The sequence below is a fragment of the Cupriavidus sp. WGlv3 genome, assembly GCF_023952475.1.
GTDB classification, from domain to species: Bacteria; Pseudomonadota; Gammaproteobacteria; order Burkholderiales; family Burkholderiaceae; genus Cupriavidus; species Cupriavidus phytorum.
The window spans coordinates 57,095-112,060 of the sequence record NZ_JALHRX010000015.1 but is presented as its reverse complement, the minus strand read 5'-3'; the positions used below and the strand labels follow the sequence as shown (position 1 = coordinate 112,060).

Here is a 54,966-nt window from a genome sequence, read left to right as displayed (position 1 = left end):
GCGGCACTGGCGCGCGGCGATGGCCGGCCGCTGCGCATTGCCGCCACCCCGGCGCTGGCCGCGGGCCTGTTGCCGCCAGCGCTGGCGCTGGCGTTCGCGCGCGGGCTGTGCGCGCCGGAGCGCGTGGCGGTGCAGAGCCAGTCGCCGGAGCAGGTAGTGCACGCGGTGCTGACCGGCGCCGCCGACATCGGCCTGAACAGCCTGCCGCTGGAACACCGCGGCGTGACCGTGCACTGGATCGGCCAGTCCGCCTGCGTGGCGGCGCTGCGCGCCGACGATGCGCTCGCGGCGCAGCCCGCCCTCACCTTGCAGGACTGCCGCGGCCGCCGCCTGATCACCATGCACAATCCCTACCGGCTGCGCCGCCGCGTCGACCGCGCGCTGGCCGCAGCCGGCGTGCCGGCGGCCGGCGTGATCGACACCAACACCTCGATCAGCGCCCTGACCCTGGTGCGCGCGGGGCTGGGCATCGCGCTGCTGGAACCGGTGACCGCGCGCGGGCTGCCGCTGGCCGATATCGCGGTGCGGCCCATCGATGCCGATATTCCTTTCTTCTTCGGGGTGATCACGCCGCAGGCACGCCCGGCCAGCACCGCCGTGCAGGGGCTGGTGCAGGCGGTGGCCGACGCCGCTGCCGCGTTGCTGCCCGACCTGCTACGGCGCGAGCCGGCGGAGCACGGCGCGCTGCTGCAATCGCTCTATGGTGATGCCGGCAACGCTGAAGATGCCGTCGCCCTCCCCACCCAAGATTCCGGACTGACAAGCCATGACTGACCCAACCGTTGCGACCGTTCCCCCGCCCCAGGGCCTGGCCGCCCTCGAAGCCCGGCTGCGCCAGGACCTGTCCTGGCTGGAGTTGCCCGCCAAGGCCTGGACCATGCCGCGCAGCGTCGACGGGCAGGAGGTGCTCGACGTCGCCGTGATCGGCGGCGGCATGGCCGGCCTCGCGGCGAGCGCCACGCTGACCCACCTCGGTGTGCGCGTGCGCGCCTTCGACCGCGCCCCGGCGGGCTATGAGGGCCCGTGGGCCACCACCGCGCGCATGGAGACGCTGCGCTCGCCCAAGCAGCTGACCGGCCCCGCGCTGGGCCTGCCGGCACTGACCTTCCGCGCCTGGTTCGAGGCGCAGTTCGGCGAGCCCGCTTGGCAGGCGCTGGACAAGATCCCGCGCCTGCAATGGATGGATTACCTGCGCTGGTACCGCCAGGTGCTGGCGCTGGATATCCGCAACGAACACCAGGTCGAGCGGATCGTGCCGCGCCCCGACGGGCTGGTGGCGCTGTCGATGCAGGCCCCCGCCGGCCCGCGCACGGTGCTGGCGCGCCGCGTGGTGCTGGCCACCGGCCGCGACGGCCTCGGCGGCGCCTACGTGCCGCCGGTGGCCGCCGCGCTGCCGCGCCACCTGTGGGCGCATTCGTCGGATGAGATGGATTACGCTGCGCTGCGCGGCAAGCGCGTGGGCGTGGTCGGGGCCGGCGCCTCGGCCATGGACAGCGCAGCGACCGCGCTGGAGGCCGGTGCCGCCAGTGTCGAGATGCTGATCCGCCGCGCCGACATTCCGCGCATCAACAAGAGCAAGGGCGCCGGCAACCCGGGCCTGACCTTTGGCCACTATGGCCTGCCCGACGCCTGGAAATGGCGCCTGCGCCATTACATCAACAGCCAGCAAGTGCCGCCGCCGCGCGGCAGCACGCTGCGGGTGTCGCGCCATGCCAATGCGTACTTCAACCTGGGCGCCGCGCTGGAAGCGATCGAGGCGCGCGGCGACGTGCTGCAGGTGCGCACCCCGCAAGGCGAGTTCGAACTGGACTTCCTGATCTTCTCCACGGGCTTCCGCATCGCGCTGGAAACGCGCCCGGAGTTCGCCGCCTTCGCCCCGCATATCCGCTACTGGCGCGACCGCCATGCGCCGCCCGCGGGGCAGGAAGACCGTGAACTGTCCGATTCGCCCGACCTCGGCGAAGCCTTCGAATTCCAGGAGAAGACGCCCGGCGCCTGCCCGGGCCTGACCCGCATCCACTGCTTCTGCTATCCGGCGGCGCTGTCGCACGGCACCGTCTCCGGCGACATCCCGGCGATCAGCGACGGTGCGCGCCGGCTTGGGCAGGGCATCGCCGCGCGGCTGTACCAGGAAGATGTCGAGCTGCACTACGCCGCGCTGCAGGCCTATACCGAGCCCGAGGTCTTCGGCGACGAATGGGTGCCGGCGCCGCCGCCGGCGCTGCGCACCGCCAAGGCCTGAAATCCACCCCGACCCAACCGACACAAGAGCGTCCGATGACCCAGCCCCCGACTTCCCCGGTCGACCTGATCGACCAGCTCACCGGCCTTGCGCCGGGCAGCGCCACCCATGCCCTGCGGCACCAGCGCGACAAGGTCGTCGCTGCCACCCAGGGCAGCTACGACGCCCTGTTCGATCCCGGCCTGCCCGGCCTGTCGCTGGCGGAACGGCTGCTGGTGGCGCTGTACGCCGCCCGGCTGACGCCATCGCCGGCACTGGCCGAGCACTACCGCGACCGGCTCGAACAGCTCGGCACCGATGCCAGCCAGGTCCGTGCCGCAGCCGACGGCAGGCCCGCGGACATCGCCGAGCCGCGCCTGCGCGCCATGCTGGAATTCACCCGCAAGCTGATCGAGAAACCGGTCGAGGGCGACCAGGCCGCGCTGCTGGCGCTGCCCGCCGCCGGCCTGAGCACCCCGGCGGTGGTCACGCTGGCACAGCTGGTCGCGTTCCTGTCCTACCAGGTGCGGCTGGTGGCCGGACTGGACGCACTGAAAGCCTTGAATGCCTTGAACGAAAACGGAGCCCCGGCATGAGCGAAATCATCAAATCCCACGGCTTCACCAACGAGGTGCTCGACTGGAAGGCATGGCTGGACGTGGTCGATCTCGACCAGGCCACGCCCGAGCAGATCGCCGTGCTCGAAGAGAGCCACCCCAAGGCCAAGGTGCAGGACTACTACCGCTTCCTGGTCCACCAGCCCGAGATCCTGCGCCAGCGCTCGACCGCCTTCAACGCCATCATGTACGCGCCCGGCGGCATGCCGCGCGCCGAACGCGAGCTGTCGACCACGGTGGTGTCGCGCATCAACGGCTGCGTCTACTGCGCCTCGGTCCACGCCCAGCGCTTCGAACAGCTGGCCAAGCGCAACGACGTGATCCGCCAGGTCTTCGACGACCCCCACAGCGCCGGCACCACCGCGCGCGAACGCGCCATCGCTAAGTTCTCGGCGGAGCTGACCGAGCGGCCGGCCGAAGTCACCGCCGCACAGCTCAAGCCGCTGCGCGAGGCCGGCGTGACCGATGCGGAGATGCTGGACCTGATCCACTCGATCGCGATTTTCGCGTGGGCGAACCGGTTGATGCTGAATCTTGGGGAGCCGGTGTTTCCCGAGCAGACCGGCGCATAACTTCAGGCGGCGTGATGCACGGCCAGCCAGACGGTAGGCTGGCCAGCATCGGTCCACGCGACGCGGTGCCGGCAGCGGGCCGGCAGGTGCAGCCAGTCACCCGGCGCCATGCGATGCTCGCCGGGCTGCCCCTCGATCTCGAGCGCGGCACTGCCACTCAGCAGCAGCACCCACTCCGCCTCCGCGCTGTCGTACCAGAAGCCATCCGGGCTGGCCTGGCCGTTGGAGACGATGCGCTCGATGCGCAGGCCCGGGCGCTGCAGCAGCGGCTCGAAGATTTCCTGCGCGGCGCCGGCCGGGACGCCGGCGAGCAGGTTTCCGTGTTCAGGCTGCATGCTGCCTCCTTCGGGCCGTGGTGGCGGCACGCTCAGTCGGCCGGCCCGGGCGCCAGCACGTCGCGCGCGCCGTTGCGGCCCATCGGCGAGACCAGCCCGGCCGCTTCCATCTGCTCGATCAGCCGCGCCGCGCGGTTGTAGCCGATGCGCAACTGCCGCTGCACCGCCGAGATCGAGGCGCGACGGCTGGTCAGCACGAAGCTGGCGGCCTCGTCATAGAGCGGGTCGGCCTCGCCGTCGCCGCCGCCATCGCCGAACAGGTCCGCGCCGCCGGCCTCGGCCGGGTCGCCGGCGAGAATGGCCTCATCGTAGTCGGGCTCGCCGAACTGCTTCCAGTGCTCGACCACGCGATGCACTTCGTCGTCGGCGACAAAGGCGCCATGCACGCGCTGCGGATAGCCGGTGCCCGGCGGCAGGAACAGCATGTCGCCCTGGCCCAGCAGGCTCTCGGCCCCCATCTGGTCGAGGATGGTGCGCGAATCGATCTTGGACGAGACCTGGAATGCCACGCGCGTGGGGATATTGGCCTTGATCAGGCCCGTGATCACATCGACCGAGGGGCGCTGCGTGGCCAGGATCAGGTGGATGCCGGCGGCGCGCGCCTTCTGCGCCAGGCGCGCGATCAGTTCCTCGATTTTCTTGCCGGCGACCATCATCAGGTCGGCCAGCTCGTCGATCACCACCACGATCATGGGCAGGCGCGACAGCGGCTCGGGCGCATCCGGCGTCAGCGAGAACGGGTTGGGCACCTTCTGCCCGGCGGCCTCGGCGGCGCGGATCTTCTGGTTGTAGCCGGCCAGGTTGCGCACGCCCAGCGCCGACATCAGCTTGTAGCGCTTTTCCATTTCGCCGACGCACCAGTTGAGCGCGTGCGCGGCCTGCTTCATGTCGGTGACCACCGGCGCCAGCAGGTGCGGAATGCCCTCGTAGACCGACAGCTCCAGCATCTTGGGGTCGATCATGATCAGGCGCACGTCTTCCGGCGTGGCCTTGTACAGCATCGACAGGATCATGGCGTTGACCGCCACCGACTTGCCGGAGCCGGTGGTACCGGCCACCAGCAGGTGCGGCGCGCGCGCCAGGTCGGTCACCACCGGATTGCCGGTGATGTCCTTGCCCATCGCCAGCACCAGCCGCGAATGATGCGCCTGGAACGAGGCCGCGTTGACGATCTCGGACAGCCGGATCATCTGCCGGCGCGCATTGGGCAGCTCCAGCCCCATGCAGGTCTTGCCCGGAATGGTCTCGACCACGCGGATCGAGGTTACGCCCAGCGCGCGCGCCAGGTCCTTCATCAGCCCCACCACCTGCGCGCCGCGCACGCCCATGGCGGGCTCGACCTCGAAGCGGGTGATCACCGGCCCAGCGCCGGCGCCGACCACGGCGACCGGCACCTTGAACTCGGCCAGCCGCTGTTCGATCAGTTCGCCGGTTTCGCGCAGGCGTTCTTCCGATACCTGCTCGGCGCTGTCGACTTCGCTCTCCAGCAAGTCCGACGGCGGCAGGCGGTAGTCGACCACGGGACGCGGCTGCGGTGGCGCCACCGGTGCGGGCGCGGGGGCGTGCGCAGGCGGCGTCGCGGCTGCCAGCGGCACGGTGCGCCCGACCACGGCGGGCAGCACGATGCGAGGCTTGGCGGGGGGCGGGCTGTCTGGCGTGACTTCGACGGCTGCCTGGACTTCGGTGGATGCGGCAGGCTCGACCGCCTCGGCAGCTGCCACGGCATCGGCTGCATCCGCCAAGTCGACGGTCGGCAAGTCCTCCGGCTCGACGGCTTCGCCGACCAGATCGTTGCCATCCATCAGGGCGCTTTCCGTGCCGGCGTCTTCCGCCGCGACCAGCGCCACGGCCTCAGACTCGGGCTCGCTGCCCTCCTCCATCGCGGAGCTTGCCACGGCGTGGGCCACGGCGTCGGCGTCGTGATCAGGCACGCTTGCTTCGCGTTCCTGAGCGGTCTCGCTCGTGCTTTCCGGCACGTCGGCCAAAAGAGTTTCGGCTTCGGCTTCGGCTTCGATGGGCGCTTCCGCCGCAACGTCAGCCGGCGGTTGTGTCGCAACCAGGCCGGGCCCCGATGCGTTCGCGTCGATGGCCAGATCCGCGGCAGCTTCGGGCATGGCCGCGGGCAACTGGGCCGGTGCCGGATCTGCAGACGGCGCTACCACGGACTTGCCCGCCAGCGCCTGCAACTCGGCCAGCAGGTCGAGCGCTTCCTGCCGGATCGCGGCCAGCGATGGGGCCTCGCCATCCAGCGCAAGAGGTTCGGCCGGGACGGCGGTAACAGCGTCGTCGACCGGAACGGAAGGAGTGGCCGGCGCCGCCATCACGATTTCCGGCGCTGGCGTCGGCGCTGTCTTGGATGCGGCGATTACCTGCGCTGGTGCGATGGCATCCGGTTCGACACTGGCGGCCGCCTGCGTGGCGACAGCGAGCTCGGCCGCGGCGGCGGGCTTGGCGGACGCTTCCGGCAGCGTCGTGATCGCCGAACGGACCAGCGGCTGCGGCTGGCGGAACGGGCTGCTGACTACGGTGCCGCGCAACGGCTGTGCCGGCCGCGGCGCGGGGGCCGGTGCGGGCGCGGCAGCGGCGGACGGCTGGCGTGCCGCCGGCTGGGCGGGCCGCGTTGCCGGCGCGGCGGCAGCCGGCGCTGGCTGCGGAGCGCGCACCGGCTTGGGCGCACCCGGCGCGTCGGCATGATGCAGCCATAGCTCGCCAGGCTGCGGCGGCGACTCACGGGTGCGGCGCGGCGGCTGCCAGGCCGGCTGGCGGCGCGCGGACACGGCTTCAAAACTGCGATGGCGCGGCGCGGGCGCGGTCCAGCCGGCGTTGCCTGCCGCCGGAGCGTCGCGGCGCTCTGCCTCGCGCAGCGGCTGGGTCGCGGCGAAGGTCACCGGCGCCTCTTCCGGCGCCGCGGCGGGCGCGGCGGCACCGCGCGGCTTGCGCGCGAACAGGCCGCGCCAGGTTTCGCCGAACACCATCGGCGCGGCCAGTGCCAGCACGCCCAGCATCAGCAGCAAGGCACCGGTCCAGCCGAACAGGTTGCCGAAGCCGCCGGCCAGCGCGCGTCCGACGCCGCCGCCGGCGGTCGATTCGGGATCCGCGCCGCTGGTCAGTGCCTCCAGGCTGGCGCTCGCGCACAGCACCGCCAGCGTGCCCAGCCACACGCGCAGCGAGCCCGGCCCGGCCAGGCGCCGCTCGCCGGCCAGCCAGCGCGTCACCAGCCGCCACAGCAGCGGTACTATCCAGAAAGTCGAAAACCCGAACCAGCCCAAACCCATTATCGACATGCCATCTTCAAAACACCGGGCAGCGATTGTAGCGGTTATGACAGTCGGCGATTGAATCGGAAAGCGCAAATATTCGTAACGCGGCGCTTTTTCAACGCCATTGCGCAACAATGCCAGGGCGATCGCGGGCACATTCACCACCACGCCATCACCCCGCCGGCGCTTGGCGCAGGCGCGCCGCGCTACCATTCGGCAAACCCGATCGCATCGCATGCCGGCGGCCCGCCGCCCTTTCCTTCTCCTCACGCTCCATGCCAATCCGTTACGCCAGGCTGCGCATCCTCGTCGTCGAAGACCATCCGTTCCAGCGCGCCGCCGCCGAGGGCCTGCTGCGCCATGTCGGCGTGCAGACTCTCACCAGCGCGCACAACGGCACGCAGGCGGCCGAGCTGCTGGCGCGCGAGCCCTTCGACGTAGTGCTGTGCGATATCGAAATGCCCGGCTGCAATGGCCCCGAGCTGATCGCCGAGCTGCACCGGCGCGGCCCGCGCGCCTTCGCCGGCGCGCCGCCGGTGTGGGTCTGGGTCACGGCGCTGGCCGAAGACATCCTCGATTCCAACCGCGGCCTGGCGCATGCCGCCGGCATCCCGCGCGTGCACGCGCTGCGCAAGCCGCTGTCGCGCGATGCGCTCGAAGTGATCCTGGCCGATGCCCTGGTGCGCCAGGATGCCGCGGCCGGCGTGCCTGCCTGGACGCCCGACGCCGAGGAACTGCTCGCCGCGACCCGCGCCGGCTCGGACCTGCTGGTCATGCTGCAGCCCCAGCACGATATCGCCAGCGGCCGCCTGGCCGGAGCCGAAGCGCTGGTGCGCTGGCGCCATCCCGTGCATGGCCTGGTACCGCCCGACCAGTTCATCCCGCAGCTCGAGGCGCGGGACGCGGCCGACCCGGTGTTCTTCCTGGTCGCGCGCCAGTGCCTGGCGGCGCAGCAGCGCCTGCGCGCCGCCGGGGTCGGGATTGCGATGGGCCTGAACGCGTCGGCGCAGACCCTGTGCCGGCCCGGCGTGCTGGAATCGTTCGAGGCGCTGGTGGCCGCCAGCGGCGTGCCGCGGCAGGCGCTGACGGTGGAGCTGACCGAGGGCTACCCGGTGCCGGACACGCTGGCGCTGTCGGTGGCGCTGAACCGGCTGCGGCTGCTCGGCTATGGCGTGGCGATCGACGATTTCGGCGTGGGCATCGCCACGCTCAAGCTGCTGGCAGACCTGCCGTTCACGCAACTGAAAGTGGACCGGTCGTTCGTCGCCGCAGTCGACGGGCACGGCCAGCGCGCCACGATCTGCCGCAGCATGATCGGCCTGGCCCGGGAACTGGGGCTGGAGTGCGTGGCCGAGGGCATCGAGACCGACGCCCAGCGCGCCGCGCTGCGGGCCCTGGGCTGTCCGCTCGGCCAGGGCTACCTGTGGTCGGCGCCCAGGGCGGCGGAGGCCTTCGTCGCCGACGCCATCGAGCGGGCGGCGGCAACGCCGCCGGCCTGAGCGGCGGCGGCGCCGGCCTTACTGCCCGACCCGGAACGGGTACTTGGCGAAGATCTGCGCCACGGTCCTGTCGATGCGCTGCTGGGCGCTGGCCTTGTCGCTGGTGTCGACGCTGCCGACCGCCACGCCTTCCCACACCAGCTTCATCTGGCGCCGGTCGACCAGGTCGATGTTCACGGTGCCCTCGGTGTAGCGGTAGACGTCGTTATAGAAGCCGTAGCCCGGCCACGGCGCATACAGCCCGCCGCGATAGCCGTAGTAGCCCATCATCGGCGCGGGTGCCGGGCTGACCTCCACCTTTTCCTGCAGCCTGGCATTGAAGTTGACCAGCAGGTCCGGCGACTGCGCCACGTAGCGGTAGCCGCGCGCGCCCAGTTCGCGCTGGACCGCGGTCTTGAAGTACTGGGTGGTCAGGCTTTCATAGCCGGCGCGGTCGGTGCCGGGACGCTCGACAAAGCCGAAGGTGCGGTAGGCGCTGAAGTCGGTGGCGCGGTTGTAGTCGGTCTTGATGTCGGGCACGCTGGCGCAGCCCGACAGCAGCAGCGCCGCGACCGCCGCGGGGATCGTTCCCCGGATCGCAACCGGGAAGAGTTGCCGGAACGCATTCACGATACATCTCCAGGAATTGACGGCGGCGCAGGCGTTGCGAATTGCGTTTTGCGGGTCGCGCTAGTTGAGCTTGCCGTTGATGCCGCCCACGCTGAGCCGGCCCGCCCCCAGCAGCACCACCGCCAGCGCCGCCCCCAGGTACATGCCCTGCAGCTCGAGGGCCCAGCCGCCGGTATTGGACAGCATGCCAAGCTCCTTGGTATGCACCAGCCCGACGGCAAACAGCATGTTGAGGGCGACCACCAGCGCCGCCAGCCGGCTCCACAGCCCGATGATCAGCAGGATCGGTGCGACGACCTCGCCCAGGTAGACCCCGTAGGCGACCCAGGCCGGCAAGCCGGCGTCGGCCACCATCTTCGACACGAAACCGATGCCGGACGCGCCCGTGACCTTGGCGATGCCATGCATCAGGATCAACACGCCAAGCACGATGCGCAGCAGCGCCTTGCCCAAGTCCTGGGAACCCTGAGAGCCACCCATGGCCATTCTCCTTGCCGTTGTCTGTGAGAAGTTATCGATCCATGCGCCTTAGCCCTCACGCGCACGGTTCGCCCCTGTACCTTAGTGCGAGCCGGCGTGAACGTAAAGGCGCAAATGCGCGACGCGGGCCGGCACCGACGCGGCCGTCACCAGCCCTCGCACATGGCGCCGGCACATGCCGCGGGCAGCGCTACACCACGCGGTGCATCGCCGGCGTGCGCGGCTGCTGCATGCCGACCTTGTGCGCGCATTCGGGCAACACCTCGCCCAGGAAGTCGAGAAAGCGCCGGGTGGCCGGCGTCACGCCCTTGCGCGACGGGAACACCGCGTGCAGCGTGCCGACCGGCATGTCGTACTGCGGCAGCACCAGTTCCAGCTCGCCGTTCTCCAGCGCCTCGCGGCAGAACATGCGCGGCAGCATGGCCACGCCGACGCCGGCGATGGCGGCCTCGCGCAGCAAGGCGAACTCGTCGGTGACCAGGCGCGGATCGTAGGCGATCTGGATCGAGTCGCCGGTCTTGCAGCGCAAGGTCCAGACGTGCTTGCCGTCGTGCGGCTGCTGGCCCATGCCCGGCATGCCGTCGAGCGCCTGCGGCGTGCGCGGCCGGCCGATGCTGTCGAGCAGCGCCGGGCTGGCCACCAGCATCAGCTCGCTTTCGCCAAAGGTGCGCACCGCCAGGCTGGAGTCTTCCATCACCTCGCGCACGCGCAGCGCCAGGTCGAAGCCCTCGCCGATCACGTCGACGCGCCGGTTGGTGGTTTCCAGCTCGATGCGCACCGCCGGGTTGGCGCGCATGAAGTGGCCGATCGCCGGCGCCAGCAGGATCTGGGCGATGGCGATCGGGCAGCTCACCCGCAGCGTGCCGCCGGGCTGTTCGCGCGCCTGTTCGATGACCTCGCGCGCGGCCTCGGCCTCGTTGAGCATGGCGCGGCAGCGTTCGTAGAAGGATTCCCCCAGCGGGGTCACGCGCACCTGGCGCGTGGTCCGGCGTAGCAGCTGCACGCCCAGTTCGCGCTCGAGCTGGGCGATGCGCCGGCTCAGGCGCGACTTGGGCACGCCGGTGGCGCGGCTGGCCGCGGAAAAACTGCCGTGCTCGACCACTTGGGCGAACAGGGACAGGTCGTTGAGGTCTTGCATGGATGGCTCCGGAGTCACGCGGATGGCCCGCGATCCAGCGGGATTGCCATCCGGCATGGCGTTGCATCGGTAGAACAATCCTTTGCATTTTGCCTCACTACCGATACCAATGGCCAGCCGCTATCTTTTCTCCATCGCAACCGCATCCTTGTGGAGAAAGACATGAACATCCTGCAGATCGATTCCAGCGTCCTCGGCGACAACTCTGTTTCGCGCGGCCTGACCGCCAGCGTGGTGGCCGACCTGGTCGCCGCCAACCCCGGCGCCACCGTGACCGTGCGCGACCTCGACCAGGACGCCCCGGCGCACCTGTCGGGCAACCTTCTGCCCGTGCTGGGCGGCCCCAAGGACGGCCTGAACGCCGTGCAGCAGGCCGAGCTGGAGCGCACCGAACAGTGGCTGGCCGAGTTCCTCGCCGCCGACGTGCTGGTGGTGGGCGTGCCGCAGTACAACTTCAGCATCCCGAGCCAGCTCAAGGCCTGGATCGACCGCGTCGCGCAGGCTGGCCGCACCTTCAAGTACACCGAGAACGGCCCGGTGGGCCTGGCTGGCGGCAAGCGCGTGATCGTGGTGTCGTCGCGCGGCGGCGTGCGCCAGGATGCCAACGAGCTGGACCTGCATGAAAAGACCGTCGATATCGTGTTCCGCTTCATGGGCATCACCGACATCACCTACGTGCGCGCCCACGGCCTGGCGATGGGGCCGCAGTTCCGCGAAGCCGGGCTGGCCAGCGCCCGCACCGAGATCGCGGCGCTGAACGATGCCAGCCCGCTGGCTGCCTGAAGCCACCTGAGTCCGCGGGGACCGGGCCGGCGCTGTAGGACGGCGCCGGCTCGCCCCGGGACCGGATCGGGTCTATGATGGTTCGGGGCGCTACGGCGCCCCGCGTGCCATGGGCGGCGCGCGGCCGCCGGCCCCTGGCCGCGGCGGCGCACCGCCTGCAGTCATCGACCGATCCAACCCGGGAGCCCGCATGACTTCAGCCCTGTTGCCAGGAGCCGCCCTCCATCCGCCGCACGAACCCGCCCTGCTTTCGCAGTACCGGCATGTCCGCGCCGCCACCGAAACCCTGGTGGCCGACCTGTCCGATGCCGATGCCACCGTGCAGTCCATGGATGACGCCAGCCCGGCAAAATGGCACCTGGCGCACACCACGTGGTTCTTCGAGGAATTCGTGCTGGCCGCGCGCATCCCGGACTACGAGCCGGTGGACCCGGCCTACCGCTATCTCTTCAACTCGTACTATGAAGCGGTCGGCGCGCGCCATCCGCGGCCTCAGCGCGGGCTGCTGACACGCCCGTCGCTGGACGAGGTGCTGGCGTACCGCGAAGGCGTCGACGAGGCGATGCTGGCGCTGCTGGGCAGCGCCCAGACGGACGACGAGGCGGCGCTGATCACGCTTGGCCTGCAACACGAACAGCAGCACCAGGAACTGCTGCTGACCGATGTGCTGCATTTGTTCGCGCAGAACCCGCTGCGCCCCGCCTTTGCCCCGGAACTGCCCGCGCCGGTGATTGCGGACCCGCGGCCCGCGCCGGACTGGATCGGCTTCGACGGCGGGCTGGTCGAGATCGGCCACCGCGGCGAGAGCTTCGCCTTCGATTGCGAAGGGCCGCGCCACAAGACCTACCTGGCCCCTTTCACGCTGTGCTCGCACCCGGTCAGCAACCGGCAATGGTTCGAGTTCATCGAGGATGGCGGCTACCAGAGCGCCGGGCTGTGGCTGTCCGACGGCTGGCGCTGGGTGGCAGAGCAAGGCATCCAGGCGCCGCTCTACTGGGAAGAGCGCGAAGGCACCTGGTGGCAGATGACGCTGCGCGGCATGCATCCGATCGACCCCGACAGTCCGGTGACCCACGTCAGCTTCTATGAGGCCGACGCGTTCGCGCGCTGGGCCGAGCGCCGGCTGCCGACCGAGGCGGAATGGGAGCACGCCGCCAGCCGCCTGCCGGCCACCGGGAATTTTGTCGAGGGGCGCGCGCTGCGGCCGCTGCCGGACCGCCAGAACACTGCCGGCGTGCTGCGCCAGATGTTCGGCGACGTCTGGGAATGGACCGCCAGCGCCTATCTGCCCTATCCGGGCTTCCGTCCCAACGCGGGCGCGGTGGGCGAGTACAACGGCAAGTTCATGAGCGGCCAGATGGTGCTGCGCGGCGGGTCGTGCGTCACCCCCGAATCGCATATCCGCGCGACCTACCGCAACTTTTTCTATCCGCACCAGCGCTGGCAGTTCACCGGCGTGCGGCTGGCCGACGACGTCTAGGGCCGGGCCCAGTACGGTGCCAGCCAGCGCCACGCCAGCCAGGCCAGCGCCACCCACACCAGCACGATGACCACGGCGGCCGCGCGATTGCGCGGCCGTTGCGCATGGGTGGCCTGCCAGGCCTCGGCGCGGCCGCGGCATTCGTCCTTGACCGTGGCGGGGATCATCCGCAGCGTAAGCCAGATGCCCAGCGGCACCAGCAGCACGTCATCCAGATAGCCCAGCACCGGGATGAAGTCCGGGATCAGGTCGATCGGGCTGAAGGCGTAGGCCACCACCAGCGCGCCCAGCAGCCGTGCCGTCCACGGCGTGCCGGGATGGCGGCTGCAGAACCACAGCATCAGCAGGCTGCCCTTGAGCCCGCGCGCCCATTGGCGCAGGCGCGAACCACTGGCCATCGCCGCCGCGCCGGCTTACCAGCCCTTGCTCTGCGGCGCCGCGGGGCGCTGGCCGCCGGGCTCGGCGACGGGTGGCTTCAGCGGCGGCGCCGGCACGATCGGGGTCTGCGGATACAGCTTCTGCCAGCGCGCCTTCAGGCCGCTGGCGATCTCGGCCTGGTTGTAGCGCTCGGCAAAGTCGATCGCGGTCATGCCCTGCTGGTTCTTCAGGCGCATGTCGGCGCCTTCGTCCAGCAGCAGCTTGACGGTCCCGATATGGCCGCCGCGCGCGGCCATCATCAGCGGCGTGGTGCCGTTGGGGCTTTCGGCGTCGATATACGCGGCATGGTCGACCAGGTACTTGACCACGTCGTTGTGGCCGTTGGTGGCGGCATAGTGCAGCGGGGCCCAGCCGGTCTTGTTGATCTCGGCCTCCATGTCGTCGACCATCAGTTTGACCATGTCGAGCTGGCCCTGCAGCGCGGCCATCATCAGCGGGGTCTCGCCGGCCGGGTTGGCCTTGTCGAAATCGATATCCTTGGCGCGGATCAGCACCGTGGCCGCCTTCAGCGACTTCTCGCGCAGCGCCAGCACCAGCGCCGGGTTGCCGCGGTTGTCGACCACATTGGGGTCGACGCCCTTGGCCAGCAGCTTCTTGACGGTGTTGGCGTCGTCGAATTCCACCGCCTTGCGCATGTCGTCGGCCGGCGCGGCCTGGGCGAGCGTGGCGGCGGCCAGCGCAATAGCGCCGGCGGCACGGCGGACGAACTTCATGTCAAACATGAGATTTCCTGTCAATGTGCTTGAATAGGTTGAAGAAATTTTCCGTTGTTTGTTCCGCAACCTGTTCCACCGGCACCCCGCGCAGCTGCGCGATGAACTCGCCCACATGGCGCACCCAGGCCGGCTCGTTGGTCTTGCCGCGGTATGGCACGGGGGCCAGGTAGGGAGAATCGGTCTCGATCAGCATGCGCTCGAGCGGCACCCTGCGCGCGGTTTCCTGCAGGTCCGCCGCGCTCTTGAAGGTGACGATGCCGGAAAACGAGATATGGAAGCCCTGGTCCAGCGCCTGGCGGGCGACATCCCAGGTTTCGGTGAAGCAGTGCATCACGCCGCCGGCTTCGCCCGCGTTTTCCTCGCACATCAGGCGCAGGGTGTCGTCGGCGGACGAGCGGGTATGGATGATCAGCGGCTTGCCGGTCTGGCGCGCGGCGCGGATATGGGTGCGGAAGCGTTCGCGCTGCCATTCCATCTCGGCGATGCTGCGGCCGTTGAGCCGGTAGTAGTCCAGTCCGGTCTCGCCGGTGCCGACCACGCGCGGGTGGGCCGACAGCGCCACCAGCCGCTCCAGGGTCGGGTCCTCGCCCTCTTCATAGTCGGGATGCACGCCGACCGATGCGTACAGGTTGGGATGCTGCTCGGCCAGCGCCAGCACGCGCGGGAAGTCTTCCAGCGTGACCGAGATGCACAGCGCATGCGTGACCTGGTTGGCGCGCATGTTGTCCAGCAGCTCTGGCAGGCGCGCGGCCAGTTCGGGGAAATCGATATGGCAGTGGGAATCGACAAACATGGGAAATCTCAGGTACGGCGTTGAGGCGGCGCTCAGGCCGCGTCCACGCGGCGGCCAACGATGATCAGGTCGCGCTCGACGCCGTCGAGCACGGCCACGCGCGGCAGGTCGCCCCAGCGCGTGAAGCCCAGCGCCGCGAACAAGGCCAGGCTGGGGGCGTTGTGGCCGAAGATAAAGCCGAGCAGCGTGTTCACGCCGACCGTGGGCGCATGGTGAATGGCCTGCTGCAGCAGGTAGCGCCCCAGCCCCCGGCCGCGGCGCTGTGCGTCCAGGTAGATCGACACCTCGGCGGTGGCGCCATAGGCCGGGCGCCCGTAGAAATCGGAAAAGCTCATCCAGCCGGCCATGCTGCCATCGGCGTCCTCGCACACCCACAGCGGACGGCGCCCGGGCTGGTGGGCGTCGAACCACGCCTGGCGCGAGGCCACGGTGACCGGCTCGGTGTCGGCGGTGACCATCCGCGAAGCCACCGTGCTGTTGTAGATGGCGACGATGCCCGGCAGGTCGCGGGGCTCGGCAATACGTAGCGAAAAATTCATTGACAATCAAAAGGTTGCGAGGGAAATCTCACAACATTCATAAGGTTTGTGTGGGGCGCCCGGACTCCAGCATCTTGCCCAGGATTTCCTCCACCGCGCGGCGCAGGTTGCGCCCGTTGTCGTCGTCGGGCAGGTGCACGCCGACACCAGGCGTCTTCATCGGCGTGCCCGCCGGAGTGATCCAGGCCACGTGGCCCGCGATCTGGTATTTCTGCGGCCGGTCCAGCAGCGACAATACCAGGAACACCTGCTCGCCCAGCCGGAACGGCCGGTTCGACGGCACGAAGATGCCGCCGCGCGCCAGGAACGGCATATAGGCCGCGTACAGTCCCGCCTGGTCCTTGATCGACAGCGACAGCACATTGGGACGCGAGGCCGCTCCACCGCCCGCTCCGCTGCCTGTGACGCTACCAAAGCCCGCTTCGGCCGGCCCGGTGCCAGCGACTGCCGTGTTCATGGTTGACCCCCTGATGACGTTGCTGCTTGTTGTTATGGCTTGTTGTCATGCACCTGCGCCCGGCCGCCTGCCGCGCTAGCGGAACAGCTGCCGGTACTCCAGGAATACGGCTTCCATCACCAGCCGCGCTGCCAGCGGATGATTCTCGCTGCGGCGGTGCGCGTTCAGGCGCGCGGCAAATGCCTGCAGGCCGTGCGCATCGGTGGCGCCGGCGCAGCGCACCAGCACGGCCCGCTCCCTGGCGAAGTACCGCGGCGTGGCACCGCCATCCAGGTGCAGTGCCAGCAGATCGTACGTCCAGCGCTGCAGGATGCCAAGCACGGCGGGCACCGGCAGTTTCTGCAGTTGCTCGGCCGCAGCGGCGGCGTCGAACCCGGCCGCGGCGCCGAGCTGGCCGACCAGCCAGCGCTGCAGCGGCTGCTCCTCGGCCTCGGCCGCGTGCAGCGCGGTCAGCGGCGAGCCGCCGGCCAGCGCCAGCTGGGCCTCGGCGTCCGCCACGCCTTGCCCGCGCAGCCACGCCAGCGCGGCCGCGGGCGTCGGGCGCTGGGCCGAGAACTGGCGGCAGCGCGACAGGATGGTCGGCAGGATGCGGTCGAGGCGGTCGGTCACCAGCAGGAACACCGTCGACGGCGGCGGTTCCTCCAGCGTCTTGAGCAAGGCATTGGCGCCCTCGGTCTGCAGCGCGTCGAGCGGATAGACCACCACCACGCGCAGCCCGGCGCGGTGCGTGCCCACCCCGACGGCCTCGATCAGCGCGCGCACCTGCTCCATGCGGATGATCTTGCTGGGCGCCTTTTTCTTGCCGCCCTCGTCGGTTTCCGCCTCGGCCGAGGCGTCGAGGGCCTCGGGCCGTACCACGGTGAAGTCCGGGTGGTTGCCCTGGCTGAACCAGTGGCAGGCGGCGCACTGGCCGCACGGCTGACCGTCCTCCAGCGGCGCCTCGCACAGCAGCCCCTGGGCGAAATGCAGTGCCAGGTCGCGCTTGCCGATGCCTTGCTGGCCGTGGATCAGCAAGGCATGCGGCAGCCGCTGGCGCAGCGCGCCCAGCCGTTGCCAGTCTTCTTTCTGCCAGGGATAGAGCATGTAAATCAACAGGTTAGCGGTCGAAGTTCGAGTACTGGCTGAATATTGCCGTGACGCCGGATTAAAATACCCTGCGAATCAGATAGTTGCGAGGATCTTCTCAAGTTCGTCGCGAATATCGGCAATGCTGCGCGTGGCGTCGATGACGCGGAAGCGCTGCGGCGACTGCGCCGCGCGGCGCAGGTATTCGTCGCGGGTGCGCTGGAAGAAGGCGCGCGATTCGGCCTCGAACTTGTCCGGCGTGCGCGCCGCGGCCAGGCGCGCGCTGGCGGTTTCCAGCGGCACGTCGAACAGCAGCGTCAGGTCGGGCTGCAGGCCGCCCTGGACCCAGCCCTCCAGCACTTCGAGCCGGCCGGTCGCCAGTCCCCGGCCGCCGCCCTGATAGGCAAAGGTGGCATCGGTGAAGCGGTCGGAAATGACCCACTTGCCGCGCTCCAGCGCCGGCGCGATGACTTCGGCAATATGCTCGCGCCGCGCCGCGAACATCAGCAGCGCCTCTGTCTCCAGGTGCATCTTGCGGTGCAGCAGGATCTGGCGCAGGTCTTCGCCCAGCGACGTGCCGCCGGGCTCGCGCGTGGTGACGACCCCGGCGATGTCGGCGCGCGCGCGCAGGCGGTCGGCAACCCAGTCGATATGGGTGCTCTTGCCGGCGCCGTCGATGCCCTCGAAGGTAATGAATTTTCCGCGCATGGAATGCCTATTTGCCGCGCTGGTACTTGTCGACCGCGCGGTTGTGTTCGGGTAGCGAGTTGGAGAAATGGCTGCTGCCGTCGCCGCGGGCGACGAAGTACAGCGCGTCGGACGGCGCCGGCGTGGTCGCCGCGGCCAGCGAGGCCAGCCCCGGCAGCGCGATCGGCGTGGGCGGCAGGCCGGTGCGGGTGTAGGTATTGTACGGGGTGTCGGCCTGCAGGTCGCGCTTGCGCAGGTCGCCGTCGAAGGCCTCGCCCAGGCCGTAGATCACGGTCGGGTCGGTCTGCAGCAGCATGTTCTTGCGCAGCCGGTTGATGAACACCGCGGCGATCATCGGGCGTTCGGCGGCCTGGCCGGTTTCCTTTTCGACGATCGACGCCATCACCAGTGCCTCGTACGGGGTCTTGTACGGCAGGTCGGGCGAGCGCGCGTTCCAGGCCTCGTTCAGGCGGCGCTGCATGGCGCGGTAGGCGTGCTTGTACAGCTCGAGGTCGCTGCTGCCGCGCGCGAACAGGTAGGTGTCGGGAAAGAACAGCCCTTCGGGCGAAGGCTCGGCCGCGCCGATGGCTTTCATCAGTTCGGCGTCGGTCATGTCGCGGGTGTCGTGGCGCAGCGCCGGGCTGGCATCGACTGCGGCGCGCATCTTGCGGAATTCCCAGCCCTCGATCACCGTGACCACGTAATGCGTGACCTCGCCGCGCGCCACCTTGCCGAGGATAGACAGCGGCGTGGCGCCGGCCTCGAATTCATAGCCGCCGGCCTTCAGCGCGGCGCCGTGGCCGGTCAGGCGCGCCAGCAGCACGAACAGCCGCGGGTCCATGCCCACGCCGCCGCGCTGGATCTGCCGGCCGACGCTGGCCACGCCGGAATTGGGCTTGATCACCACTTCCACCGGAGACTTGCTCAGCGACACCGGGTGGTTGGCCCACCACGCAAAACCGCCCGCGGCCGCCAGCGCCAACACCAGCACGGCAAGCCCAAGGCTGAGGAATAAACGTTTCATGTATCAGGTATAGGGACCGGCCGTCGGCTCCGCCGGCGGGCTTGCATGCCGCCGCGGACCACCGGCGCCGGCCGAAAATCTCGTAGCCCCATATAATAACCGGCAGCCCGGCACCGACCGTAAGCCGTGGCGCCGGCGCCTCCCGCGCGTCCGGCACCACGCACCGTCGGTAGCCCGTTTCCTTCCCTTCCCGATTTGCCTCGACGATTGCCTCGCAATGCCAGCATTGAATCCCCAAGCCCAGCAACTCGCCGCCAACCTTGACGCGCTGCAGGCCGGCGGCGTGGTCTGCACCCCGGCCGGGCTCGGCCTCGTCCGCGTGGCGGGCGACGATGCCGCCAGCTTCCTGCACACCCAGCTGACCAACGCGGTCGACGACCTGGCGCCGGGCACGGCGCGCCTGGCCGGCTACTGCTCGCCCAAGGGCCGGCTGCTGGCCACCTTCCTGATGTGGCGCGACGCCGACGGCATCGTGCTGCAGCTGTCGGCCGAAATCCAGGCCGCGGTGCAGAAGCGGCTGTCGATGTTCGTGCTGCGCGCCAAGGCCAGGCTGTCGGATATCACCCCGGTCCACGCTGTCCTCGGCGTTGCCGGCGCCGGTGCCGCCGGGGCGCTGGCCGCGGCCGGGCTCCCCGCGCCGGCAGGGGCATTCGACGTGGCCACGGCCGACGGTGCCACCGTGATCCGGCTGCCGGACGGCGCCGGCCAGCCGCGCTGGCAGCTGGTGCTGCCGGCCGAGCGCGCCGACGCGGTGCGCGCGGCGCTGTCCGCCACGCTGGCGGCTGCCGCGCCGGCGTTGTGGGACTGGCTCGAAGTGCAGTCGGGCCTGCCCCGCATCGTTGCGGCGACGCAGGAGCAGTTCGTGCCGCAGATGATCAATTTCGAGCTGGTCGGCGGCGTCAATTTCCGCAAGGGCTGCTATCCGGGCCAGGAAATTGTGGCGCGCAGCCAGTATCGCGGCACGCTCAAGCGCCGCATGTGGCTGGTGCAGGGTCAAGGCGAGGTGCCGGCGCCCGCGGCCGAGATCTATCGGCCGGAAGACCCGGGCCAGCCCTGCGGCATGATCGTCAACGCCGCGCTCGCGCCCGATGGCGGCTGGGCCGGGCTGGCCGAGCTGAAGATCGATGCCGCCGGCAGCGCGCTGCGGCTGGGCAGCGCCGAGGGCGCGGCGGTGGCCATCGCCAGCCTGCCCTACGCGGTGCCGCTGGGGGAAGCCGCCCAGGCCGCCGGCTGATTGCCACAGGAGCCGCCATGAGCGATCACCTCTACGTCTATTTCCGTGTGCCGGAAGCCGTTGCCGCCGAGGCGCTGCCGCACTGGCACCGCTGGATGGAAACGGTGGCCGAAGCCACCGGAATTGGTGGTACGCTGATGCGCAGGCCGGAAACCCGCGCCGGCGTGCAGACCTGGATGGAGTGCTACGCCGACGTGCCGCCCGCGTTCGATGCCACGCTGGAAGGGCTGTGGCGCCAGAGCGGGCTGGACCAGTGGGTGGAAGGCGAGCGGCGCGCCGAACACTTTATCGACCTGGACGTGCTGTAGGCGCCCTTGCATGACGTGTCGGCGCCGTCGGACTGAAGTACGCGGAAATACGCGCCGGACTGCCGGCGCGGCAGCCCCCGCGGCAAAGGAAGCAAAACGATGTGTCTGATCCTGGTTGCCTGGCAATCCCACCCGGACTATGCCCTGGTCGTGGCCGGCAATCGCGATGAATTCTATGCCCGCCCCGCGGCGGCCGCGCACTGGTGGCAGGATGCGCCCCAGGTGCTGGCCGGCCGCGACCTCGCCGAGGTCATCGGCGAGCCCGGTACCTGGATGGGTGTCAATGCCGACGGCCGCTTCGCCGCGCTGACCAACTACCGCGCCCCCTCCGAAAAACGCACCGACGCGCGCTCGCGCGGCGAGCTGGTGGCGGGCTTCCTGCGCGACCAGGCGGCGCCGTTCGACTACCTCGACAGCCTCGCCGGCGAAGACGGCGGCTACAACGGCTTCAACCTGCTGGCGAGCGACCTGCGCGAACTGTGGTGGTACAGCAACCGCTCGGCGTCGCGCCAGCCGCAACGGCTGCGTCCGGGCCTGTACGGCCTGTCCAACGCGCTGCTCGACACGCCCTGGCCCAAAGTGCGCAGCCGCGTCGGCGCGCTCGCCGAAGTGCTGGCCGCGGACAGCGGCCAGCCCACCGCCAGCGCCGAACCCTACCTGCAGATGCTGGCCGACGAGCGCCAGGCCGCGGATTTCGAGCTGCCCGCCACCGGCGTGGCGCCGGAGTGGGAAAAGCTGCTGTCGTCCGCCTTTATCCGCTCGCCGATGTACGGCACGCGCGCCAGCACGGTGCTGCGCATCCGCCACGACGGGCGCTTCGACCTGAACGAGCGCAGCTTCGACGCCGATGGCCGCATCGGCGACGTGGCCTACCACGGCACGCTGAACCTGTCGCGCGACACCGGCATTGTGCAGGCGCCGCGCTGAGCGCCGCGCCGGCGCTTTATCGCCGCAAGCGCTTGCGCATCTCCACGTGCGGGATGCCCGCCTCTTCGAATTCCGGCCCCACCTGCTCGAAGCCCACGCGCGCATAGAACGGCGCCGCGTGGGTCTGCGCGTTGAGCACCAGTTCCGGATAACCCAGCTGTTCCGCCTTGCGCATCAGCGCCTCCAGCACCAGCGCGCCGACGCCGCTGCCGCGCGCCGGCTTCAGCACGGCCATGCGGCCGATATGGCCGTCGGGCAGCAGCCGCCCGGTGGCCAGCGGCGTGCCATCCTCGTCCAGCGCCAGCGCATGCCAGCTGGGCTCGTCCCATTCGTCCCATTCCAGCTCCACCGGCACGCCCTGCTCCTCGACGAAGACGGTGTAGCGGATGGCGCGCGCGCGCTCGCGGGCTTCGGGCCAGGGGCAGATCAGGACGGTGGTGGGCATGGCGGCAAAAACGGGCAAGTGGCAATGCGAGCGCCAATGATACGCCAGCCCCGGCCCCACCGCAGCCGCACCAATGTGGAGCAGTGGGCGCACGAGACCAGCGTGCCTTGCACCATATCAGGGTTTACCTGGGGTCGGCAGCCGTATAGCAAATTTGTATGATGACCTGATTACCGAATGACCGGGAAAGCTGCCGTGTTCCAGAAAGTCCCTGCCCGCGCCCTGACTGACAACGTTGCCGAACAGCTGCTGGACAAGATCCAGAGCGGCGCCTTTGCCCGCGGCGACAAGCTGCCGACCGAGGCGGTGCTGTCCGAGGAGTTCGGCGTCAGCCGCACCGTGGTGCGCGAGGCCATCTCCCGGCTCAAGTATGAAGGCGTGGTCGAGTCGCGCCAGGGCAGCGGCGTGTTCGTGACGCTGCAGGCCGGCATCCGCCCGCTGCGCATCGACTACACCGACACCGGCACGCTCGAAGCGGTGCTGCAGATCGTTGAGCTGCGCCGCGCGATCGAAGCCGAGGTGGCCGCGCAGGCGGCCCGGCGCCGCACCGATGCCTCGATGGCGGCGATCGACGCCGCCCTAGCCCGCCTCGACGAGGTGGTGGCGCAGGGCGGCGACGGCGTCGCCGAGGACGTGGGCTTCCACCGCGCCATCGCCGAAGCCACCGGCAACCCCTATTTCCTCAAGACGCTCGAGTTCCTGAGCCAGTACCTGGAAACCGCCACGCGCGTGACCCGTACCAACGAGGCCCGGCGCGCGGACTTTTCGCGGCAGGTGCGCGAGGAACACCAGGCCATCGTCGCCGCGATCCGCGCCGGCGACCCGCTGGCCGCGCGCAATGCCGCGCAGAACCATATGTATAACGCCGCGCACCGGCTGGCACAGCTGGGCGCCGACGAAAGCGGCGCCGCGCACGGCGCCACCAACTGACGCGCCGCCGCACGCAACAAACCATCCGTATCTGTTTCAGGGAGTCCTTATGTCCAGGAATATCGGCGTCATCGGCCTTGGTGCCATGGGCTTTGGTGTCGCGCAGTCGCTGCTGCGGGCCGGTTTCAACGTGCATGCCTGCGACCTGCGTGCCGAAGTGCTGCAGCGCTTTGCCGATGCCGGCGGCGTGCCGTGCGCCTCGCCCGCCGAACTGGGCAGCCGCTGCGACGTGGTGCTGACGCTGGTGGTCAACGCGCATCAGACCGAGGCCGTGCTGTTCGGCGCCGACGGTGCCGTGGCGGCGATGCAGCCGGGCAAGCTGGTGATCGCCAGCGCCACGGTGCCGCCGGGCTTTGCCGAGACCCTGGGACAGCGCCTCGCTGAAAAAGGCCTGCTGATGTTAGACGCGCCGGTCTCGGGCGGCGCCGCGCGCGCCGCCAGCGGCGAGATGACCATGATGACCTCCGGCCCCGCCGAAGCCTATGCGCTGGCCGAGGACGTGCTGGCCGCCATCGCCGGCAAGGTGTACCGCCTGGGTGCCGCGCACGGTGCCGGCTCCAGGGTCAAGATCATCAACCAGCTGCTGGCCGGGGTGCATATCGCCGCCGCCGCCGAAGCGATGGCGCTGGGCCTGCGCGAAGGCGTGGACCCGGACGCGCTCTATGACGTGATCACCCACAGCGCCGGCAACTCGTGGATGTTCGAGAACCGCGTGCCGCATATCCTGAAGGGCGACTACACGCCGCTGTCCGCGGTCGACATCTTCGTCAAGGACCTCGGCATGGTGCTCGACACCGCGCGCACCAGCAAATTCCCGCTGCCGCTGTCGGCCGCGGCGCACCAGATGTTCATGATGGCCTCGACCGCCGGCCACGGCGGCGAAGACGATGCGGCGGTGATCAAGATCTTCCCGGGCATCGAGCTGCCGGGCCAGGCCGGACAGGTCAAATAAGGAGCACCGACCATGACCGCCCTGCTTGGCTGCATCGCCGACGACTTTACCGGCGCCACCGACCTCGCCAACACGCTGGTGCGCAATGGCATGCGCACCGTGCAGACCATCGGCGTGCCCGGCTCCATGGCCGATATCGGCAGCGCCGACGCCGTGGTGGTCGCGCTCAAGTCGCGCACCGTGCCCGCGGCCCAGGCCGTGGCCGAGTCGCTGGCCGCGCTGCAATGGCTGCGCGCGCAGGGCTGCCGCCAGTTCGTCTTCAAGTACTGCTCCACCTTCGACTCGACCGACGCCGGCAATATCGGCCCGGTGGCCGAGGCGCTGCTGGCGGCGCTGGACAGCGACTTCACCATCGCCTGCCCGGCCTTCCCCGAGAACGGCCGCACCATCTTCCGCGGCCACCTGTTCGTCGGCGATGCGCTGCTGAACGAATCGGGCATGGAACACCATCCGCTGACGCCGATGACCGATGCCAACCTGGTGCGCGTGCTGCAGCGCCAGAGCAAGCACAAGGTCGGGCTGCTGCGCCATGACGCGGTCGCGCGCGGCGCGCAGGCCACCGCCGAGCGCATCGCCGCGCTGCGCGGCGACGGCGTGCGCATGGCGATTGCCGATGCGGTGTCCGACGCGGACCTGCTCACGCTGGGCGAGGCGTGCGCCGGCCTGCCGCTGGTGACCGGCGGCTCCGGCATCGCGCTGGGCCTGCCCGCGAACTTCCGCCGCGCCGGCCTGCTGCCGCAGCGCGCCGACGCCGACGCGGTGCCGGCCATCGACGGTCCCGGCGTGGTGCTGGCCGGCAGCGCCTCGCGCGCGACCAACGGCCAGGTGGCACGCTGGCTCGAGCAAGGCCGCCCGGCGCTGCGCATCGACCCGCTCGCGCTGGCGCGCGGCGAGGCCGTGGCCGACGCGGCGCTCGCCTTTGCCGCGGCGCATGACCAGCCCGTGCTCGTCTATGCGACCTCGAGCCCCGATGAAGTCAAGGCGGTGCAGGCCGAGCTGGGCGTGGCGCACGCCGGCCACCTGGTCGAACAATGCCTGGCCGCGGTTGCCGCCGGGCTGAAGGCACGCGGCACGCGCCGCTTCGTGGTGGCGGGCGGCGAGACCTCGGGCGCGGTGGTGCAGGCGCTGGGCGTGCGCGCGCTGCGCATTGGCGCGCAGATCGCGCCGGGCGTGCCGGCCACCGTCACGCTCGATGCCACGCCGCTGGCACTGGCGCTCAAGTCGGGAAATTTCGGCGGCCCGGACTTCTTTGACGAAGCGCTGCGCCAGCTGGGAGGCGAGTGATGAGCACCGAAAGCAAGCTGCGCGAAGAGATCTGCCGCATCGGCGCCAGCCTCTACCAGCGCGGCTATACCGTCGGCTCGGCCGGCAACATCAGCGCGCGGCTGGACGATGGCTGGCTGATCACCCCGACCGATGCGTGCCTGGGCATGATGGATCCCGCGGCGGTCGCCAAGGTCGCCGCCGACGGCAGCTGGGTCTCGGGCGACAAGCCGTCGAAGACGCTGACGCTGCATCGCGCCATCTATGACAACAACCCCGGGGCGCACGCCGTGGTGCATACGCACTCGACGCACCTCGTGGCCCTGACGCTGGCCGGTGTCTGGCAACCGGACGACGTACTGCCGCCGCTCACGCCCTACTACGTGATGAAGGTCGGCCATGTCCCGCTGATTCCCTACCATCGCCCCGGCGATCCGGCGGTGGCCGCGCGCGTGGCCACGCTCGCAGCGCAGGTGCGCGGCGTGCTGCTGGAGCGCCTGGGGCCGGTGGTGTGGGAGTCCAGCGTATCGCGCGCCGCGTTCGCGCTGGAAGAACTGGAGGAGACCGCCAAGCTATGGATGACCATGAAAGACGTATCCGGCTTTGCCGCCCGCGCGGCGCTGCCCGACAGCGCCCTGGCTGAGTTGCGCGACGCCTTCCAGGCGCGCTGGTAGCACCAGCCCCGCTGCTTCCCTGACCACCTGGCCTGATCCTGGCGCGGCGGCCCCGGCCACCGCGCGGGGGACGCGCACCCCTGCGATTCGCGCGTGGCCGCAACCACAAGACCAGACTCACCACCATACCCGGAGACCACCGATGCCATCCAACCAACCGGCGGCCAGCGTGCCCGCCTTCGACAGCCTCGGCGGCAACGCCCGGCTCGACACCGACACCCAGATCGAGAAACGCGCCTACAGCAAGGTGTTCTGGCGCATCATGCCGTTCCTGATGCTGTGCTACGTGGTCGCCTACCTCGACCGCGTCAACGTCGGCTTCGCCAAGCTGCAGATGGGCCAGGACCTGGCCTTCTCCGAGACCGTGTTCGGCCTGGGCGCCGGCCTGTTCTTCATCGGCTATTTCCTGTTCGAGCTGCCCAGCAACCTGCTGATGCACAAGATCGGCGCGCGCATCTGGATCGCGCGCATCATGATCACGTGGGGCATCATCTCGGCGCTGTTCATGTTCGTGCAGACGCCGACGCAGTTCTACGTGATGCGCTTCCTGCTGGGCCTGGCCGAAGCCGGCTTCTATCCCGGCGTGATCCTGTACCTGACCTACTGGTTCCCGGCCAACCGCCGCGCCAAGATGATCGCGCTGTTCATGTCGGGCATCCCCATCGCCGGCATGTTCGGCAACCCGCTGTCGGGCTGGATCATGGACGCGTTCAACGGCACCCACGGCATGCGCGGCTGGCAGTGGATGTTCCTGCTCGAGGCGCTGCCCGCGTTCGTGATCGGCTTGCTGACGATCTTCGTGCTGCGCGACGGCATCGACAAGGCGCCGTGGCTGGACGCCGACGAGAAGCGCGTGCTCAAGCGCAATATCGAGGAAGACCAGCGCAATGCCGGCGCCGCCGCCGGCAAGGGGCATGGCCACTCGCTCGGCGCGGTGTTCGCCGACCGCCGCGTGTGGTGGATGTGCCTGATCTACTTCTGCTTCGTCACCGGCCAGTACGCGCTGACCTTCTGGATGCCCACGCTGGTGAAGTCCAGCGGCGTGACCGGCAACCTCAACATCGGCCTGCTGTCCGCGATTCCTTTCCTCTGCGCGGTGGTGGTGATGAACATCCTGGGCCACAGCGCGGATGCACGCCGCGAGCGCCGCTGGCACCTGATCGTGCCCGCGTTGATGGGTGCGCTGGGCTTTGCCATCGCCGCCTCGTTCACCAACAATACGACCGTGGCGATTGCCGCGCTGTCGCTGGCCGCCGCCGGCGTGCTGACCTGCGCCCCGCTGTTCTGGTCGCTGCCGACTTCGTTCCTGTCGGGCATCGCCGCGGCCTCGGGCATTGCGGTGGTCAACTCGGTGGGCAACCTGGCTGGCTTCGTGTCGCCGTACATGGTGGGTGCGCTCAAGGACCTGACCCAGAGTACCCAGTTGCCGATGTACGTGCTGTCGGCCATCCTGGTGGTCGGCGCCGTGCTGGTGTGGCTGACGCCCGCTAAACTGGTCAATCGCTGAACCCGCTTTCGCTTCCGGAGTTTCCCATGCCGCGCTTTGCCGCCAACCTGTCGATGATGTACCAAGAGCACGCCTTCCTGGACCGCTTTGCCGCTGCCGCGGCCGACGGCTTCCGGGCGGTCGAGTATCTGTTCCCGTACGAGCACCCCGCCGCGGAGCTGCGCGCGCGCCTCGACGCGAACGGCCTCGCGCAGGCGCTGTTCAATGCCCCGCCGGGCGACTGGGCGGCGGGCGAGCGCGGCCTGGCGGCGCTGCCGGGGCGCGAGGCGGAATTCCGCGGCACCATCGGCCGCGCGCTCGAATACGCCGGCGTGATCGGCAATGACCGCATCCATGTGATGGCCGGCCTGGTCCCCGCCGATGCCGACCCCGCGCGCTGCCGCGCCGCCTACCTGGAGAACCTGGCGTTCGCCGCCAGCGCGGCGGCCGCGCAGGGCGTGACCGTGCTGATCGAGCCGATCAACACGCGCGACATGCCGGGCTATTTCCTCAACCGCCAGGACGACGGCCAGGCGATCTGCAAGGAGGTCGGCGCGGCCAACCTGAAGGTGCAGTTCGACTGCTACCACTGCCAGATCGTCGAGGGCGATGTCGCGATGAAGCTCAGGCGCGACTTCGCCGGCATCGGCCATATCCAGATCGCCGGCGTGCCCGAGCGCCATGAGCCCGACCTGGGCGAGCTGCACTACCCCTACCTGTTCGACGTCATCGACGCGCTCGGCTATGCCGGCTGGATCGGCTGCGAATACCGCCCGCGCGCCGGCACGTCGGCAGGCCTGGGCTGGCTCAAGCCCTACCTCGGCCGCTGATGCAAAACCACTGAAGAGCTCTTGCCATGAACGTACTGATTACCGGCGGCGCCGGCTTTCTCGGCCTGCAGTTGGCCCGCCTGCTGCTGCGACGCGGCACCCTGAACCTCGACGGCAAGGCCGTTGCCTTCGAGCGCCTGACGCTGCTCGACGTGGTCGCGCCGCAGGGTCTCGACGACGCGCGCGTGCGCGTGGTCACCGGCGACCTGTCCGATCCCGCGGTGCTGCGCCAGGCCATCGACCAGGACACCGGCGCGGTGTTCCACCTCGCCGCCGTGGTCAGCGGCCAGGCCGAGGCCGATTTCGAACTCGGCATGCGCGTCAACCTGGACGCGTCGCGCGCGCTGCTGGAAACCTGCCGCGCACTGGGCCACCGGCCACGCGTGCTGCTCACCAGCTCGGTCGCGGTCTACGGCGGCGAGCTGCCGCCGGTGGTGCAGGACGACACCGCGCTCAATCCGCAATCGTCATACGGCGTGCAGAAGGCCATCGGCGAACTGCTGCTGTCGGACTACAGCCGCCGCGGCTTCGTCGACGGCCGCGTGCTGCGCCTGCCCACCATCAGCGTGCGCCCGGGCAAGCCCAATGCGGCGGCGTCGTCGTTCGCCAGCGGCATCATCCGCGAGCCGCTGGCGGGCGTGGCAGCGAACTGCCCGGTGGCGCCGGAGACCAAGCTGTGGCTGCTGTCGCCGCGCGCGGCGGTGGCCGCGCTGGTCAACGGCATCGAGCTTGCGGGCGAGCGCCTGGGCAATCGCCGCGTGGTCAACCTGCCGGGCCTGTCGGTCACCGCCGCGGGCATGGTCGACGCACTGCGCCGCGTCGCGGGCGATGCGGTGGCGGACCTGGTGACGTGGGAACGCGAAGAGCGCGTCGAGAAGATCGTCGGCACGTGGCCGGCGGCGTGGAACGCGGAGCGCGCCTTGTCGCTGGGGTTCGAGAGCGATGCCAGCTTTGATGCGGTGATCCGAGCTTATATGGAGGATGCGGGGGTGGGGAAGTAAGCTTCCGCCGTTCCGCCATGGCGACTGCTTGTTCAGTTGCTGAGAGCCAGTCCCCTCTCCCGCTTGCGGGAGAGGGCTAGGGAGAGGGCAGGACTTTCGTGCCCTTACGCGCCATGTCGCAAGGCACGCGCCTGCCCTCTCCCCCGCCCCTCTCCCGCAAGCGGGAGAGGGGAGCAAACCAGCGGGAGTCGAGGCGTCTTCGCGCCATCAACCCGCCGGCTTCACCACCTCATACCCCTCGATCACCTCCCGCACCACCCCCGGGATCGGCGCCGACTTCTGCGTCGCCGGATCCGCGCACACATAGACGATTTCACCGGTGATCAGGTGCTCGTCGCCCCGATACATCTCCACCCGGAACAGCATGCTCGACCGCCCCAGCCGCGCCATGCGGCCGCGGATATCGAGCTGATCGTCGAAGCGCGCCGACGCGTGGTACTCCAGCGTCGACTTGACCACGAAGATGTCGACGCCGTGCGCGTGCAGCACGTCTTCGGGATAGCGGATGCCCAGCGCGCGCCAGTACTCGGTCACGCAGATATCGCAATACGTCAGGTAGTGCGCATTGAAGACGATCGATTGCGGATCGACTTCGGACCAGCGCACGCGCAGCGGGATGGTATGGCGGAACTCCTCTTTGGCCATTGACGTGGTCTCCTCGGTGGATCAGCGCGGGCTTACTGCGGCTTGGCCAGCCCCAGCTTCTCGATGATCGCCTTTTCCTTCTTGACGGTATCGGCCGCGAACTGCGCGTACTGCTGCGTGTTCATGTAGAACGGCTCCATGTCGAACTTGGCCAGCGACTCGCGGTAGTTGGGCATTTCCATGGCCTTCTTGAAGGCGTCATGCAGCTTCTGCACGATCTTCGGGTCGGTGCCCTTGGGCGCGACCAGGCCGAACGGCGAGGTCTGCACGATGCCCATGCCCAGTTCCTTCAGCGTCGGCACGTTGGGGAAGCGCGCCGAGCGCTTCTCGCCCCAGGTCGACAGCAGGCGCAGCTTGCCCTGCTCCACGTACGGCGCCCAGGCCGGCGTGTCGGCCACCGACATCACGTGGCCGCCGAGCAGCGCCTGCATCGATTCCGAATTGCCCTTGTACGGGATGTGCGAGAACTGCACGCCCTGCTTCAGGGCCAGTTCTTCCATGGTCAGGTGCAGCGTGGTCATCGAGCCCGGCGAGCCGTAGGTCAGCTTGCCCGGGTTGGCCTTGGCGTAGGCGATGTAGTCCTGCATGGTCTTGATCGGCGAATCCGCCGGCACCACCAGGCCGAACGAATAGCCAGCAAGGTTGATGATGTAGCTCAGGTCCTTGACCGGGTCCCAGTTGATCTTGGTGGTGTAAGGCAGGCGGTAGACCGGCATGGCCACCTGCGCCAGCGTGTAGCCGTCGGGCGCGGTGCTCTGCATCAGCTGCGCCGGCAGCACGCCGCCGGCACCGGGCTTGTTCTCGACGATCACGGGCTGGCCCAGGATCTTCGAGGCGTTGTCGGCCAGCACGCGGAACGGGATATCCGTGGAGCCGCCGGCGGTGTAGCCGATCACCAGCCGGATCGGGCGCTGCGGGAACTTGTCGGCCTGGGCCTGGGCGGGCATGGCGGCAAGACCGAGGGCCGCGGCGGCGGCGGCGATGCCCGCGCGGGCGAGGAAGTGGCGGCGTTGCATTTGACGATGTCTCCTAGTGCTGCAAATCACTGCTTGAAAAATGCGTGGACCGGCGCGACCGCAAGGCGGGGCCTAGTCCTGCGAGGTGCCGAACGCGGTGCGCAGCGCGGCGACGGCATCGGCATGCGCCTGCGCCACCGCGGGCACGAACCGGCCCAGCTTGAAGAAGTCATGGATCATGCCGGGGTAGTCGGCCAGCGTGGCGGCAACGCCGGCGGCGCGCAGCTTTTCGGCGTAGGCCACGCCCTCGTCATGCAGCGGGTCGTAGCCGGCCACCGCGATCCAGGCCGGGCAGACCCCGTCCACCTCGGCACCGGTGCCGCCACCGTCGAGCGGGGCAAAGCGCCAGTCGTCGCGGCTGGCATCCTGGTCCAGGTACTGCGCGAAGAACCAGCGGATCATCTCCGCCGTCAGCAGGTAGCCGTCGGCCAGCGCGCGGTGCGACGGCGTATCCTGGCGCGCGCAGGTGCCCGGATAGATCAGCAGCTGCAGCACCGGCGCCCGGCCGGCATCGCGCGCCTCGACCGCGCAGGCCGTGGCCAGCGTGCCGCCGGCACTGTCGCCGCCCAGGCCGATGCGTGCCGGGTCGGCGCCGAGCCTGTCGGCTTCGGCGAAGACCCAGTGCAGCACATCGAAGGCGTCGTTGACCGCGGTCGGGAAGCGCCATTCGGGCCCGAGCCGGTAATCCACCGACAGCACCATGCAATCGGCCTGGCCGCACAGCAGCCGGCACAGCGGATCGTGCGAATCGACACTGCCGACCGTGAAGCCGCCGCCGTGGAAGTACACCAGCAGCGGCAGCGGCTCGACCCAGCTGGCCTCGCGCGGCGTGTACAGCCGGACCGGGATGGCGTGGCCGTCGCGGGCCGGCACCAGCAGGTCTTCCGCGGTATGCACCGGGGGCGGGTTGATGTCGAGGATCGGCGCACTTTTCTCGTAGGCGATCTTGGCGTCTTCCGGCGCCATGGCGTGGATCGGCGGCCGCTTGGCGCGCGCGATCAAGGCCAGCAACGCGGCCATCTGCGGGTCCAGCGGACTGTCCGGCAGGCCTGGCGTGGCGGATGGGGAAGACGGTACGACAGACATAGGGCGTAATGCGGCACAAACCCGGCGCCGACCCCGCGCAGCAGCGCGGGCGCGGCGTCGGCATCGGGACAAGTTCGAATAGTGAACGATCGTTCGATTTTAGTATGATGCCAGATGTTTCCGACCCCGGGCAGTCCGAGATAACCCGGAAAAGTCCTGTCCGCCCTGCCACGCCAGCAGTTTTTGCGCGATCATCGGCTGCAGCGGCGCCGGGGCCTGCGGAAACGATGCGACAGTGCCATTGAACCCCAACCCGGGGCGCGGTGCCAGCGGCGGGCCAGGCACGTGACAACGACGAATTCCAACGCGCATTCCACTATTTCGCGGCAGATCCCAGCAGGAGACAAGCAAACATGGCGTTCATCTACTATCTGACCCACATTCACCTGGACTTCGGCGCGGTCAGCGTGCTGAAGTCGGAATGCGAGCGCATCGGCATCCGCCGGCCGCTGCTGGTCACGGACCAGGGCGTGGTCGCGGCCGGCGTGGCGCAGCGCGCCATCGATGCGATGCAGGGCCTGCCGGTGGCAGTGTTCGACGAGACCCCGTCGAACCCGACCGAGGCCATGGTGCGCAAGGCCGCCGCGCAGTACCGCGAGCAAGGCTGCGACGGGCTGGTGGCGGTGGGCGGCGGGTCATCGATCGACCTGGCCAAGGGCATTGCCATCCTGGCCACGCACGAGGGCGAGCTGACCACCTATGCCACCATCGAAGGCGGCAGTGGCAAGATCACCGACCGGGCCGCGCCGCTGATCGCGGTGCCCACCACCTCGGGCACCGGCAGCGAGGTCGCGCGCGGCGCCATCATCATCCTGGACGACGGCCGCAAGCTGGGTTTCCACTCCTGGCACCTGCTGCCCAAGTCCGCAGTGTGCGATCCCGAACTGACGCTGGGCCTGCCCGCCGGCCTGACCGCCGCCACTGGCATGGACGCCATCGCCCACTGCATCGAGACCTTCCTGGCGCCCGCCTTCAACCCGCCCGCGGACGGTATCGCGCTCGACGGCCTGGAGCGCGGCTGGACCCACATCGAGCGCGCCACCCGCGACGGCAACGACCGCGATGCGCGCCTGAACATGATGAGCGCGTCGATGCAGGGCGCGATGGCGTTCCAGAAGGGACTGGGCTGCGTGCATTCGCTGTCGCACCCGCTCGGCGGACTGAAGATCGACGGCCGCACCGGCCTGCACCACGGCACCCTCAACGCGGTGGTGATGCCGGCGGTGCTGCGCTTCAATGCCGACGCGCCCACCGTGGTGCGCGATCACCGCTACGCGCGCCTGCGCCGCGCCATGCACCTGCCCGACGACGCCGACCTGGCGCAGGCGGTGCACGACATGACCGCGCGCCTGGGCCTGCCCACCGGGCTGCGCCAGATGGGCGTGACCGAGAACATGTTCGACAAGGTGATCGCGGGCGCGCTGCTCGACCACTGCCACAAGACCAACCCGAAACAAGCCAGCGCCGCTGATTATCGGCGTATGCTTGAGCAGTCCATGTAGCACAGGCCTTCACCGGGCGGACCGACCAAGCGGCTGCCCGGCTGGCCCTCCCACAGCGCAGGAGACAATATGAGCGGCGAGCACTTGCAGGTAGTCCATGGCGATATCACCCGGATGGAAGTCGATGCCATCGTCAATGCGGCCAACAGCGGCCTGCTCGGCGGCGGCGGCGTCGACGGGGCCATCCACGGGGCCGGCGGCCCCGCCATCATGGAGGCCTGCCGCGCGATCCGCGACGCGCAGGGCGGCTGCCCCACCGGCGAGGCGGTGCTCACCACCGGCGGCCGCCTGCCGGCGCCCTACGTGATCCACGCGGTCGGGCCGGTGTGGCAAGGCGGTGGCCAGGGCGAAGAAGAGCAGCTTGCCAGTGCCTACCGCAACAGCATCCGGCTGGCGGCGCAGCATCACCTGCGCACGCTGGCCTTCCCCAACATCAGCACCGGCATCTACGCCTTCCCGCGCGAGCGCGCCGCGGATATCGCCATCGCCGCGGTGCGCGAGGCGCTGGCCGGGGCGCCGGAGATCGAGCAGGTCACCTTCGTCTGCTTCGATGACGAGAACTACCGGCTTTACCGCGAGCGGCTGAGCTGAAGCCTGCATGCGGCGGCCTGGGCCGCCGCATGCGTGCGCACCGATCAGGCCGGCAGCGCGCTGCGGATCAGCTGGTTGATCCGTTCCGGCTGCTCGTGGATCACCCAGTGGGTGCCCTCGGGGATGCGCTCCAGCCGCAGGTCGGGCACGAAATCGGCCAGGCCGTCGACCAGCGACTTCGGCAGCGCGCGGTCGCGCTCGCCCCACACCACCAGCGTCGGCACCCTGACCACGAACGCCGCCGGATCCAGCCGTGAAATATCGGGCGGCGGCTCGCCCTCGCCTGGCGGATGCATCGGCGAGGCCCGGTAGAAATTGACGCCGCCGGTCAGCGGATGCACGCCGGCGTCCTTGCCCTCGCCCGGCTGCGACCACGCCGCGTGATACCTGGCGCGGGTCTCGGCGGTGTACCACGCCGCCGGCTTGCCGTCGTCGTCGGACAGCATCCGGTCCAGCAGCGCGAAGTCGTTGGCCGCCAGCGCCTGCTCCGAGCCCGGCTTGCGCAGCCAGTTCATATAGGCAGACGCGGCCTGCTGCGCCGGATCGGTGGCGAGCGCGCGCGCGAACAAATACGGATGCGGCGAATTGACGATGACCAGCTGGCGCACCAGCTGCGGGAACTGGATCGCCAGGTTCCAGCAGATCGCCCCGCCCCAGTCGTGCGCCACCACCACGGCCTGGTCATAGCCCAGCGCGCCGACCAGCTGCACCAGGTCTTCAACGATATGGCGCGGCCGGTAGGCGCTGACGTCGGCGGGCTTGCTCGACAGGTTGAAGCCGCGCAGGTCGGGCGCGACGGCGAAATGCGTGCGGCCGAACTCGGCCAGCTGCGCCTCCCATTCGAACCAGAATTCCGGAAAGCCGTGCACGAACAGCATCAGCGGCTTGCCGCGCTCGCCCGCGCTGGCGTAGTGCAGCCGGGTTTCGTTGGGCAGCGTGGCGTACTGCAGGTGGCGGATCACGGCGGCGGGCGCTGCCATGTTGTTCTCCATATGCGGTCCTCCTCGTTGCGGCGTTGTACGGGCGTGTGATCAGCCGCGCAGCGCGGCAACGAGGCCCGCGCGGACCTCGGGCTTGTCGGCAAACGGATCGCCGGGGTTGCGCTGCCCGACGATATCCTCGAAGCGCTGGCGCACGGGAGCGAGCGCCTGGGGGTGGGAATAAATATAGAAGCTTTCGTCGCGAATGGCATCGAAGGTGATCTGCGCCACCTCCGCCGCGCTCACCTTGCCCGAGCCGACGGCCTTGTCCGACAAGGCCTGCGACACCATTTGCGAACGCGTCGGCGGCGCCTGGTTGGCCAGGTCGGCGGGCCGGTTGCGCTGCGACTGGCTGATACCGGTCGGCACGAAGTACGGGCACAGCACCGAGCAACGCACCTGCTCGGTCACCAGCCCGAGATCCTGGTACAGCGTTTCGGTCAGCGCCACCACCGCGTGCTTGGACACGTTGTAGACCCCCATCGCCGGCGGATTCAGCAAGCCCGCCATCGATGCGGTGTTGACGATATGTCCCTCGAACGCCGGGTCCTTCTGCGCGGCGGCCAGCATCAGCGGCGTGAAAATGCGCACGCCATGCACCACGCCGTACAGGTTGACACCCATCACCCAGTCCCAGTCCCGCTCCGAGTTTTCCCAGATCAGGCCGCCCGCGCCGACGCCGGCATTGTTGAACAGCAGGTTGACCTGGCCGAAGGCCTCGATCGCCGCATCGGCCAGCGCCTGCACCTGCCCGGCTTGCGACACGTCCGTACGCAAGCCGATCACCGGCACGTTGCGCGCCTGGAACTCGGCGACGGTCGCGTCCAGCGCGTCTTCCTGCACGTCGGCCAGCACCAGCTTCATGCCGAGGTCCGCGGCGATGCGGGCAAATTCCTTGCCGAAACCCGAGGCGCCGCCGGTAATGACGGCAACCTTGTTGGAGAAATCCTTCATGTCGTCTGTCCTGTCGCGTGAGTCGAATGGGGCTGCCCGCCGCATGGCGGGCATGCGGGTTCAGTCCAGCAGGTCGGGCTGTTCCTTGACGATGCGGGCATAGAGCGGCTGGAACTGGAACCAGCCCGCCTGCGCGGTGCCGACGATCGAATACGCCTGCCGTGCAGCCGCGTCGGCAATCACCTTCAACGGCGCCTGCGTGCGCGCCGCGGCCGCTTCGGCCAGCAGCTGCACCTGGCAGGAGCGTTCCATGGTGATGAACCACCACGCCGCTTCGTCGACGGTCTTGCCGACCGTCAGCAGGCCATGGTTCTGCAGGATCGCGGCCTTGTTCTGCCCGAGCGCGTTGGCGATGCGCTGGCCCTCGTCCAGCTCCACCACCACGCCGCCAAAGTCGTCATAGACCGCGTGATCGTGGTAGAAGGCGCACACATCCTGTGTCAGCGCATCGAGCGGGCGCCCCAGCGTCGACCACGCGCGGCCATAGGTGCTGTGCGAATGCGCGGCGGCGACCGCGTCGGGGCGGGTCTGGTGCACGCGCGAATGGATGGCGAAGGCCGCGGCATTGACCGGGTAGTCGCCCTCGACCACATCGCCGTGGTGGTCGCAGCGAATCAGGTTGGAGACCCTGACCTGGCTGAAATGCACGCCGAAGGGATTGACCCAGAAGGTGTCGGGAAACTCGGGATCGCGCGCGGTGATATGGCCGGCCACGCCTTCATCGAAGCCGAATTTCGAGAACAGCCGGAAGGCGGCTGCCAGGCGCTGCTTGCGGTGCAGGCGCTCTTCGGCGGCGGTGGCGAACTGCGGCGGCCGCGGCAGGTTGCGGTAGCGCGCCTTGACCTCTTCGGGCAGGCCGGCGCCGATCTCGTCGGCGCTCTGGATTTGCGGGGCTTGCGGGGCATTCATCGGTGTCTCCGTTGCTGGTGATATCCGTTGCCCGCGGCGCGCCCTGCAGACGCGCCGCGGCCCTGCAGGCGCCGGTCAGACCAGCTTGACCAGCTGCTTGCCGAAGTTCTTGCCCTTGAGCAGGCCCATGAACGCTTCCGGCGCGCTGGCCAGTCCTTCGGCAATGCTCTCGCGGAACTTGAGCTTGCCTTGCGCGACCGCGGTGCCCAGCTCCTTCAGCGCCTGCGGCCAGACCTCGGCATGCTCGGAGACGATGAAGCCTTCCACCGTCAGGCGCGAGATCAGGATCAGCTGCGGGTTCTTCAGCGGCAGCGGCTGGCCGTCATAGCCGGCGATCATGCCGCACATGGCGATACGGCCGAAGGCGTTCATGCGCGACAGCACCGCGTCGAAGATGTCGCCGCCGACGTTCTCGAAGTAGCCGTCGATGCCGTCGGGCGTGGCTTCCTTGAGCATGGTGTAGAGCTCTTTCGGGTCTTTCGCCGCCTTGTAGTCGATGCAGGCATCGAAGCCCAGCTCGTTGACCACGTAGTCGCACTTGTCCTTGCCGCCGGCAAAGCCCACCGCACGGCAGCCCGCCAGCTTGGCCAGCTGGCCGACCACGCTGCCGACCGCGCCCGACGCGGCGCTGACCGCAATGGTCTTGCCCGCCTTGGGCTGGATGATCTTGTTGAGGCCATACCAGGCGGTCACGCCCGGCATGCCGACGGAGCCCAGGTAGGCCGACAGCGGGATATGGGTGGTATCGACCGTCTGCAGGCCGGTGCCGTCGCTGACACCCATCTCCTGCCAGCCGAACATGCCGACCACCTTGTCACCCGGCTTGAACTTGCTGTGCTTGCTCTCCACCACTTCACCGACGGTGCCGCCGATCATCACCTCGTCGAGCGGCTGCGGCGCGGCGTAGGACTTGCTGTCGTTCATGCGCCCGCGCATGTACGGGTCCAGCGACAGGTAGTGATTGCGCACCAGCACCTGGCCGTCGGCAATCTGCGGCACGGGCACCTCTTCCAGGCGGAAATTGGCCGGCGTGACCGCGCCTTCGGGACGCGAGGCCAGGACGATGCGCTTGAACGTGTTGGACATGGTGGATTCCTTCCAATGGGAGATGGAAACTGCATGGAAACTGCCGATGCGGGGCAATGCGGCACATGGAGCGCCCCGCCTGTGCTGCGCCGGCGCTCAGCCGTCGGCGCCGGTATCGGTTTCGCCCGGGCGCTGCGGCGGCATGCGGCGGATGTACTTGAACGTGCCCGAGCCGCGCGCCACGGTCTTGCCGTCAGCATCGACGATCTCGGCCTCGCAGAACACCATGGTGGTGGTGCGGTGCACGGTGGTGCCGCGCGCGGTCAGGTGGCCGCGGCCCGGCGCCATGAAGCTGCTCTTCATCTCGATGGTGACCACACCGCGGCCATCGGCATCGCTGCTGCGGCCGGCCACCGCCATGGCCACGTCGAGCAGCGTCATGATCACGCCGCCGTGGGCCATGTCCCAGCTGTTCTGGTGGCGCTTTTCGGTCGGCAGCGAGATCTCGCTGCGCCCGCCCTCGGCCAGGCTGCAGGTCACGCCGAGTTCGGCAAGGAACGGGATATGGCTCAGGGAGCCGGTGTACTGGTTCATGGCAATGCGAGTGGAAGTGGGGGGTCGGAGAGGCACCGGCAGTTTGCCCGCCGGCGCCGCCCCCGCATTATTGCCGCAAACGAAGGCCGTCGCTCAGGCCGCGCTTATACGGCGCTGACGCCGCCATCGACCGCCAGGATCTGCCCGGTGATGTGCTTGCCGGCATCGCTGGCAAACAGCAGCGCCGCGCCCTTCAGGTCTTCGTCGTCGCCCAGGCGGTGCAGCGGCACGCCCGCGCACATCGCCTCGACGCCCATGCGCTCGAGCGAGCCCTTGGTCATCTTGGACGGGAAGAAGCCCGGCGCCAGCGCGTTGACGGTGATGTTGTGCTCGCCCCACTCCGCCGCCAGCGTGCGCGTGAAGTTGACCACCGCGCCCTTGGAGGTGTTGTAGGCGATGGTCTCCATGGTGCCCGGCGGATTGCCGGCCAGGCCCGCGATCGACGCCACGTTGATGATGCGGCCATAACGGCGCGGAATCATCGACAGCTTGCCGATGCGCTGGCTCAGCAGGAACAGGCCGCGGATATTCAGGTTCATCACCTTGTCCCACGCTTCCAGCGGATGGTCTTCCGCCGGTGCGCCCCAGGTGGCGCCGGCGTTGTTGACCAGGATGTCGACCTGGCCGAGCCTGGCGATGGCCTCGTCGGCCAGGCGCGCAATCTCCGATTCCTGCGAGCCGTCGGCGGCGATCCAGTCGGCCTCGATGCCGAGGCCCTTCAGGTGTTCCTGCGCGGCGCGCAACTCGTCGGCCTTGCGCGCCGACAGCACGATGCGCGCGCCCTGCTCGCCCAGGGCCTCGGCAATCTGCAGGCCAAGGCCGCGCGAGCCGCCGGTGATCAGCGCGGTCTTGCCCTTCAGGTCAAACAGTTGCTGGATGGTGCGCATGTTGTCTCTTCCTTGGTTGTCTTTGAATGAGGGAGTAAACAGTCAGAACCGGCGCTCAGAACCAGGCGTCCTGCATGTCCAGCGTGGTGCGGTCGAGCGACGCCAGCAGGTCGAACTGCGGACCGACCCTGGGCAGCTCGAAGCGGAAGAAGTACGCCGCCGCGGCCAGCTTGCCGCGATAGAAGTCCTGGTCTTCCTGGCCGCTCGCCTGCGCCAGCGCGGCTTGCGCCAGCAGTGCCTGCTCCAGCCAGATCCACGCGACCACCACGTGGCCGAAGGCTTCGAGGTAGACCGAGGCGTTGGCCAGCGTCACGTTCGAATCGCCGGCACTCCACAGCGTCTGGGTCACCTCGGCCAGGCGCTTGGTTGCGGCGCCGAGCGCGCGCGCCTGCTGCGCCAGTTCGGCATCGTCCGCGGCCAGCGCGCGGCCGATGGTGGCCTGCACGCGCTCGCCCAGCAGCTTGAACGCGGCGCCATCCTTCATCACCACCTTGCGGCCGAGCAGGTCCAGGCCCTGGATGCCGTGCGTGCCTTCGTGGATCGGATTCAGGCGGTTGTCGCGATAGAACTGCTCGACGTTGTATTCGCGGGTATAGCCATAGCCGCCATGCACCTGGATCGCGAGGTTATTGGCCTCCAGGCACCATTGCGACGGCCAGCTCTTGGCGATCGGGGTCAGGATGTCGAGCAGCAGCGCCAGGCGCGCATGCGCTTCCTGGTCGCCCGCGGCAGCAGCGGCCTGTTCCTCGTCGACCAGCCGCGCGCAATACAGGTTCAGCGCCAGGCCGCCCTCGACATAGCTCTTCTGCGCCAGCAGCATGCGGCGGATATCGGCGTGCTCGACCAGCTTCACCTGCGGGCTGGCGGCGTCCTTGCCGCCGGGGCCGACGGGGCGGCCTTGCGGACGGTTGCGCGCATAGTCCAGCGCGTGCAGGTAGCCGGTATAGCCGAGCATCACCGCCCCCAGGCCCACGCCGATGCGCGCCTCATTCATCATGTGGAACATGCAGGCCAGGCCCTTGTGCGGCTCGCCCACCAGGTAGCCGATCGCGCCGGCCTTGCCGCCCGGCTTGTACTTCATGCCCTCGCCGAAATTCAGCAGGCAGTTGGTGGTGCCGCGGTAGCCCATCTTGTGGTTCAGGCCGGCCAGCACCACGTCGTTGTGCTCGCCCAGCGAGCCGTCGTCGTTGACCAGGTACTTGGGCACGATGAACAGCGAGATGCCCTTCACGCCCGGGATCAGCCTGCCGTCCGGGCCGGGGATCTTGGCCAGCACCAGGTGGACGATGTTGTCCGACAGCTCGTGCTCGCCGGCGGAAATCCACATCTTGTTGCCGCGCAGCCGGTATTGCGCGCCCAGCGGCGATTCGCCCTCATACTCGGCGCGCGTCGTGATATCCGACAGCGACGAGCCGGCCTGCGGCTCCGACAGGCACATGGTGCCGAAGAAGCGCCCTTCCATCTCCGGCTTGACGAAGGTCTCGACCTGCGCCGGCGTGCCGTGCGTCAGCAGCAGGTTGGCATTGCCGATGGTCAGGAACGGGTAGGAGCTGGTGCCGACGTTGGCGCCCTTGAAGTAGGCGAAGCCGGCCTTCTCGACCACCACCGGCAGCTGCATGCCGCCCAGCTCGTAGTCCTGCCCGGCGGCCATCAGCCCGGCCTCGCAGAAGGCCTTCAGCGCGGTGCTGACCTCGGGAATGATGCTGACGGTCTCGCCGTCGAATTCGGGTTCGTGCTGGTCGTTCTTCTTGTTGTGCGGCGCGAACAGGTCGGTGGCGATCTTCTCGCAGGTATCCAGCGCGGCATCGAAGGTCTCGCGCGAGTGGTCGGCGTAGCGCGGGATGCGGGTCAGCTCGTCGACCTTGAGCCATTCGTACAGGATGAAATTCAGGTCGCGGCGGGAAAGGATCATCGACATGGTGTCTCCAGGCGGCGCACTGCGTGGGGCGCTCGCGAATTCTTTTCTGTTCTCGGGACGGCGTAGCGCTTGAAGAACGCTTTGCTTTGGATGACCAATGGCGGGCTCCCTCTCCCGCTTGCGGGAGAGGGTTGGGGAGAGGGCCGGCGTGACCACGAACGGAGGCGCCCGAGTACTGCGAGCTCCTGCCCTCTCCCCCGGCCCCTCTCCCGCAAGCGGGAGAGGGGAGCAAACAGGCGGTCGGTCGTTACAGGACTTCGAACAACCCGGCCGCGCCCTGCCCGCCGCCGATGCACATGGTCACCACCACGTACTTGACCCCACGGCGCTTGCCTTCGATCAGCGCATGGCCAACCAGGCGCGCGCCCGACACACCATACGGATGCCCCACCGCGATGGCGCCGCCGTTGACGTTGAGGCGGTCCATCGGGATGCCCAGCGTGTCGGCGCAGTACAGCACCTGCACGGCGAAGGCTTCGTTCAGCTCCCACAGGCCGATGTCGTCGACCTTCAGGCCGGCCTTCTTCAGCAGCTTGGGCACGGCAAAGACCGGGCCGATGCCCATCTCGTCTGGCTCGCAGCCGGCCACGGCGAAGCCGCGGAACACGCCCAGCGGCTGCAGGCCCTTGGCCGCCGCCACGCGCGCGTTCATCACCACCGCCGCCGAGGCGCCGTCCGAGAACTGCGAGGCGTTGCCGGCGGTGATCACGCCGCCCGGCACGGCGCTGCGGATCTTGGAAACACCTTCGAGCGTGGTGTCGGCGCGGATGCCCTCGTCGGCGGAGATGGTGACTTCCTTCGTCACCAGCTGGCCGGTCGACTTGTCGGCGACGCCGGCGAGCACCGTCATCGGCACGATCTCGTCCTTGAACTTGCCGGCTTCCTGCGCGGCCGCGGCGCGCTGCTGGCTGCGCACGCCGTATTCGTCCTGGCGCTCCTTCGAGATGTTGTAGCGCTTGGCCACGTTCTCGGCGGTCTGCAGCATGTTCCAGTAGATTTCCGGCTTGTTCTTGGTCAGCCAGCTTTCCTGGACCATATGGCGGTTCATCTCCTGCTGCACGCACGAGATGCTCTCCACGCCGCCGGCGACGAAGATGTCGCCCTCGTCGGCGATCACGCGCTGCGCCGCCATGGCGATGGTCTGCAGGCCCGACGAGCAGAAGCGGTTGACGGTGGCGCCCGGTACGGTGACCGGGCAGCCGGCGCGCAGCGCGATCTGGCGCGCGATATTGGCGCCGGTGGCGCCTTCCGGGTTGGCGCAGCCCATCAGCACGTCCTCGACCTCGGCGGCCTCGATCTTGGCGCGCGCGATGGCGTGCTGGACCGCATGGCCACCCAGCGTGGCGCCGTGGGTCATGTTGAAGGCGCCCTTCCAGCTCTTGGCCAGCGCGGTACGTGCGGTGGATACGATGACTGCTTCGTTCATGTGTTGCTCCTCGGAATCTCTTGTGTCGTTCAGTTCGGTGTTTCGGTTCAGCCCTGGCCCTTGAGCAAGTCGGCGGACATCACGCGCGCGACGCCGGCGGCGCCGAGCTCCTGCCATGCCCTGGCCAGCGACCCCTGCAGGTCAATGGCCCGGCACGCGTCCTCGATCACCGCGGCCTCGAAGCCCGCGGCGCGCGCATCGAGCACGCTCCAGGCCACGCAGTAGTCCGTCGCCAGCCCGGCACAGAACACGCGCCTGACGCCGTGCTCGCGCAGGTAGCCGGCCAGCCCGGTGCGCGTGGCGCGGTCCGCTTCCATAAAGGCGGAGTAGCTGTCCACACCGGCATGGTGGCCCTTGCGGATCACCAGCCGCGCGTGCGGCACGTCCAGCCCCGCATGCAGCGCGGCGCCGGGCGTGTCCTGCACGCAGTGCACCGGCCACAGCACCTGCTCGCCATACGGCAGCGCCAGCGTCTGGAACGGCTGCGCGCCGGCATGGTTGGCCGCGAACGAGACGTGCGCGGCCGGATGCCAGTCCTGCGTCAGCACCACATGCCCGAACGCGTGCGCCAGCCGGTTGATGACGGGCACCACCTCGTCGCCATTGGGCACGGCAAGCGCGCCACCCGGCATGAAGTCGTTCTGCACGTCGATCACCAGCAGGCAATCGTCCGGTCCGATGATGGTGTTCATGGCCCTCCTGGCTGAACCCTGTCGGTGTGAGCCGCGTCTTAGCCGTTGAAGCCCTTGCCTTCGTCCGCCAGCTTCTGCAGCAGCGGCGCGACCTGCCAGGCTTCGCCGTGGTAGCCCTTGGCGTAGCGCTTCATGGCCAGCGCCACGTTGTACAGGCCGACCTGGTCGGCGTACAGCATCGGGCCGCCGCGGAACAGCGGGAAGCCGTAGCCGGTCAGGTACACCATGTCGATATCCGAGGCCTTGGAAGCAATGCCCTCTTCCAGGATCTTGGCGCCTTCGTTGACCAGCGCGAACACCAGGCGCTCGACGATTTCCTCATCCGAGATCTTGCGACGCGTGATGCCGAGGTCCTTGGAGTGCTGCACGATCATGTCGTTGACCTGCTGGTTCGGGTACGGCTTGCGGTCGCCCGCCTTGTAGTCGTACCAGCCCGCGCCGGTCTTCTGGCCGAAGCGGCCCATCTCGCACAGCAGGTCGGCGGTCTTCGAATACTGGATGTCCGGCTTGTCCACGGCGCGGCGCTGGCGGATGGCCCAGCCGATGTCGTTGCCGGCCAGGTCGCCCATGCGGAACGGGCCCATGGCAAAGCCGAACTTCTCGATGGCCTTGTCGACCTGCTCGGGCAACGCGCCCTCGTCCAGCAGGTAGCCGGCCTGGCGGCTGTACTGCTCGATCATGCGGTTGCCGATAAAGCCGTCGCACACGCCCGACACCACCGCGGTCTTCTTGATCTTCTTGGCCACCTGCATCACCGTGGCCAGCACGTCCTTGCCGGTCTGGTCGCCGCGCACCACTTCCAGCAGCTTCATCACGTTGGCCGGGCTGAAGAAGTGCATGCCGACCACGTCCTGCGGACGCCTGGTGAACGAGGCGATCTTGTTGACGTCCAGCGTGGAGGTGTTCGACGCCAGGATCGCGCCCGGCTTCATCACTTCATCCAGCTTCTTGAACACGATCTCCTTGACGCCCATTTCCTCGAACACGGCCTCGATGACCATGTCGGCGTCCTTGATGTCGTCATACGACAGCGTGGTGGAGAGCAGGCCCATGCGCTGCTCGACCTTCTCCTGCGTCAGCTTGCCCTTCTTGGCGCTGTTCTCGTAGTTCTTGCGGATGATGCCGACGCCGCGGTCGAGCGCTTCCTGCTTGGTTTCCAGGATCGTGACCGGGATGCCCGCGTTGAGGAAGTTCATGCTGATGCCGCCACCCATGGTGCCGGCGCCGATCACGGCAACCTTCTCGATCTTGCGCACCGGGGTGCCTTCGGGCACGTCGGGAATCTTGCTGGCGGCACGCTCGCCGAAGAAGGCATGGCGCAGCGCGCGCGACTCCGGCGTGGTCACCAGGAACAGGAAGCCCTCGCGCTCCTGCTTCAGGCCCTGCTCGAACGGCTTGAGCGATCCGGCCACCGCTTCCAGGCACTTCAGCGGCGCCGGGAAGTTCTTGGCCATCGCGGCCACGGTATTGCGGGCGAAGCCGAGGTAGCCCTCGGCATTCTCGTGGCGCACCTTCAGGTCGCGCACCTTCGGGTGCGGGCCGCTGGCGGCGCCGACGTTCTGGGCGAACTTGACCGCCGCGGGCAGCACGTCACCCTCGACGATTTCATCGAACAGCTTGGTGCCGGCGAACTTCTCGGACGGCACCGCGGTGCCCGACACGATCATGTTGGCGGCGGCCTCCAGGCCGATCACGCGCGGCAGGCGCTGCGTGCCGCCGGCGCCAGGCAGCAGGCCCAGCTTCACTTCCGGCAGCGCGATCTGCGCGCCCTTGGACGCGACGCGGTAATTGCAGCCCAGCGCCAGTTCCAGGCCGCCGCCCATGGCGACCGAATGGACCGCCGCCACCACCGGCTTGGACGAGGCTTCCAGCACGCGGATCACCGAGTGCAGGGTCGGCTCCTGCATGGCCTTGGGTGTATTGAATTCACGGATATCGGCGCCGCCCGAGAAAGCCTTGCCAGCGCCGGTGATGACGATCGCCTTGACGGCGGCATCGTCCAGCGCACGGGTCATGCCTTCGACGATGCCAAGCCGGGTGCTGTGACCCAGGCCGTTGACAGGGGGATTGTCGAGCGTGATGACGGCTACGCCGTCCTGAACCTGATACTGCGCTGTCATGCTGGTTCCTTTGGTGTCAGAAGTTGTCTCGGGATTCGAATTCTCGAATGAATGTTCTCTGCAGCGCGGGGCGAGCCGGCTGTTGCCGGCGCCGCCCCCGGTCCGCGGCCGTCACGAGGGGGTTAACCCTTGACCCGATCCGCCGCTTTCCCGCGCCCCACAACGCCTTCCGGCGCTTGGGCGAAACAAGCATACACAAAATAGCACGGTCGTTCAATTTCAATTTCCGAACATTTCGGGGCCATGCGCAACGCGAATGCCGCCCCTGATCGCGCTGCATGGAGCCGGTGCTTAACGACTGCCAGCGAAGCGCATGCGATGCCGGTTAAGGCACTTCGTCGTACCGGTCGCGCCGCCTCCCAGACCAGTATCGGCCTTTATTTGACCGATACGGGAAAATCGCCGGGGCAGACGCGGTAGACTCGCGGCTTTTCGTTTTTTGCCGCCGGGCCTTCACGAGATGCCGGGCGGCCGAAGGTCCAGCGACCCTGATGTCTTCCCCCACCACTTCTTCGTTCGGGCGCGCTTTGGCGCAGCATGGACACCAGCACCCGCTCGTCGAGCACGACGACCTCCAGCGCAAGCTCAAGGCCCGCCACCTGACCATGATCGCCGTCGGCGGCGCGGTCGGCACCGGCCTGTTCGTGGCCTCGGGTGCGTCGATCGCGCAGGCCGGCCCGGGCGGCGCGCTGCTGATGTATATGCTGCTGGGCCTGATGGTGTATTGCCTGATGACCAGCCTGGGCGAGCTGGCGGTGCACATGCCGGTGGCCGGCTCCTTTGTCACCTACAGCGCGCTCTATGTCGACGAGGGCTTCGGCTTCGCGCTGGGCTGGAACTACTGGTTCAGCCTGGCGGTGACCATCGCCGTCGAACTGACCGCGGCACAGCTGGTGATGCAGTACTGGTTTCCCGACATGCCCGGGGTGTTCTGGAGCGCCGGCTTCCTGCTGCTGATGTTCGGGCTCAACGCGTTCTCGGTGCGCGGCTTCGGCGAGGCCGAATACTGGTTCGCGCTGGTCAAGGTAATCACCGTGGTGGTATTCCTGGGCGTGGGGCTGCTGATGATCTTCGGCATCATGCAGGGCGGCCCGCAGTCCGGCTGGCACAATTTCACCACCGGCGACGCGCCCTTTGTCGGCGGCATCCCGGCCATGTTCGGCGTGGCCATGATCGCGGGCTTCTCCTTCCTCGGCACCGAAACCGTCGGCGTCGCCGCCGGCGAGGCCGAGCGCCCCGCCATCACCATTCCGCGTGCGATCCGCCAGACCTTCTGGCGCATCCTGCTGTTCTACGTGCTGGCGATCCTGGTCATCGGGGTGCTGATCCCCTATACCGATCCCAACCTGCTGCGCAACGACGTGACCGACGTGGGCGTCAGCCCGTTCGCGCTGGTGTTCCGCCACGCCGGGCTGGCCTTCGCCGCCGGGCTGATGAACGCGGTGGTGCTGACCGCGCTGCTGTCGGCCGGCACCTCCAGCATGTACGTGTCGACGCGGATCCTGTATGGCCTCGCCGTCAGCCGCCGCGCCCCGCGCGTGTTCGCCAGGCTGACGCCGAACGGCGTGCCGTTCCACGCGCTGCTGGCGACCACCGGCATCGGCGCGCTGTGCTTTCTGAGTTCGCTGCTCGGCAACAAGACCGCCTACCTGTGGCTGCTCAACACCTCGGCCATGACCGGCTTCATCGCCTGGCTCGGCATCGCCGTCAGCCACTACCGCTTCCGCCGCGGCCTGGCCCGCCAGGGCCATGACGTCAGCCAGCTTGCCTACCGCTCGCCGCTGTATCCGTTCGGGCCGATTTTCTCGACGGTGCTGTGCGTGGTGATCATCGGCGGGCAGAATTACCAGGCCTTCGCCGACATCCCGAACCGTTGGCAGGAAATCGTCGCTACCTATATTGGCGTACCGGTGTTCCTGGTGCTGTGGCTGGGATATCGGCTGGTTACCGGGTCGCGGCTGATCGCGTATGAGGATATGCCGTTTGAGTTTGCGCAGCGGAAGGCGGAGGACACGCGAGAGGCCGCGTAAGAAGTTGGGGCCGGGCACAGCGGAGCATTGCACTTCGTTGAGGCTCCGGCCCTCTCCCCCGCCCCTCTCCCGCAAGCGGGAGAGGGGAGAAAACAAGCGGGATTCGCAGGGCTGGAGCTAGACCTCCAGCCACTCCTTCCTGACCTGCCCGTTCGCCTTCAGTTCGCCCGGCGTTCCTTCAAACACGATATGCCCGTGGCCCATAACATAGACCCGCTGCGAGATATCGAGCGCAATCGCCAGCTTCTGCTCGATCAGCAGCACCGAGACGCCGCGTTCCTTCAAGGTCTTCAGGTAATCCCCCACCAGCGCCACGATCATCGGCGCCAGCCCTTCGGTGGGCTCGTCGATCAGGACCAGGTCAGGATCGCCCATCAGCGTACGGCACAGCGTCAGCATCTGCTGCTCGCCGCCGGACAGCACGCCGGCCGAGGTGTTCTCGCGCTCCTTCAGGCGCGGGAACATATTGAACATATCCTCCACGCTCCAGCGCGGCTTGGCCTGTCGCGGGTTGCGCTTCTCACCAAGCAGCAGGTTCTGCCGCACCGTCAGCGTGGGGAAAATGTCGCGGTTCTCCGGCACGTAGCCGATGCCGAGATGCGCGATCTCGAAGGTGCGCCGCCCCAGAATCTCTTCATCGCGGAACTTCACTGACCCTTCCGCCTTGACCATGCCCAGGATGGCCTTGGCCATGGTCGAGCGCCCGACCCCGTTGCGCCCCAGCAGCGCCACGATCTCGCCTTCGTCGATATGCGCATCGACGCCGTGCAGGATGTGGCTCTTGCCGTAATAGGCGTGCAGGCCCGTGACTTCCAGCATGCGCTTGCCCATCAGTGCGCTCCTTCGGTGGTGGCTTCATCCAGCGTGGTGCCCAGGTAGGCTTCCTTGACCTTGCGGTTGTTGCGGATGGCCTGCGGGGTATCGGTGGCGATGACTTCGCCGTAGACCAGCACCGAGATGCGGTCGGCCAGCCCGAACACCACGCTCATGTCGTGCTCCACCATCACCAGCGTCTTGCCCACCGTGACCTTGCGGATCAGCTCGACCGCGTGGTCCGACTCCGAGCGGCTCATGCCGGCGGTGGGCTCGTCCAGCAGGATCACCTCGGCGCCGCCGGCGATGGTGATGCCGATCTCCAGCGCGCGCTGCTCGGCATAGGTCAGCAGGCCTGCCTGGCTATCGCGCCGGTGCTGCATGCCGATCAGCTCCAGCACGTCCTCGGCACGCTCGCGCGCGTCGCGCAGGCCGGTGAGCCGGTGCCAGAACGAATACTTGTAGCCGAGCGACCACAGCACCGCGCAGCGCAGGTTCTCGAACACCGACAGCCGATGGAAGATATTGGTGATCTGGAAGCTGCGCGACAGCCCCATGCGGTTGATGACGAAAGGCTGCAGCCCGCCGATCTCTTCACCGTTCAGGCGCACCGTGCCGCTGCTCGGCGCGAAGCGGCCCGAGATCAGGTTGAAGGTGGTCGACTTGCCGGCCCCGTTGGGGCCGATCAGCGCATGGCGCTCGCCCTTGGGGATGCTCAGGTTCACGCCGCGGATGATTTCCGTCTGGCCGAACTTCTTGCGTACCTCGGTCAGTTCCAGTGCCGCCGCGCTCATGCCCTGCCTCCTGCGATTTCTGCCTGCACCTTGTCCCATTGCGCGCGCGACGCGCGCACCGCCAGCCGCCAGGCGGCCAGCCCCACCGCCCACAGCGCCGCGGCCGCCAGCCATGGCATCCAGGTCGCGGCATCGAAGCCGATGCCGAACAGCTTCATGGCGGTGCCGTTGGCGCTGTCGACCTGCACCTTGTAGACCAGTTCGACGGTCAGGATCATCGCCACCAGCAGCACCACGCCGGCCGCGCCGGCCCTGGCATAGGACGGCAGCATGCGGCGCAGCTTGCCCTTCGCCGCCAGCGGCAGCTGCATCAGCAGCAGGCTGGCCAGGCCGCCCGGCACGAACATCACCATCAGCACGAAGAACAGGCCCAGGTAGAGCAGCCAGGCCTTGGTCAGGTCCGACAGCGCCACCGCGAACAGCACGAACACCACCGCGCCGATGACCGGCCCGAAGAACACCCCGGCGCCGCCGATGAACACCGCCAGCAGCACGCCGCCCGAACGCACCGCGCTGACGTTCTCGGCCGAGACGATCTCGAAGTTGATCGCCGCCAGCGCGCCGGAGATGCCGGCGAAGAACGCCGACAGGATCAGCACCAGGTAGCGCACGCGCTGGGTGTTGTAGCCAATGAACTCGACCCGCTCGGGGTTGTCGCGCACCGCGTTGGCAATGCGGCCCAGCGGGGTCTGGGTCCAGGCGTACATCGCCACCATCGACACCAGGCACCACGCCGCGATCAGGTAGTAGACCTGGCGCCCGGGCCCGAAGCTGATGCCGAGGAACGGGTCGCCGACCACACGGTTGGTGGAGATGCCGCCCTCGCCGCCAAAGAACTCCGGGAACATCAGCGAGCTGGCAAAGACCATCTCGCCGATGCCCATGGTGATCATGGCGAAGGTGGTGCCGGCCTTCTTGGTGGTGACGTAGCCGAAGATGACGCCGAAGAACGCGCCGGCCAGCCCGCCCACCAGCGGCAGCATCGACACCGGCAGCCATACCTTGCCGGCGCCGACCATGTTCAGCACATGCACCGCGATAAAGGCGCCCAGCCCGGAATACACCGCATGGCCGAACGACAGCATGCCGGTCTGCCCCAGCAGCATGTTGTACGACAGCGCGAAGATGATCATGATGCCCATCTGCGACATCAGCGTGATGGCAAAGCCGCCGGTGAAGAACAGCGGCAGCACCAGCATGACCAGCACGGTCAGGCTCCAGATGATCCAGCGCGCCAGGTTCAGCGGGCGATAGCGCAGGGTGCGGCCGGTTGCCACCGGCTCGCGGGGTTGTTGCATCGCTTGCTCCATGGCCTCAGCTCTCCCGGGTTCCCATCAGTCCACGCGGGCGGAAGATCAGCATCACCACCAGCAGCAGGTACGGCAGCACCGGCGCCACCTGGGCCACCGTCAGCTTCCACAGCGAATAGAACGGCGTGGCCTCGCTGACCGCCAGCCCCAGGCTGGTCATCAGGCCCGCCAGCGAGGCGTCGATGGTGACCGCGAAGGTCTGCAGCACGCCGATCAGGATCGACGCGATGAACGCGCCCACCAGCGACCCCATGCCGCCCACCACCGCCACCACGAACACGATCGACCCCACCGCGGCGGCCATCGACGGCTCGGTGACGAAGGCATTGCCGCCGATCACCCCGGCCAGCCCGGCCAGCGCGGCGCCGCCGCCGAACACCATCATGAATACGCGCGGCACGTTGTGGCCCAGCGCCTCGACCATCTCCGGGTGGGTCAGCGCGGCCTGGATCACCAGCCCGATGCGGGTGCGCGTCAGCACCAGGTAGATCGCCACCAGCATGCCCAGCGACACCAGCATCATGAAGGCGCGGTACTTGGGGAACGACGAGGTGAACACCGTGAACAGCGGCCCGTCGAGCTCGGCCGGAATCCGGTACGGCACCGCCGCCAGGCCCCACACCAGCTTGACGCCCTCCTCGATCAGGTAGGCCAGGCCGAAGGTGAACAGCAGTTCGGCCACATGGCCGTACTTGTGCACCGTGCGCAAGCCGAAGCGCTCCACCAGCGCGCCCGCCCCCGCCACCAGCAGCGGCGCGAAGATCAGCGCCGGCCAGAAGCCGATCTTGCTGGCGATGGTGTAGGCAAAGTAGGCGCCCAGCATGTAGAAGCTGGCATGGGCAAAGTTGAGCACGCCCATCATGCTGAAGATCAGCGTAAGGCCCGACGACAGCATGAACAGCAGCAGCCCGTAGCTGATGCCGTTCAGCAGTGAGATGACGAAGAATTCCACAGCGTGTCCTTCAAGCTGTTGCCGCCATGCACGAGCATGCCGGCAACCGTCCGGGTCGATCGAGGGTAAGCGCCTCCGCCAGGGGCGGGCATCGCCCCCGGACACTCCCCGTTATGGTCCGGGACAAAGACCGGAAGTATGCAGGCCGCGCGGCCACCTTGTCAGCGTGGCCGCGCGCCGCCGCCAGGATCAGCCCGGCCGCTTCATCTGGCAGGAGGTCGGCTGGGCCGACACGTACTGGTCCATCAGCGCGTTGGTCTTCCAGCCGTAGCCAGTGTTTTCCTGGTCGTACTTGATTTCCTTGCCGTCGACCTTGGTCCAGGTGGCCACCACCAGCGGCTGCTGCGCCTGGTGGTCGGTGTTGCGCATCTCGACCGTGCCGTTCATGCTGTCGACCTTGATGCCTTCCAGCGCCTTGGCCACCTTGACCGGGTCGGTCGAGTTGGCGTCCTTCATCGCCTTGCTCAGCATGGCAATGCCGGTGTACGAGGCCATCACGTAGAAGTCGTCGTTGTACTTCTTCTTGTAGCCCTCGATGATGTCGGCGCCGCGGAAGCCCTTGTTGTTGGGGTTGTAGTAGCCCACGTACTTGACGTGCTCGGCGCCGGCCGCGCCCATCGCCGTCGGCACGCCGGTGGTGCCGGCGTAGTAGGTGTAGTAGTTGGTGGTGAGGCCGGCGTCCTTGCCGGCCTTGATCAGCAGCGCCAGGTCACTGCCCCAGTTGCCGGTGATCACGGTGTCGGCGCCGGAGGCCTTGATCTTGGCCGCGTACGGCGCGAAGTCCTTGACCTGCGCCAGCGGATGCAGGTCTTCGCCGACGATCTGGATGTCCGGGCGCTTGCGCTTCAGGTAGTCCTTGGCGGCGCGCGCCACCTGGTGGCCGAACGAGTAGTTCTGGTTGATCAGGTAGACCTTCTTGACGTTCGGATCCTTGGCCAGGAAGGTGGTCAGCGCCTCCATCTTCATGTCCGAGTTGGCGTCCAGGCGGAAATGCCAGTAGTTGCACTTGGCATTGGTCATGTCCGGATCGACCGCGGCGTAATTCAGGTAGACGATTTCCTTGCCGGGGTTGCGCTCGTTGTGCTTGGCCACCGCGTCCTGCAGCGCCAGGCCGACCGACGAGCCGTTGCCCTGCACGATGTAGCGAATGCCCTGGTCGACCGCCTGCTTCAGGATGGTCAGGCTTTCCTGCGGCGACAGCTTGTTGTCGAAACCCACCACCTCGAACTTGTGCGGACCGGCCCAGCCCTTCTGGTTGGCGACATCGGCCACATACTGCCAGCTCTTGAGCTGGTTCTGGCCAACCGGGGCCATCAGGCCCGAGAGCGGATCGATAAAGGCGATCTTCACCGTATCCGCGAGCGCGGACCCCGAAACCAGCGCAGAACCCAGTGCGGCAAACATGGCCACACCGGCCACCAGCGGACGCATTTTGGTCATACCTGTCTCCTTCACTCTTGTCGTTGGCTTGTGGTTCGATCTCGTCGATGCGGCCGGCCGCGTGGCGCCCTCCTGTTCGCGCCACGGGCCGGCCCCGGCGGCGCCGTGCCGCAAGGCTGGCACGGCGCACCGGATGCTGGCCTGCCGGCCTCAGGCAGTCGGCAGCTTGTAGTCCTTGAACTGCTCGCGCAGCCGCAGCTTCTGCATCTTGCCGGTGGCCGTCAGCGGAATCTCGGTGACAAAGGCCACGTCGTCCGGGATCCACCACTTGGCGACCTTGCCTTCGAAGAACTGCAGCAGCTGCTCGCGGCTGACCTCGGCGCCGGGCTTCTTCACCACCACCAGCAGCGGGCGCTCGTCCCACTTGGGGTGGTAGGCGGAGATGCAGGCCGCCATGTGCACCGCCGGATGCGCGGCGGCGACGTTCTCGATATCGATCGACGAAATCCATTCGCCGCCGGACTTGATCACGTCCTTGCTGCGGTCGGTGATCTGCATGAAGCCGTCGGCATCGATGGTGGCGACGTCGCCGGTGGGGAACCAGCCGTCGACCAGCGGGCTGGCGTCATTGCGGAAATAGCGGTCGATGATCCACGGCCCGCGCACCAGCAGGTCGCCGAAGGCCTTGCCGTCCCACGGCAGCTCCTTGCCCTCGCCGTCGACGATCTTCATGTCGACGCCGTAGATCACGCGGCCCTGCTTTTCCTGGATCTTGTGGCGCTCGGCATCGGACAGGTCCTGGTGCTTGGCCAGCAGCTTGGACGAGGTGCCCAGCGGCGACATCTCGGTCATGCCCCAGGCGTGGATCACTTCCACGTCCAGCGCCTCGAGCGCGCGGATCATCGCCGGCGGCGCGGCCGAGCCGCCGATCACGGTGCGGCGGAAGGTGGAGAACTTCAACTGGTTGGCCTGCACATGCTGCAGCAGGCCCAGCCACACCGTCGGCACGCCGGCGGAGAAGGTCACCTTTTCCTGCTCGAACAGCTCATAGAGCGAGGCGCCGTCCAGCTTGGGCCCCGGCAGCACCAGCTTGGCGCCGACCAGCGGCACCGAATACGGCAGGCCCCAGGCATTGACGTGGAACATCGGCACCACCGGCAGGATCACGTCGCTGGCCGAGCAGCCCAGCGCATCCGGCATGGCCGACGCGTAGGAGTGCAGCACCGTGGAGCGGTGCGAATACAGCGCGCCCTTCGGATTGCCGGTGGTGCCCGAGGTGTAGCACAGGCTCGACGCAAGGTTTTCGTCGAACTGCGGCCATTCGTAGTTGCCGTCCTGGGCGTCGAGCAATTCCTCGTAGCACAGCAGCGGCACCTTGGCTTCGGCGGGCATGTGCGCGCGATCGGTCATCGCCACCCAGCCCCTGACGTTGGGGCAATGCGGGGCCACGCCCTCGACCAGCGGCAGGAAGGTCAGGTCGAAGAAGATATAGCCGTCTTCCGCGTGGTTGACGATATAGGCAATCTGTTCGGGGAACAGGCGCGGGTTGACGGTATGGCAGACGGCGCCCATGCCGGATACGCCGTAGTAGACCTCCAGGTGGCGGTAGCCGTTCCAGGCCAGCGTGCCGACACGCTCGCCCTGCTTCACGCCGAGCGCGCCGAGCGCCTGCGCCAGCTTGCGGGCACGCAGCTCGCAATCGCGGTACGTATAGCGATGCAGGTCGCCCTCCGTGCGCCGCGAGACGATCTCGGTGCTGCCGTAATAACGCGCGGCGTGTTTGATGATGGAGGAAATGAGCAGCGGTGCGCTCATCATTTGACCCATCAATGCCATGAACCTGTCTCCTGAATGCTGTTCTGTCCCACCGAAAAACGAACAACCGTACTATTTTTGGACGGTCGTTCGCATGTTTGGCATCGGCAAGGAGCCGATCCGGTCGTGCACTGCCGTACTGTCGTCGCGTTGCTGTGGTCGGGGCCGCAATTCTGCGGGAGTCCATGCACCGGATTCATGGGCTCAGTGAAGGCAGGAAATAACCTTGCGGTGCATGGCGGCATGTCCAGGCCGGGCGCGGTCTGGTGCCGCGGTCTGGTACCGTTGAGGACGTACAATACTGCGTGGCATGTTGCACCTCAACATGTCGTTTTCCCTAGCCACCATCGCATTTTCGTGCCTTCCGCATGCCGCGCCGCACCGCCTCAGACGCGTGCCGCGGCACCGCGCCGAGCGCACCGAAAGCGCACTGCCACCTGACGCCCCAGCGCCCCTACGCGATGCCAGACACGCCCCCGCCGCACGCTCCGCAAGCCGTAGCCGACACCGCCATGCCGGCGACCCTGCCGCTGCCATTCCCGACCGCGCCCGGCTTTGCCGAACTGGGCCCGCGGTTCTTCACGCGCCTGCGTCCCACGCCGCTGCCATCGCCGTACCTGGTGAGCGTGGCGCCGGCGGCCGCGGCGCTGCTGGGCTGGGACGCCAGCGTTGGCAGCCGGCAAGATTTCATCGACACCTTCATCGGCAACCAGGTGCCGGACTGGGCCGATCCGCTGGCGACGGTCTATTCCGGACACCAGTT

General features: G+C 68.5%; 54 protein-coding genes (2 of these 54 only partly in view). 21 read left to right on the top strand and 33 right to left on the bottom strand.

Annotated features, from left to right (window positions below; all coding sequences use genetic code 11):
* The 4 genes in view from MKD38_RS22535 to MKD38_RS22520 are tightly spaced (at most 35 nt apart) and all read left to right on the top strand, a layout consistent with a single transcriptional unit that may run on beyond the window.
* Positions 1–774 carry the 3' portion of a LysR family transcriptional regulator gene (locus MKD38_RS22535; protein ID WP_252680207.1) on the top strand. Its footprint begins 246 nt before the window's first position, so the window shows 774 of its 1,020 coding nt (coding positions 247–1,020); the start codon falls outside the window, past its left edge; it ends in the stop codon at positions 772–774.
* Positions 767–2,242 (top strand): FAD-dependent oxidoreductase, encoded by a 1,476-nt coding sequence (locus MKD38_RS22530; RefSeq protein WP_252680205.1) that lies wholly within the window; start codon positions 767–769, stop codon positions 2,240–2,242. Before MKD38_RS22535 ends, MKD38_RS22530 begins: the two co-directional genes overlap by 8 nt.
* Before the next feature lie 35 nt (positions 2,243–2,277).
* Entirely contained in the window at positions 2,278–2,817 is a 540-nt protein-coding gene (locus tag MKD38_RS22525) for a CMD domain protein (protein ID WP_252680203.1), read from the top strand.
* Positions 2,814–3,410 (top strand): peroxidase-related enzyme, encoded by a 597-nt coding sequence (locus MKD38_RS22520; RefSeq protein ID WP_252680201.1) that lies wholly within the window; start codon positions 2,814–2,816, stop codon positions 3,408–3,410. The genes MKD38_RS22525 and MKD38_RS22520 overlap by 4 nt, the downstream gene beginning before the upstream one ends.
* Before the next feature lie 2 nt (positions 3,411–3,412).
* On the opposite strand, the gene MKD38_RS22515 is transcribed toward MKD38_RS22520, so the two are convergent.
* Positions 3,413–3,745, bottom strand: a complete 333-nt coding sequence (locus tag MKD38_RS22515; RefSeq protein ID WP_252680199.1) for a cupin domain-containing protein — start codon at positions 3,743–3,745, stop codon at positions 3,413–3,415.
* 32 nt (positions 3,746–3,777) lie between these two features.
* Entirely contained in the window at positions 3,778–7,020 is a 3,243-nt protein-coding gene (locus tag MKD38_RS22510; RefSeq protein ID WP_252680268.1) for a DNA translocase FtsK 4TM domain-containing protein, read from the bottom strand.
* A 260-nt stretch (positions 7,021–7,280) separates the two neighbouring features.
* Here MKD38_RS22510 and MKD38_RS22505 point away from each other — a divergent pair, with 260 nt between their 5' ends.
* Entirely contained in the window at positions 7,281–8,504 is a 1,224-nt protein-coding gene (locus MKD38_RS22505; RefSeq protein ID WP_252680197.1) for an EAL domain-containing response regulator, read from the top strand.
* 18 nt (positions 8,505–8,522) lie between these two features.
* Here the strand turns inward: MKD38_RS22505 and MKD38_RS22500 are convergent, their stop codons facing one another.
* The 3 genes from MKD38_RS22500 to MKD38_RS22490 form a co-directional block, all read right to left on the bottom strand.
* Entirely contained in the window at positions 8,523–9,113 is a 591-nt protein-coding gene (locus MKD38_RS22500; protein ID WP_371925731.1) for a DUF4136 domain-containing protein, read from the bottom strand.
* Between the two features lie 60 nt (positions 9,114–9,173).
* Positions 9,174–9,593 (bottom strand): DoxX family protein, encoded by a 420-nt coding sequence (locus MKD38_RS22495; RefSeq protein ID WP_252680195.1) that lies wholly within the window; start codon positions 9,591–9,593, stop codon positions 9,174–9,176.
* Between the two features lie 190 nt (positions 9,594–9,783).
* A complete protein-coding gene (locus MKD38_RS22490; protein ID WP_252680193.1) occupies positions 9,784–10,731 on the bottom strand; it encodes a LysR family transcriptional regulator in 948 nt (315 codons plus the stop codon).
* A gap of 162 nt (positions 10,732–10,893) precedes the next feature.
* On the opposite strand from MKD38_RS22490, the gene MKD38_RS22485 reads away from it, so the two are divergent.
* A complete protein-coding gene (locus MKD38_RS22485; protein ID WP_252680191.1) occupies positions 10,894–11,514 on the top strand; it encodes an FMN-dependent NADH-azoreductase in 621 nt (206 codons plus the stop codon).
* 190 nt (positions 11,515–11,704) lie between these two features.
* Positions 11,705–12,994 carry an ergothioneine biosynthesis protein EgtB gene (egtB, locus tag MKD38_RS22480; protein WP_252680189.1) on the top strand — a complete coding sequence of 430 codons (1,290 nt, stop codon included), beginning with the start codon at positions 11,705–11,707 and terminating at the stop codon, positions 12,992–12,994.
* Here the strand turns inward: egtB and MKD38_RS22475 are convergent.
* The 8 genes from MKD38_RS22475 to mltG all read right to left on the bottom strand — a co-directional run bounded on the left by MKD38_RS22475 (position 12,991) and on the right by mltG (position 18,713).
* Positions 12,991–13,392 carry a YkvA family protein gene (locus tag MKD38_RS22475; protein ID WP_252680187.1) on the bottom strand — a complete coding sequence of 134 codons (402 nt, stop codon included), beginning with the start codon at positions 13,390–13,392 and terminating at the stop codon, positions 12,991–12,993. The genes egtB and MKD38_RS22475 overlap by 4 nt on opposite strands.
* A gap of 15 nt (positions 13,393–13,407) precedes the next feature.
* A complete protein-coding gene (locus MKD38_RS22470; protein ID WP_371925730.1) occupies positions 13,408–14,154 on the bottom strand; it encodes an ankyrin repeat domain-containing protein in 747 nt (248 codons plus the stop codon).
* Complete coding sequence (locus MKD38_RS22465; protein WP_252680185.1) at positions 14,147–14,941, bottom strand: TatD family hydrolase; 795 nt, start codon at positions 14,939–14,941, stop codon at positions 14,147–14,149. Before MKD38_RS22465 ends, MKD38_RS22470 begins: the two co-directional genes overlap by 8 nt.
* 32 nt (positions 14,942–14,973) lie before the next feature.
* Complete coding sequence (locus MKD38_RS22460) at positions 14,974–15,480, bottom strand: GNAT family N-acetyltransferase (protein ID WP_252680183.1); 507 nt, start codon at positions 15,478–15,480, stop codon at positions 14,974–14,976.
* Between the two features lie 37 nt (positions 15,481–15,517).
* Positions 15,518–15,937, bottom strand: a complete 420-nt coding sequence (locus tag MKD38_RS22455; RefSeq protein ID WP_252680181.1) for a PilZ domain-containing protein — start codon at positions 15,935–15,937, stop codon at positions 15,518–15,520.
* Between the two features lie 75 nt (positions 15,938–16,012).
* The gene (locus tag MKD38_RS22450; protein WP_252680179.1) at positions 16,013–17,020 is read right to left on the bottom strand and encodes a DNA polymerase III subunit delta'; all 1,008 of its coding nucleotides are present in this window, start codon (positions 17,018–17,020) and stop codon (positions 16,013–16,015) included.
* Positions 17,021–17,098: 78 nt separating this feature from the next.
* Positions 17,099–17,710: a dTMP kinase gene (tmk, locus tag MKD38_RS22445; RefSeq protein WP_092316382.1), complete on the bottom strand. Its 612-nt coding sequence runs from the start codon at positions 17,708–17,710 to the stop codon at positions 17,099–17,101.
* Between the two features lie 7 nt (positions 17,711–17,717).
* Positions 17,718–18,713 (bottom strand): endolytic transglycosylase MltG, encoded by a 996-nt coding sequence (mltG, locus tag MKD38_RS22440; RefSeq protein WP_252680177.1) that lies wholly within the window; start codon positions 18,711–18,713, stop codon positions 17,718–17,720.
* A 217-nt stretch (positions 18,714–18,930) separates the two neighbouring features.
* Here mltG and ygfZ point away from each other — a divergent pair, with 217 nt between their 5' ends.
* The 3 genes from ygfZ to MKD38_RS22425 all read left to right on the top strand — a co-directional run bounded on the left by ygfZ (position 18,931) and on the right by MKD38_RS22425 (position 21,182).
* Entirely contained in the window at positions 18,931–19,947 is a 1,017-nt protein-coding gene (ygfZ, locus tag MKD38_RS22435; protein WP_252680175.1) for a CAF17-like 4Fe-4S cluster assembly/insertion protein YgfZ, read from the top strand.
* A gap of 17 nt (positions 19,948–19,964) precedes the next feature.
* Positions 19,965–20,255 carry a DUF4936 family protein gene (locus MKD38_RS22430; RefSeq protein WP_012352764.1) on the top strand — a complete coding sequence of 97 codons (291 nt, stop codon included), beginning with the start codon at positions 19,965–19,967 and terminating at the stop codon, positions 20,253–20,255.
* Between the two features lie 99 nt (positions 20,256–20,354).
* A complete protein-coding gene (locus MKD38_RS22425; protein WP_252680173.1) occupies positions 20,355–21,182 on the top strand; it encodes an NRDE family protein in 828 nt (275 codons plus the stop codon).
* Between the two features lie 16 nt (positions 21,183–21,198).
* Here MKD38_RS22425 and MKD38_RS22420 read toward each other — a convergent pair whose 3' ends face one another.
* Positions 21,199–21,627: a GNAT family N-acetyltransferase gene (locus tag MKD38_RS22420; protein WP_115706860.1), complete on the bottom strand. Its 429-nt coding sequence runs from the start codon at positions 21,625–21,627 to the stop codon at positions 21,199–21,201.
* A 195-nt stretch (positions 21,628–21,822) separates the two neighbouring features.
* Here MKD38_RS22420 and MKD38_RS22415 point away from each other — a divergent pair, with 195 nt between their 5' ends.
* The 7 genes from MKD38_RS22415 to denD all read left to right on the top strand — a co-directional run bounded on the left by MKD38_RS22415 (position 21,823) and on the right by denD (position 28,763).
* Positions 21,823–22,557: a FadR/GntR family transcriptional regulator gene (locus tag MKD38_RS22415; RefSeq protein WP_252680171.1), complete on the top strand. Its 735-nt coding sequence runs from the start codon at positions 21,823–21,825 to the stop codon at positions 22,555–22,557.
* A gap of 49 nt (positions 22,558–22,606) precedes the next feature.
* Positions 22,607–23,509, top strand: coding sequence for an L-threonate dehydrogenase (ltnD, locus tag MKD38_RS22410; protein WP_252680169.1), 903 nt, complete (start codon positions 22,607–22,609; stop codon positions 23,507–23,509).
* A gap of 12 nt (positions 23,510–23,521) precedes the next feature.
* On the top strand, positions 23,522–24,793 hold the full coding sequence (gene otnK, locus MKD38_RS22405) for a 3-oxo-tetronate kinase (RefSeq protein WP_252680167.1): 1,272 nt from the start codon (positions 23,522–23,524) through the stop codon (positions 24,791–24,793).
* Positions 24,793–25,446, top strand: a complete 654-nt coding sequence (gene otnC / locus MKD38_RS22400; protein WP_252680165.1) for a 3-oxo-tetronate 4-phosphate decarboxylase — start codon at positions 24,793–24,795, stop codon at positions 25,444–25,446. Before otnK ends, otnC begins: the two co-directional genes overlap by 1 nt.
* Before the next feature lie 142 nt (positions 25,447–25,588).
* The gene (locus MKD38_RS22395) at positions 25,589–26,953 is read left to right on the top strand and encodes an MFS transporter (RefSeq protein WP_252680163.1); all 1,365 of its coding nucleotides are present in this window, start codon (positions 25,589–25,591) and stop codon (positions 26,951–26,953) included.
* Between the two features lie 26 nt (positions 26,954–26,979).
* Positions 26,980–27,762 (top strand): 2-oxo-tetronate isomerase, encoded by a 783-nt coding sequence (gene otnI / locus MKD38_RS22390; RefSeq protein ID WP_252680161.1) that lies wholly within the window; start codon positions 26,980–26,982, stop codon positions 27,760–27,762.
* A gap of 26 nt (positions 27,763–27,788) precedes the next feature.
* Entirely contained in the window at positions 27,789–28,763 is a 975-nt protein-coding gene (denD, locus tag MKD38_RS22385) for a D-erythronate dehydrogenase (protein WP_252680159.1), read from the top strand.
* Between the two features lie 207 nt (positions 28,764–28,970).
* Here denD and MKD38_RS22380 read toward each other — a convergent pair whose 3' ends face one another.
* From MKD38_RS22380 to MKD38_RS22370, 3 genes are all read right to left on the bottom strand, one after another.
* On the bottom strand, positions 28,971–29,408 hold the full coding sequence (locus MKD38_RS22380) for a YbgC/FadM family acyl-CoA thioesterase (RefSeq protein WP_183300653.1): 438 nt from the start codon (positions 29,406–29,408) through the stop codon (positions 28,971–28,973).
* A 32-nt stretch (positions 29,409–29,440) separates the two neighbouring features.
* Positions 29,441–30,424, bottom strand: coding sequence for a tripartite tricarboxylate transporter substrate binding protein (locus MKD38_RS22375; protein WP_252680157.1), 984 nt, complete (start codon positions 30,422–30,424; stop codon positions 29,441–29,443).
* A 72-nt stretch (positions 30,425–30,496) separates the two neighbouring features.
* A complete protein-coding gene (locus MKD38_RS22370; protein WP_252680155.1) occupies positions 30,497–31,510 on the bottom strand; it encodes an alpha/beta hydrolase in 1,014 nt (337 codons plus the stop codon).
* Between the two features lie 353 nt (positions 31,511–31,863).
* Between MKD38_RS22370 and gbd the strand changes: the two genes are divergently transcribed.
* Both gbd and MKD38_RS22360 read left to right on the top strand, forming a co-directional pair.
* A complete protein-coding gene (gene gbd, locus MKD38_RS22365) occupies positions 31,864–33,012 on the top strand; it encodes a 4-hydroxybutyrate dehydrogenase (RefSeq protein WP_252680153.1) in 1,149 nt (382 codons plus the stop codon).
* A gap of 69 nt (positions 33,013–33,081) precedes the next feature.
* The gene (locus MKD38_RS22360) at positions 33,082–33,603 is read left to right on the top strand and encodes an O-acetyl-ADP-ribose deacetylase (protein ID WP_252680151.1); all 522 of its coding nucleotides are present in this window, start codon (positions 33,082–33,084) and stop codon (positions 33,601–33,603) included.
* 44 nt (positions 33,604–33,647) lie between these two features.
* Here the strand turns inward: MKD38_RS22360 and MKD38_RS22355 are convergent, their stop codons facing one another.
* From MKD38_RS22355 to MKD38_RS22310, 10 genes are all read right to left on the bottom strand, one after another.
* Entirely contained in the window at positions 33,648–34,595 is a 948-nt protein-coding gene (locus MKD38_RS22355) for an alpha/beta fold hydrolase (RefSeq protein ID WP_252680149.1), read from the bottom strand.
* Between the two features lie 39 nt (positions 34,596–34,634).
* Positions 34,635–35,537 carry an SDR family oxidoreductase gene (locus MKD38_RS22350; RefSeq protein ID WP_252680147.1) on the bottom strand — a complete coding sequence of 301 codons (903 nt, stop codon included), beginning with the start codon at positions 35,535–35,537 and terminating at the stop codon, positions 34,635–34,637.
* A 60-nt stretch (positions 35,538–35,597) separates the two neighbouring features.
* Positions 35,598–36,446 carry a class II aldolase/adducin family protein gene (locus tag MKD38_RS22345; RefSeq protein WP_252680146.1) on the bottom strand — a complete coding sequence of 283 codons (849 nt, stop codon included), beginning with the start codon at positions 36,444–36,446 and terminating at the stop codon, positions 35,598–35,600.
* Between the two features lie 75 nt (positions 36,447–36,521).
* Positions 36,522–37,532, bottom strand: coding sequence for an NADP-dependent oxidoreductase (locus MKD38_RS22340; protein ID WP_252680144.1), 1,011 nt, complete (start codon positions 37,530–37,532; stop codon positions 36,522–36,524).
* A 96-nt stretch (positions 37,533–37,628) separates the two neighbouring features.
* Positions 37,629–38,066 carry a PaaI family thioesterase gene (locus MKD38_RS22335; protein ID WP_111521010.1) on the bottom strand — a complete coding sequence of 146 codons (438 nt, stop codon included), beginning with the start codon at positions 38,064–38,066 and terminating at the stop codon, positions 37,629–37,631.
* A 104-nt stretch (positions 38,067–38,170) separates the two neighbouring features.
* On the bottom strand, positions 38,171–38,953 hold the full coding sequence (locus MKD38_RS22330) for an SDR family oxidoreductase (RefSeq protein ID WP_252680142.1): 783 nt from the start codon (positions 38,951–38,953) through the stop codon (positions 38,171–38,173).
* Positions 38,954–39,008: 55 nt separating this feature from the next.
* Positions 39,009–40,871 carry an acyl-CoA dehydrogenase gene (locus MKD38_RS22325; RefSeq protein WP_252680140.1) on the bottom strand — a complete coding sequence of 621 codons (1,863 nt, stop codon included), beginning with the start codon at positions 40,869–40,871 and terminating at the stop codon, positions 39,009–39,011.
* 247 nt (positions 40,872–41,118) lie between these two features.
* Positions 41,119–42,297 carry an acetyl-CoA C-acyltransferase gene (locus MKD38_RS22320; protein WP_252680138.1) on the bottom strand — a complete coding sequence of 393 codons (1,179 nt, stop codon included), beginning with the start codon at positions 42,295–42,297 and terminating at the stop codon, positions 41,119–41,121.
* A 47-nt stretch (positions 42,298–42,344) separates the two neighbouring features.
* Positions 42,345–42,989 carry a bifunctional nicotinamidase/pyrazinamidase gene (gene pncA / locus MKD38_RS22315; RefSeq protein WP_252680135.1) on the bottom strand — a complete coding sequence of 215 codons (645 nt, stop codon included), beginning with the start codon at positions 42,987–42,989 and terminating at the stop codon, positions 42,345–42,347.
* Positions 42,990–43,027: 38 nt separating this feature from the next.
* Positions 43,028–45,109, bottom strand: coding sequence for a 3-hydroxyacyl-CoA dehydrogenase NAD-binding domain-containing protein (locus MKD38_RS22310; protein ID WP_252680133.1), 2,082 nt, complete (start codon positions 45,107–45,109; stop codon positions 43,028–43,030).
* Positions 45,110–45,600: 491 nt separating this feature from the next.
* Between MKD38_RS22310 and MKD38_RS22305 the strand changes: the two genes are divergently transcribed.
* On the top strand, positions 45,601–47,139 hold the full coding sequence (locus tag MKD38_RS22305; RefSeq protein ID WP_256505781.1) for an amino acid permease: 1,539 nt from the start codon (positions 45,601–45,603) through the stop codon (positions 47,137–47,139).
* A gap of 117 nt (positions 47,140–47,256) precedes the next feature.
* Here the strand turns inward: MKD38_RS22305 and MKD38_RS22300 are convergent, their stop codons facing one another.
* The 6 genes from MKD38_RS22300 to MKD38_RS22275 all read right to left on the bottom strand — a co-directional run bounded on the left by MKD38_RS22300 (position 47,257) and on the right by MKD38_RS22275 (position 54,224).
* On the bottom strand, positions 47,257–47,970 hold the full coding sequence (locus MKD38_RS22300; protein WP_252680131.1) for an ABC transporter ATP-binding protein: 714 nt from the start codon (positions 47,968–47,970) through the stop codon (positions 47,257–47,259).
* Positions 47,970–48,746, bottom strand: coding sequence for an ABC transporter ATP-binding protein (locus MKD38_RS22295; RefSeq protein WP_252680129.1), 777 nt, complete (start codon positions 48,744–48,746; stop codon positions 47,970–47,972). Before MKD38_RS22295 ends, MKD38_RS22300 begins: the two co-directional genes overlap by 1 nt.
* A complete protein-coding gene (locus MKD38_RS22290; RefSeq protein ID WP_252680127.1) occupies positions 48,743–50,056 on the bottom strand; it encodes a branched-chain amino acid ABC transporter permease in 1,314 nt (437 codons plus the stop codon). Before MKD38_RS22290 ends, MKD38_RS22295 begins: the two co-directional genes overlap by 4 nt.
* A 4-nt stretch (positions 50,057–50,060) precedes the next feature.
* Positions 50,061–51,008 carry a branched-chain amino acid ABC transporter permease gene (locus MKD38_RS22285; RefSeq protein WP_062799143.1) on the bottom strand — a complete coding sequence of 316 codons (948 nt, stop codon included), beginning with the start codon at positions 51,006–51,008 and terminating at the stop codon, positions 50,061–50,063.
* 189 nt (positions 51,009–51,197) lie between these two features.
* Positions 51,198–52,448 carry a branched-chain amino acid ABC transporter substrate-binding protein gene (locus tag MKD38_RS22280; protein ID WP_252680125.1) on the bottom strand — a complete coding sequence of 417 codons (1,251 nt, stop codon included), beginning with the start codon at positions 52,446–52,448 and terminating at the stop codon, positions 51,198–51,200.
* 150 nt (positions 52,449–52,598) lie between these two features.
* A complete protein-coding gene (locus MKD38_RS22275) occupies positions 52,599–54,224 on the bottom strand; it encodes a 3-(methylthio)propionyl-CoA ligase (RefSeq protein ID WP_252680123.1) in 1,626 nt (541 codons plus the stop codon).
* A 440-nt stretch (positions 54,225–54,664) separates the two neighbouring features.
* Between MKD38_RS22275 and MKD38_RS22270 the strand changes: the two genes are divergently transcribed.
* Positions 54,665–54,966, top strand: partial view of a protein adenylyltransferase SelO gene (locus MKD38_RS22270; protein ID WP_252680121.1) — the beginning only. The gene runs 1,276 nt beyond the window's last position; the window shows 302 of its 1,578 coding nt (coding positions 1–302); its start codon is at positions 54,665–54,667; the stop codon falls past the right edge of the window.

Excerpts from the sequence above, each read along its gene's own strand:
- MKD38_RS22395 (WP_252680163.1), top strand. The coding sequence starts at position 25,589 with ATGCCATCCAACCAACCGGCGGCCAGCGTGCCCGCCTTCGACAGCCTC.
- MKD38_RS22370 (WP_252680155.1), bottom strand. The coding sequence starts at position 31,510 with ATGTCTGTCGTACCGTCTTCCCCATCCGCCACGCCAGGCCTGCCGGAC.
- MKD38_RS22455 (WP_252680181.1), bottom strand. The coding sequence starts at position 15,937 with ATGAACACGGCAGTCGCTGGCACCGGGCCGGCCGAAGCGGGCTTTGGT.
- MKD38_RS22515 (WP_252680199.1), bottom strand. The coding sequence starts at position 3,745 with ATGCAGCCTGAACACGGAAACCTGCTCGCCGGCGTCCCGGCCGGCGCC.
- MKD38_RS22355 (WP_252680149.1), bottom strand. The coding sequence starts at position 34,595 with ATGGAGAACAACATGGCAGCGCCCGCCGCCGTGATCCGCCACCTGCAG.
- MKD38_RS22465 (WP_252680185.1), bottom strand. The coding sequence starts at position 14,941 with ATGTTTGTCGATTCCCACTGCCATATCGATTTCCCCGAACTGGCCGCG.
- MKD38_RS22450 (WP_252680179.1), bottom strand. The coding sequence starts at position 17,020 with ATGCTCTATCCCTGGCAGAAAGAAGACTGGCAACGGCTGGGCGCGCTG.
- denD (WP_252680159.1), top strand. The coding sequence starts at position 27,789 with ATGAACGTACTGATTACCGGCGGCGCCGGCTTTCTCGGCCTGCAGTTG.
- MKD38_RS22530 (WP_252680205.1), top strand. The coding sequence starts at position 767 with ATGACTGACCCAACCGTTGCGACCGTTCCCCCGCCCCAGGGCCTGGCC.
- tmk (WP_092316382.1), bottom strand. The coding sequence starts at position 17,710 with ATGCGCGGAAAATTCATTACCTTCGAGGGCATCGACGGCGCCGGCAAG.
- MKD38_RS22335 (WP_111521010.1), bottom strand. The coding sequence starts at position 38,066 with ATGAACCAGTACACCGGCTCCCTGAGCCATATCCCGTTCCTTGCCGAA.
- MKD38_RS22345 (WP_252680146.1), bottom strand. The coding sequence starts at position 36,446 with ATGAATGCCCCGCAAGCCCCGCAAATCCAGAGCGCCGACGAGATCGGC.
- otnC (WP_252680165.1), top strand. The coding sequence starts at position 24,793 with ATGAGCACCGAAAGCAAGCTGCGCGAAGAGATCTGCCGCATCGGCGCC.
- MKD38_RS22380 (WP_183300653.1), bottom strand. The coding sequence starts at position 29,408 with ATGGCCAAAGAGGAGTTCCGCCATACCATCCCGCTGCGCGTGCGCTGG.
- MKD38_RS22290 (WP_252680127.1), bottom strand. The coding sequence starts at position 50,056 with ATGGAGCAAGCGATGCAACAACCCCGCGAGCCGGTGGCAACCGGCCGC.
- MKD38_RS22490 (WP_252680193.1), bottom strand. The coding sequence starts at position 10,731 with ATGCAAGACCTCAACGACCTGTCCCTGTTCGCCCAAGTGGTCGAGCAC.
- MKD38_RS22470 (WP_371925730.1), bottom strand. The coding sequence starts at position 14,154 with ATGTTTGACATGAAGTTCGTCCGCCGTGCCGCCGGCGCTATTGCGCTG.
- egtB (WP_252680189.1), top strand. The coding sequence starts at position 11,705 with ATGACTTCAGCCCTGTTGCCAGGAGCCGCCCTCCATCCGCCGCACGAA.
- otnI (WP_252680161.1), top strand. The coding sequence starts at position 26,980 with ATGCCGCGCTTTGCCGCCAACCTGTCGATGATGTACCAAGAGCACGCC.
- ygfZ (WP_252680175.1), top strand. The coding sequence starts at position 18,931 with ATGCCAGCATTGAATCCCCAAGCCCAGCAACTCGCCGCCAACCTTGAC.
- MKD38_RS22280 (WP_252680125.1), bottom strand. The coding sequence starts at position 52,448 with ATGACCAAAATGCGTCCGCTGGTGGCCGGTGTGGCCATGTTTGCCGCA.
- MKD38_RS22495 (WP_252680195.1), bottom strand. The coding sequence starts at position 9,593 with ATGGGTGGCTCTCAGGGTTCCCAGGACTTGGGCAAGGCGCTGCTGCGC.
- pncA (WP_252680135.1), bottom strand. The coding sequence starts at position 42,989 with ATGAACACCATCATCGGACCGGACGATTGCCTGCTGGTGATCGACGTG.
- gbd (WP_252680153.1), top strand. The coding sequence starts at position 31,864 with ATGGCGTTCATCTACTATCTGACCCACATTCACCTGGACTTCGGCGCG.
- MKD38_RS22375 (WP_252680157.1), bottom strand. The coding sequence starts at position 30,424 with ATGCAACGCCGCCACTTCCTCGCCCGCGCGGGCATCGCCGCCGCCGCC.
- MKD38_RS22460 (WP_252680183.1), bottom strand. The coding sequence starts at position 15,480 with ATGAATTTTTCGCTACGTATTGCCGAGCCCCGCGACCTGCCGGGCATC.
- MKD38_RS22295 (WP_252680129.1), bottom strand. The coding sequence starts at position 48,746 with ATGAGCGCGGCGGCACTGGAACTGACCGAGGTACGCAAGAAGTTCGGC.
- MKD38_RS22360 (WP_252680151.1), top strand. The coding sequence starts at position 33,082 with ATGAGCGGCGAGCACTTGCAGGTAGTCCATGGCGATATCACCCGGATG.
- MKD38_RS22485 (WP_252680191.1), top strand. The coding sequence starts at position 10,894 with ATGAACATCCTGCAGATCGATTCCAGCGTCCTCGGCGACAACTCTGTT.
- MKD38_RS22430 (WP_012352764.1), top strand. The coding sequence starts at position 19,965 with ATGAGCGATCACCTCTACGTCTATTTCCGTGTGCCGGAAGCCGTTGCC.
- MKD38_RS22520 (WP_252680201.1), top strand. The coding sequence starts at position 2,814 with ATGAGCGAAATCATCAAATCCCACGGCTTCACCAACGAGGTGCTCGAC.
- MKD38_RS22275 (WP_252680123.1), bottom strand. The coding sequence starts at position 54,224 with ATGGCATTGATGGGTCAAATGATGAGCGCACCGCTGCTCATTTCCTCC.
- MKD38_RS22340 (WP_252680144.1), bottom strand. The coding sequence starts at position 37,532 with ATGTCCAACACGTTCAAGCGCATCGTCCTGGCCTCGCGTCCCGAAGGC.
- MKD38_RS22525 (WP_252680203.1), top strand. The coding sequence starts at position 2,278 with ATGACCCAGCCCCCGACTTCCCCGGTCGACCTGATCGACCAGCTCACC.
- MKD38_RS22505 (WP_252680197.1), top strand. The coding sequence starts at position 7,281 with ATGCCAATCCGTTACGCCAGGCTGCGCATCCTCGTCGTCGAAGACCAT.
- MKD38_RS22300 (WP_252680131.1), bottom strand. The coding sequence starts at position 47,970 with ATGGGCAAGCGCATGCTGGAAGTCACGGGCCTGCACGCCTATTACGGC.
- MKD38_RS22350 (WP_252680147.1), bottom strand. The coding sequence starts at position 35,537 with ATGAAGGATTTCTCCAACAAGGTTGCCGTCATTACCGGCGGCGCCTCG.
- ltnD (WP_252680169.1), top strand. The coding sequence starts at position 22,607 with ATGTCCAGGAATATCGGCGTCATCGGCCTTGGTGCCATGGGCTTTGGT.
- otnK (WP_252680167.1), top strand. The coding sequence starts at position 23,522 with ATGACCGCCCTGCTTGGCTGCATCGCCGACGACTTTACCGGCGCCACC.
- MKD38_RS22310 (WP_252680133.1), bottom strand. The coding sequence starts at position 45,109 with ATGACAGCGCAGTATCAGGTTCAGGACGGCGTAGCCGTCATCACGCTC.
- MKD38_RS22420 (WP_115706860.1), bottom strand. The coding sequence starts at position 21,627 with ATGCCCACCACCGTCCTGATCTGCCCCTGGCCCGAAGCCCGCGAGCGC.
- MKD38_RS22510 (WP_252680268.1), bottom strand. The coding sequence starts at position 7,020 with ATGGGTTTGGGCTGGTTCGGGTTTTCGACTTTCTGGATAGTACCGCTG.
- mltG (WP_252680177.1), bottom strand. The coding sequence starts at position 18,713 with ATGAAACGTTTATTCCTCAGCCTTGGGCTTGCCGTGCTGGTGTTGGCG.
- MKD38_RS22325 (WP_252680140.1), bottom strand. The coding sequence starts at position 40,871 with ATGTCGATGATCCTTTCCCGCCGCGACCTGAATTTCATCCTGTACGAA.
- MKD38_RS22305 (WP_256505781.1), top strand. The coding sequence starts at position 45,601 with ATGTCTTCCCCCACCACTTCTTCGTTCGGGCGCGCTTTGGCGCAGCAT.
- MKD38_RS22320 (WP_252680138.1), bottom strand. The coding sequence starts at position 42,297 with ATGAACGAAGCAGTCATCGTATCCACCGCACGTACCGCGCTGGCCAAG.
- MKD38_RS22425 (WP_252680173.1), top strand. The coding sequence starts at position 20,355 with ATGTGTCTGATCCTGGTTGCCTGGCAATCCCACCCGGACTATGCCCTG.
- MKD38_RS22330 (WP_252680142.1), bottom strand. The coding sequence starts at position 38,953 with ATGCGCACCATCCAGCAACTGTTTGACCTGAAGGGCAAGACCGCGCTG.
- MKD38_RS22475 (WP_252680187.1), bottom strand. The coding sequence starts at position 13,392 with ATGGCCAGTGGTTCGCGCCTGCGCCAATGGGCGCGCGGGCTCAAGGGC.